The following is a 56,814-nucleotide window of genomic DNA, read 5'->3' as shown; positions in this document are numbered from 1 at the left end:
CACGCCGTCATCGATCGTGCTCGAACCAGTCGGCCGCAACACCGCACCCGCGATCGCGATCGCCGCGCTGCTCGCCCTGCACGAATCTCCCGACGCACTGCTGCTGGTGCTGCCGTCCGACCACGTCATCCAGAACGAACCGGCATTCATCGCCGCAGCCACTGAGGCAGCAGCCATCGCAGCAGACCAGCACCTCGTCACGTTCGGCATCACGCCGACGGAAGCGCACACCGGCTTCGGCTATATCCGTCGCGGCCAAGCCATCGCGGACGGCAAGCAGGTCTATAAGGTCGACGCATTCGTCGAAAAACCCGACGCCCCGACGGCCGAGCGCTTCCTCAGCGACGGCAATTACTACTGGAACAGCGGCATGTTCATGCTGAAGGCGTCCACGTACATGGAGGAGCTGCATCGCCATGCACCGGAAATCGCCCGCCAGGCAGAACTCGCATTCGAATCCGCCAAGCGCGACAACGACTTCCTCCGTCTCGACGCCGAAGCGTTCGCGGCCTGCCCGAATGTCTCGATCGACTACGCGGTGATGGAGAAAACCGAGCGCGCCGCCGTCGTCGCGGCGGCCGACCTCGGCTGGAACGACATCGGCTCGTGGAGCGCACTCGCGGAAATCGCGGAAGCCGACGACCAAGGCAATGCACTCATCGGTGACGTCTTCACCGATTCGGTAAAGAACTCGTACATCCGCGCGGAACACCGGATGGTCGCCGCCCTCGGCCTCGACAACATCGTTATCGTGGAAACTGCCGACGCCGTCCTCGTCGCGCATCGCGACAAGGCGCAGGACGTCAAGAAAATCGTCGAATGGCTGAACGAGTCGAGCCGCCACGAATCGGTCACCCACCGCCGCGTCGTCCGCCCGTGGGGCTCGTACGAAGGCATCGACCAGGGCGACCGCTTCCAGGTCAAGCGCATCATCGTGAACCCTGGCGCACAGCTCAGCCTGCAGATGCACCACCATCGCGCCGAACACTGGATCGTCGTGAAGGGCACGGCGATGGTCACGAACGGCGACAAGGAGATCATGCTGACCGAGAACCAGTCGACCTACATCCCGCTCGGCGCGACCCACCGTTTGACGAACCCCGGCAAGATCCCGCTCGAACTGATCGAGGTCCAGTCGGGCGCGTATCTCGGCGAGGACGACATCGTCCGCTTCGAGGACACCTACGGACGCGCAGCGAAGTAAACACCGCAACTTCGGGGTCGCGCGCCGCAACCGGCGTCGATCCGATGCGCCAGACGGGCAGCACGCACAGGCGTCCTGCCCGTTTTTCATTACGTCAACCAATGTCAGCCCGGTTGCCCGCCCCTCCCAGGTCAGGTTATAAAAGCGCCTCCCATTCCGGTGCATGCGCCGCCCCTTTACCCTTGACTTCGGAGAACGCATGATCGATCTCGCCACCGCCCAGCAATTCCTGATGACCCGCGGCCTCGACTTCGGCCTCAACCTCCTCGCGGCCATCGTGCTGTGGTTCGTCGGCCGCTGGGCGATCCGCATCGGAACCCGCCTGCTCGGCAAGGTCGTTCGCCGCAGCGGCAAGGTCGACCCAACGCTCACCGACTACCTGACTTCCGTCGTCGGCGTGCTGCTGACGATCCTGCTGATCCTCGCGATCCTGCAGATCTTCGGCGTACAGACCACCTCGTTCGCCGCGTTGCTCGCCGGCCTCGGCCTCGCGATCGGCACGGCCTGGGGCGGCCTGCTCGCGCATTTCGCCGCCGGCGTGTTCATGCAGGTGCTGCGCCCGTTCAAGATCGGCGACGTGATCAGCGCGGGCGGCGTCACGGGCACCGTGAAGGAACTCGGCCTGTTCGGCACGACGATCATCACCGCCGACAACATCGTGACGATCGTCGGCAACAATAAGATCTTCTCGGACAACATCGCGAACTACAGCGCGACGCCGCATCGTCGCGTCGACCTGACCGCGAAGATCGCGCACAGCGTCGACGCGGCCGATGCGATCAACCGCCTGAAGACGCAGATCCAGCTGGTGCCGAACGTGCTGAAAGTGCCGGCACCGGACGTCGGCGTGCTGCAGTTCACGCCGGAGGGCCCGCTGCTGTTCGTGCGCCCGTCGACCCAGCCGGAGAACTACTGGCAGGTGTACTGCGACACCAACCGCGTGATCCTCGACACGTTCCGCGAGGCCGGCTATCCGACGCCGGAAACCCCGGTCTCGCAACGCAACGCGTGACGGAAGCGGCGCCCGAGCCGCACGAACAAAAAAAGCGTGGCAGCCGCCACGCTTTTTTATTGCATCGAATACTAAGCCCCCGCTCAGCGCCCGCCCGCCTTCGGCGCCCCCCCCGAGCGCCGCCCGCGCACCAGCTTCCACACCGCACCCAGCGCGACCGGCACGATCGCCGCGCCGATCCCGACCAGCACGATCACGTTCAGGTACTGGCGGATGAACGGAATGTTGCCGAAGAAATAGCCGAGCAGCACGAGCAGCAGCACCCACACCAGCGCGCCGATCACGTTGAACAACTGAAAGCGCGCGACGCTCATCGACGAAGCCCCCGCGACGAACGGCGCGAACGTCCGCACGACCGGAATGAAGCGTGCGAGCACGATCGTCTTGCCGCCGTGCTTGTCGTAGAACGAGTGGGTCTTCTGCAGCGCGGCGCGATCGAGGAAGCGCTCGAGCACCGGGATATGCGTATTGAACACCTTCGGGCCGATCCAGCGGCCGATCAGGTAGTTCACGGTGTTGCCGGAAATCGCCGCGACGAGCAGCAGCACGATCAGCAGGCCAACGTTCATTTCGCCCGTCGCCGCGAACGCGCCGCCGATGAACAGCAGCGAATCGCCGGGCAGGAACGGGAACACGACGAGCCCCGTCTCGCAGAACACGATCAGGAACAGGACGAGATAGACCCACGCGCCGTACTGCCGGATGAAATCGCCGAGGAAAGCGTCGATATGCAGGACAAGATTGACGAAATGAAGCAGCGTATCCAAATGCGATTCCTCGAAGGCGATGGGGCCGGAACGGCCGGAACAGGCCAGACATGGCCGAGGCGCCCGCCAGCCAAAGCGGCGCGTGCAACCCAGCGATGATACCGAAACTACCTTAAGGCTCCGTGAAAAAACGTAACGGCCGGCCGCCCCGGCACGCGTTCGCCGCCTCGCTATAATTCGGCCATGTCCGATATCACCGAAACGGCCGCGGGCGCCGCGCCCGCCCCCGCCGCGCGCCCGCTGCGCGCGATCCAGCCCCTGCCCGACCAACTGATCAGCCAGATCGCCGCCGGCGAGGTCGTCGAACGCCCGGCGTCGGTCGTCAAGGAGTTGCTCGAGAACGCGATGGACGCCGGCGCGACGACGCTGCGCATCGTGCTGGAAGAAGGCGGCGTCAAGCGCATCTCGATCACCGACGACGGCTGCGGGATTCCGCCCGACGAACTGGCGCTCGCGCTGATGCGCCATGCGACCAGCAAGATCCGCTCGCTCGAGGAGCTCGAGGCGGTCGCGACGCTGGGTTTTCGCGGTGAAGCGCTCGCGTCGATCGCGTCGGTCGCCGAGATGTCGATCACGAGCCGGACGGCCGATGCCGCGCATGCGATGAAGATCGATGCGCAGACGGGCGTGCTGTCGCCCGCCGCCGGCTCGGTCGGCACGACGATCGAGGTGCGCGAGCTGTACTTCAACACGCCCGCGCGGCGCAAGTTCCTGAAGAGCGAGCAGACCGAATTCGGCCACTGCCTGGAAATGATCCGCCGCGCGGCGCTCGCGCGGCCGGACGTCGCGATCTCGGTGCTGCACAACGGCAAGGCCGTCGAGCACTGGAATGCGACCGAGCCCGCGCAGCGCGTCGCGAAGATCCTCGGCGAGAGCTTCGCGACCGCGCACCTGCCGCTCGACGAGCAGGCCGGCCCGCTCGCCGTCTACGGCTGCGCCGGCCTGCCGACCGCGAGTCGCGGGCGCGCCGACCAGCAGTATTTCTTCGTCAACGGCCGCTTCGTGCGCGACAAGCTGCTGACGCACGCGGTGCGCGCGGCCTACGAGGACGTGCTGCACGGCGACCGCTATCCGTCGTACGTGCTGTTCCTCGACCTGCCGCCCGAAGCCGTCGACGTGAACGTGCATCCGTCGAAGATCGAAGTGCGGTTCCGCGATTCGCGCTCGATCCACCAGTACGTGTTCCACGCGGTCCAGCGGGCGCTCGCGCGCCACGCGGGCGCGTCGCCGGAAACCACCGCGGGCGGCCATGCCGCGCATATCGAGCCCGCCCCGCGCGGGCCGGCGTCGTTCCTCGACACGCCGCTAGGCCAGAGTCCGGGCGGCGCCGGCGGCATTGGCGGTAGCGGCGGCAGCGGCTTCTCGTCGCCGTCGTCTTCATCATCGGCGGGCAACACGTGGATGCGCCAGGCGCGGATGACGCAGGGCACGCTGCCCGTCGCGCAGCCGCTCGCGCTCTACGACGCGCTGTTCGGCCGCAAGGACAGCGGCGCCGGCACGCCGGACGGCACGACGCTCATCGCGCGCGATTCGGCCGATTCGACCGACGCACCGGCCGCGCCGCTGCCGGGCTTCGCCACGTCGCCGCTCGCCGCCGGCGCGCACGACGACCAGCCGCTCGGGTTCGCGCTCGGCCAGATCCACGGCATCTACGTGCTCGCGCAGAATGCGTACGGTCTCGTGATCGTCGACATGCACGCGGCGCACGAGCGAATCCTGTACGAACAGTTCAAGAACGCGCTCGCGGATCGCACGGTCGCCGTGCAGTCGCTGCTGCTGCCGATCTCGATGACGGCCACGCCGGTCGAGATCGGCACGGTCGAGGAAGAGCGCGACACGCTCGAATCGCTCGGCTTCGACCTCGCGGTGCTGTCGCCGACGACGCTCGCGATCCGCGCGGTGCCGGCGCTGCTGAAGGATGCCGACCTGCAGTCGCTCGCGCGCGCGGTGCTGGCCGACCTGCACGCGTTCGGCGGCTCGCGGGTGCTCACCGAGCGCCAGCACGAACTGCTCGGCACGCTCGCGTGCCATCACGCGGTGCGCGCGAACCGGCGCCTGACGCTCGACGAGATGAACGCGCTGCTGCGCCAGATGGAGGCGACCGAGCGCGCGGACCAGTGCAATCACGGCCGGCCGACCTGGTATCAGCTCACGCTGAACGATCTCGACCGCCTCTTCATGCGCGGGCAATGAGCGCTTCTTCGCAGTCCCGCCCGACGACGATCGCCTGCCTGCTCGGCCCCACCGCTTCGGGCAAGACGGCCGCGGCTCTGGCGCTCGCCGCGCGCCGCCCGATCGAGATCGTCAGCGTCGATTCGGCGCTCGTCTACCGCGACATGGATATCGGCACCGCGAAACCGTCGCGCGACGAGCGCGCGAGCGTGCCGCATCACCTGATCGACATCATCGACCCGGCCGACGCGTATTCGGCCGCGGAATTCCGCGCGGACGCGCTGCGGCTGATCGGCGAGATCGTCGCGCGCGGCCGCACGCCGCTGCTCGCGGGCGGCACGATGCTGTACTACAAGGCGCTGACGCACGGGCTCAACGACCTGCCGGGCGCCGACCCGGAGATTCGCGCGGCACTCGACGCCGACGCCGCGCGCGACGGCTGGCCCGCGCTGCACGCGCGGCTCGCGCAGGTCGATCCCGACACGGCCGCGCGGCTCGCGCCGAACGATTCGCAGCGGATCCAGCGGGCACTGGAAATCTTCATGTTGAGCGGGCAGCCGATGTCGGTGCTGCTCGCCGCGCCACGCCGCACCGACGATGCGGCCGCCGCGTACCGCTTCGTGCCGGTCGCGCTCGAGCCGTCGGATCGCGCGGTGCTGCACGCGCGGATCGCGCAGCGCTTCGATGCGATGCTCGACGCGGGCTTCATCGACGAAGTCGAACGGCTGCGGCGCCGCGAGGATCTCCATCCCGACCTGCCGTCGATGCGTTGCGTCGGCTACCGGCAGGCATGGGAATTCCTCGACGGCGATACCGACTACCGGACGATGCGCGACAAGGGCATCTTCGCGACCCGCCAGCTGTGCAAGCGCCAGATCACGTGGCTGCGCGCGATGCCGGAGCGGATCGTAGTCGACTGCGTCGCGCCGGATTCGACGGCCCGCGCGCTCGACGCGCTCGAACGCGTCCTCGACGGCCGCACACCGGGCTGATGCGTCAGCCGGCCCGACGCGCCGCCAGGCGCGCGCGGGCGCCGTCGACGATCCATGCGATGCCGCGCTCGAACGCTTCGTCGCCGCTGCGCTCGCGCAGCGTGGCCCAGCCTTGCGCGAACAACGGATACTCGGCCGCATCCGGCAGCAGCGCATCGGCGTCGCCGTCCGGCCGCGCCTGCTCTTCCAGCACCCAGCCGACCACGAAGCGCCCGATCGCGACCATCACGTCGACCGCCTCGTCCGGCTTGAACCCCGCTTCACCGAGCAGCGCGATCTTGCGTTCGATCGAACTGAAATGCAGCGCGCGCGGCCGGGTGCCGGCATGCAGGCGCGCGCCGTCGCGGTAAGCGAGCAGCGCGCGGCGGAAACTGCGCGCATTCTCCGCGAGCCATGCATCCCATACTTCGCCCGGCTCCGGCAGCGACGCACCGTGGCGCTCCAGCATGATCGCCTCGGCCATCGCGTCGAGCAGCTCGGCCTTGTTCCTGAAATGCCAGTAAAGCGTCGGCGACTGCACGCCGAGCCGCTCGGCGAGCCGCCGGGTGGACAGTCCATCGATCCCCACTTCATCCAGCAGGTCGAGCGCCGCGCGCAATACCGTGTCGCGCGTCAGTCGCGCCCCTGTGTCCTTCATCTCTATCACCGATAGGGAAACTGTGGAATAATCCTAACTCTATCATCGATAGAGTTATTCCCTTGAATCCGTCCCTGATTGCCATTCTGGCCACGGTCCTGCTCGACGCGATCGGCGTCGGGATCGTGATGCCGATCCTGCCCGGGCTGCTGCGCTCGCTCGCCGCCACCGGCAGCACCGACACCCATTACGGCGTCCTGCTCGCGCTGTACGCGTTCGCGCAGTTCCTGTGTGCGCCGCTGCTTGGCGCGCTGAGCGACCGTTTCGGCCGCCGCCCGGTACTGCTGGCGTCGCTCGCGGGCGCCGCGCTGGACTATCTGCTGATGGCGCTCGCGCCGACGCTCGCATGGCTTTACGTCGGGCGGTTGATCGCGGGCGTCACCGGCGCGAACGTCGCGGTCGCGACCGCGTACGTGACCGACGTGACGGCCGAACCCGACCGCGCGCGGCGCTTCGGCCAGCTCGGCGCGATGATGGGCATCGGCTTCATCGCCGGCCCGCTGATCGGCGGCCTGCTCGGCGCGCTGCACCTGCGTGCGCCGTTCGTCGCGGCCGCGTTGCTCAACGCGCTGAATCTCGTGCTCGTGTGGCGCGTATTGCCGGAATCGCGGCCGCGCTCGGCCGGGGGCAGCCGCACGGCTGGCGCGCTCAACCCGTTCGCGAACCTGCGCCGGCTGAGCGGCGCGCCCGCGCTCGCGCCGCTGGTCGGCATCTACGTGATCGTGGCACTCGTGTCGCAGGCGCCCGCGACGCTGTGGATCCTGTACGGCCAGGAACATTTCGGCTGGTCGACGCCGGTCGCGGGGCTGTCGCTCGCCGGTTACGGCGCGTGCCACGCGCTCGCGCAGGCGTTCGCGATCGGGCCGCTGATCGCGCGGCTCGGCGAGCGGCGCGCGCTCGCGCTGGGCCTTGCAGGCGATGCACTCGGGCTGGCGGTCATCGCGTTCGCGACCGCCGCGTGGGTGCCGTTCGCGCTGCTGCCGCTGTTCGCGGCCGGCGGCATGACGCTGCCGGCATTGCAGGCGATGCTCGCACGGCAGGTCGACGATACGCGTCAGGGCGAACTGCAGGGCACGCTGGCGAGCGTGGCGAGCCTGATCGGCGTCGCGGGGCCACTGGTCGTCACCGCGACCTACGCGGCGACGCGCGCGACGTGGCCGGGGCTCGTCTGGGCTGCCGCCGCGCTGCTGTACCTGCTCGTGCCGCCGTTGCTGGCCGGCGCGCGCCCGGCGAACGCGCCGCGCGCATCCGCGTGAGCGTCGGCGCGCGCCGTCGCGTTCAGCCCGCGAGCGTGACGAGATTCGCGTCGCGCACGAGCTGCCAGCGGCCGCCGGCCTTGCGGAAGATCGTCAGCGTGTGGCCCGAGCGGCGGATCGTCTCGCCGCCCGGCGGCGTCGCGTCGATCTCGATGAAATTGCGCAGGTACGCCCAGTCGCCGATCACACGCAGTTCGTCGATCCGGTAGCGGCCGTCGATCTTTGGCGCGTGCTCCGCGCCGGCGTTCGCGTCGCGCGACGCGGCCGCGAACGCCGCCTTGTCGAACGGCGGCTTGCCGGCCACCATGAAGATCGCGTCGTCGGCGATCAGGTCCAGCACCGTCGCCAGATCGCCGCGCCGGCTCGACACGAACCAGTTGTCCACGAGTTCGCGGATCGCGCGTTCGTCTTCGGTCATCGTCGCCCCTCCTTCATCGGCCTGCGTCCATACAGACGCGGCGCCCGAAAAAAAAGCCGCCCGGTGCGATACCGGGCGGCTTTCCGTGCTGCATTCTGCTGCTGCGATGCGCGTCAGACCACGACCGTCTGCGCCTCGCCTTCGCGGGTCGCACGCACGGTGCCGATCTTCCACACCTGTTCGCCGGCGGCGGTCAGGTCGGCGATCGCCGCGTCGGCATCGGCCGCCGACACGATCACGGCCATGCCGATCCCGCAGTTGAACACGCGGTGCATTTCCGCGTCGGCGACGCCGCCGTGCTCCTGCAGCCACTTGAACAGCGGCGGCAGCGGCCACGCGTGCTGGTCGAGCTCGGCGGTGAGGCCCTCGCGCAGCACGCGCGGGATGTTCTCGACGAGGCCGCCACCGGTGATGTGCGCCATGCCCTTCACCGACAGCTTCTGCATCAGCGCGAGCAGCGGCTTCACGTAGATGCGCGTGGGCGCCATCAGCGCGTCGGCGAGCGAGCGGCCGTGGAAATCGGCCGACAGGTCGGGGTTCGCGCGCTCGATGATCTTGCGCACGAGCGAGAAGCCGTTCGAGTGGATGCCGCTCGATGCGAGGCCGAGCACCACGTCGCCTTCGGCGATCGTGCTGCCGTCGATGATCTTGCTTTTCTCGACCGCGCCGACCGCGAAGCCGGCCAGGTCGTATTCGCCGTCCGGGTACATGCCCGGCATTTCGGCCGTTTCACCGCCGATCAGCGCGCAGCCCGACAGTTCGCAGCCCTGCGCGATGCCCTTGACGACGGTGGCGGCCGTGTCGACGTCGAGCTTGCCGCACGCAAAGTAGTCAAGGAAGAACAGCGGCTCGGCGCCCTGCACGAGGATGTCGTTCACGCTCATCGCGACGAGATCCTGGCCGACCGTATCGTGTTTGTTCAGATGAAACGCCAGCTTGAGCTTGGTGCCCACGCCGTCGGTGCCCGACACGAGCACCGGCTCCTTGTATTTCTTCGGCACTTCGAACAGCGCGCCGAACCCGCCGATGCCGCCGAGCACGCCGTCGCGCAGGGTTTTCTTCGCAAAAGGCTTGATCTTGTCGATGAGCGCGTCGCCGGCGTCGATGTCGACACCTGCGTCGCGATAGGACAGACCCTGAGCGTCGGGAGCGGATTTCGGAGGATTCATGGGGGAATGCGAGAAGGTCGGTAAAATGCGATTTTACCCGAAGCCGGCCCGTTGGCCGGAATTCCCAGCACCGAATCGTCAGGGATTGCATCTTGGTCGACACGTCCCCGTTTTCTTCGCCACGCGAGCCGCGCCGGAACCCGCGCGCCGCCGTGCGTGCGGCCGCGTGGTCGAGCACCGGAGCCCTCCCCCGCGCGCGCCCGGCGTACGGCCCGCGTTTTTCCAATCGATCTGCATTGTGACTGTTGTGTCCCGTCAACTGACGCTCGATCTCGGCACGCCGCCGCCCGCCACGTTCGACAACTTCATCATGAACGAGGAGAACGACGAGCTCGTCTCGCGCCTGCAGAAGCTCGATCTCGCGCTCGCGGCCGGCCCCGTGCCGGACCGGTCGTTCTATATCTGGGGCGAGCCCGGCAGCGGCCGCACCCACCTGCTGCAGGCGCTCGTGAGCGACGCGTCGTACGGCTATGCGCGCTACCTGACGCCGCAGAGCCCGCTCGGCGCGTTCACGTTCGACCCGCGCATCGGCATCTATGCGATCGACGACTGCGACCGGATGAGCGACACGCAGCAGGTCGCGCTGTTCAACCTGTTCAACGAAGTGCGCGCGCACCCGTCGAGCGCGTTCGTCGCCGCGGGCCCGGCCGCGCCGCTCGCGCTCGACGTGCGCGAGGACCTGCGCACGCGGCTCGGCTGGGGGCTCGTGTTCCACCTGTCGCCGCCGTCCGACGCCGGCAAGATCGCGGTGCTCAAGCTCGCGGCGAAGGAGCGCGGGATCGCGCTGACCGACGACATCGCCGCGTACCTGCTGACCCATTTCCGCCGCGACATGCCGAGCCTGATGGCCTTGCTCGACGCGCTCGACCGCTTCTCGCTCGAGCAGAAACGCGCGGTCACGCTGCCGCTGCTGCGCCGGATGCTCGCGCGTCCCGGCGACGACATCACACCACCGGGCACGGGCCCGAACCGCTTCGAGTAAAATGCGCTTCCATGACTAATCTGGCACTCTTTGACCTCGATCACACGCTGATCCCGACCGATAGCGACCACGAATGGGGTCGCTTCATGGTGAAGCTCGGCATCGTCGACGCGGAAAGCTTCTCGCGTCAGAACGACCAGTTCTTCGCCGACTACAAGGCCGGCCAGCTCGACATCCACGCGTACCTGTGCGCGATGCTCACGCCGCTCGCGAAGTATTCGCGCGCGCAGCTCGCGCAATGGCACGAGCAGTACATGCACGAGGTGATCCGGCCCGCGATGACGCCCGCCGCGCTCGAACTCGTGCGCCGGCACCTCGATGCGGGCGACCTGTGCTGCGTCGTGACGGCGACCAACGAATTCATCACGCGCCCGATCGCGACCGCGTTCGGTGTCGACACGCTGATCGCCTGCGAGGTCGAAACGACCGACGGCCACCCCGATTCCCCGTACACGGGCCGCCCGACCGGCACGCCGAGCTATCGCGAAGGCAAGATCGTGCGGACCGAAGCGTGGCTCGCGTCGCTCGGCAAGCACTGGGACGACTTCGAACACAGCTACTTCTACAGCGACTCGCACAACGACATCCCGTTGCTCGAGAAAGTCACCGACCCGATCGCGACCAACCCTGACGACACGCTGCGCGCGCATGCAAGCAACCGCGGCTGGCGTATCCTCGATCTCTTCTGAACGTCGTGATCAAAAAATTCATCCGCAAGCTGCTCGGCCAGGACGAAACCGAGCAAACGCCTCCCGCCGCGGCCCCGGCCGACGCAGCGGCCCCTGCTGCCCCGCGCACCCCGAAGGGCGCCCGCGGCGGCGGCGCGAAGAAACCGCGCAGCAACCATGAGCCGACCGTCGTGCCGGCCAGCGTGCACGGCATCAACCCGGCGCTGATCTCGAAGAACGCGGTGCGCGTGACCGACACGCTGCAGCAGGCGGGCTTTCGCGCGTTCATCGTCGGCGGCGCCGTGCGCGACCTGCTGCTCGGCATCGCGCCGAAGGACTTCGACGTCGCGACCGACGCGACGCCGACCGAAGTGCAGCGCCTGTTCCGCCGCGCGCGCCTGATCGGCCGCCGCTTCCAGATCGTGCACGTGCAGTTCGGCCAGGAACTGATCGAGGTGTCGACGTTCCGCGCGCTGGTCGACGCGCCGCCCGAGGCGGCCACGGCCGAACCGCCGAAGTGCCTGAAGCGCGACGAACTCGATCGCCGCACGCACGCGGTCGACGCGAGCGGCCGCGTGCTGCGCGACAACGTGTGGGGCGAGCAGCACGAGGACGCCGCGCGCCGCGACTTCACGATCAACGCGATGTACTACGACCCGTCGACGCAGACGGTGCTCGACTACCACGACGGGATGGCCGACGTGCGCGCCCGCCTGTTGCGGATGATCGGCGATCCGGCCACGCGCTTCCGCGAGGATCCGGTGCGGATGCTGCGCGTCGTGCGCTTCGCGGCGAAGCTCGGCTTCGAGATCGAACCGCATACGCGCGAGCCGATCCACGCGCTCGCCGACCTGATCAACAACGTGCCGGCCGCGCGCCTGTTCGACGAAATGCTGAAGCTGCTGCTGTCGGGCCACGCGCTCGCGTGCCTGCAGCGGCTGCGCAAGGAAGGGCTGCACCACGGGCTGCTGCCGCTGCTCGACGTCGTGCTGGAACAGCCGCAGGGCGAGAAGTTCATCACGCTCGCGCTGAACAACACCGACGCGCGCGTGCGCGCCGGCAAGCCGGTGTCGCCGGGCTTCCTGTTCGCGACGCTGCTGTGGCACGACATGCGCCAGCGCTTCGAGCAATACACGGCGGCGGGCGAAATCCCGGTGCCGGCGCTCCATCGCGCGATGGACGACGTGCTCGACATGCAGACCGAGAAACTTGCGATCCACAAGCGCTACTCGGCCGACATGCGCGAGATCTGGGGCCTGCAGCTGCGCCTCGAGAAACGCTCGGGCCGCAGCGCGATGCGGCTGCTGGAACACCAAAGGTTTAGAGCGGGGTATGATTTCCTCCTGTTACGCTGCGAATCCGGCGAGCTCGATGCGGAAGTCGGACAGTGGTGGACGGATTTCATCGAAGGCGACGCGGCCGCTCGCGAGGCATTGCTCACGCAGGGCGGCTCGAAGGAAAAATCGCCCCGCAAGCGGCGCCGCCGCGGCGGGGCGCGCAACCGCAAGCCGGGTGAAGGTGCCGCCGAGCAGGCACCGGATACCGCGGGCGATACCGCGAGCGGTTCCGACGACTGACGCGCGCGCCGGCGAACGACGTAGGAAGTGATGCCATGACGGTTGCATATATCGGACTGGGGGCGAATCTCGGCGATGCGCGCCAGACCCTGAAGGACGCGGTGGTGTGCCTCGCGCAGCAGCGCACCATCTCGATCCTCGGCAAATCGAGCCTGTATCGCACGGCGCCCTTCGAAGCGGGCGGCGACGATTACTACAACTGCGTCGTCAAGCTCGACACGACGCTGTCGGCTCGCGAGCTGCTCGCGCTCTGCCAGAAGATCGAACATCACTTCGGCCGCGAGCGCCCGTATCGCAATGCGCCGCGCACGCTCGACCTCGACATCCTGCTGTTCGGCGCCGATTCGATCGACGAGCCCGACCTGATCGTCCCGCACCCGCGCCTCACCGACCGCGCGTTCGCGCTCGTGCCGCTCGTCGAGATCGAGCCGGCGCTCGACATCCCCGCGCGCGGCCGGGCCGACGCCTTTCTCGCCGCCGTCGCGGATCAGCGCGTCGAAAAGGTGCAGACCTGCCAGTGCCTGATGCAAAAGGCGCTCGCTGCCGGCGAAGACGCCGACAAGACCCGCTGCCGATGAACGCCACTCCGCTGACCGTCACCGCGCCCGACCTGCGCGCCCCGCATCGCTATCTCGTGATCGAAGGCCCGATCGGTGTCGGCAAGACGACGCTCGCGCGCCTGCTCGGCGAGCGCTGGTCGATGCAGACGCTGCTCGAGCGCCCGCAGGACAACCCGTTCCTCGAACGCTTCTACCGCGACACCGCGCGCTACGCGCTGCCGGTCCAGCTGTCGTTCGCGCTGCAGCGCGCGCAGCAGGCGCGCGAGCTGATCGGCGCGCTCGACACGGGCCGCCCCGTCATCGCCGATTTCATGCCGCAGAAGAACGACATCTTCGCGCGGCTGAACCTGCCGGAAGACGAGTGGCAACTGTATCGCTCGGTCGCCACGCACGTCGACGTGCCGCAGGCGCCGTCGCCCGATCTCGTCGTCTATCTGCAGGCGAGCCCCGAAGTGCTGTTCTCGCGCATCCAGAAGCGCGGGCTGCCGATGGAATTGCAGATCAGCGACGCGTACCTGCGCTCGCTCGTCGACGCGTACAACGAATTCTTCTACCACTACGACCGCACGCCGGTGCTGACGGTCGCAGCCGAACACCTGAACCCGCTGGATTCCCCCGAAGATCTCGCCCTGCTGGTCGAGCGCATCGAGACGATGCGCGGCCGCAAGGAATTCTTCGTCAAGGGCGAGACGACGCGCTGACGCGTCCCGCCTGTCGCTCTTCACCCATCGACCCGGATTTCCCATGACCTATCTCCAGGAATCGAGCCGGCCTGCCGTGACGGTACCCAAGCTGCAGGCAATGCGCGACGCCGGCGAGAAGATCGCGATGCTCACCTGCTACGACGCGAGCTTCTCCGCGCTGCTCGATCGCGCCGGCACCGACGTGCTGCTGATCGGCGATTCGCTCGGCAACGTGCTGCAGGGCCACACGACCACGCTGCCGGTATCGCTCGACGACATCGCGTACCACACCGCGTGCGTCGCGCGGGCCCAGCCGCGCGCGCTCGTCGTCGCCGATCTGCCGTTCGGCACGTACGGCACGCCGGCCGAGGCGTTCGCGAATGCGGTCAAGCTGATGCGCGCCGGCGCGCAGATGGTCAAGCTCGAAGGCGGCGAATGGCTCGCCGATACGATCCGCTTCCTCGTCGAGCGCTCGGTGCCCGTCTGCGCGCACCTCGGCCTCACGCCGCAATCGGTGCATGCGTTCGGCGGCTTCAAGGTCCAGGGCAAGACCGAAGCCGGCGCCGCGCAGCTGCTGCGCGATGCGCGCGCGATCGAGGATGCCGGCGCGCAACTCGTCGTGCTCGAAGCCGTGCCGACGCTCGTCGCGTCCGAAGTCACGCACATGCTGAAGATTCCGACGATCGGCATCGGCGCGGGCGTCGACTGCTCGGGGCAGGTGCTCGTGCTGCACGACATGCTCGGCGTGTTCCCCGGCAAGCGGCCGCGTTTCGTGAAGGATTTCATGCAGGGGCAGCCGAACATCCAGGCGGCCGTCGAAGCCTACGTGCGCGCGGTGAAGGATCGGTCGTTCCCCGGCCCCGAACACTCGTTCTGACGTAGAAGCCCGGATGTAAAAAAGCGCGGCGCCCTTTGCGGGGCGCCGCGCTTTTTTGCGTGCAGCATGCCGGCGCCAGCGCCCGCCCCGTCGCGTCGTTACTTGAGCACCGCGTCGAGCGCACCGCGCAGTGCATTGGTCAGCAGCAGCCCCTGCGCGCGCGCCAGATCATCGCAGGTCACGACGCGCTCGACCGCCCCGAATGCGGGATCGTCGAGCAGCACGCCGCGCATCACACCCGGCAGCACGCCGGACGCCAGCGGCGGCGTCACCCACTGGCCATCGAGCTTCACGAACAGGTTCGAGCGCCCGCCTTCCGTCACCTCGCCGCGCTCGTTGACAAACAGCATGTCGAACCCGCCGAGCGCCTCCGCCGCCTGCCACGCGCGGTCGTATTCGGCGCGGCGCGTGGTCTTGTGCAGCAGCAGCGCATCGCTCGCGCGGGTCGGCGCGAAGCCGTGGGCCGACGCGAGCATCACGCCGACCGGCCCCGCCGGCAGCGGCTTGAGCGGCGTGGCGACGATCTCGATCGTGCCGTCCTTCGCCAGCGCGAGCTTCATCCGGTACGCGCCGTCGCCGTCGAGCGCCGCGCAGCGCGCATCGATCTCGCGACGCAACGCGTCGGCGTCGAAGCGGAAACCGAATACATCGGCGCTGCGCTGCAGCCGCGCAAGATGACGATCGAGGTGGCGGATGCCGTCCGCCCGCGTGGCGGCCGTCGTTTCGAACAGCTGGAAGCCGGGATCGGCATCCGTCAGGAATCGCGCTTTCAATTCGCACTCCGCATATTCGTCGGCCGCGACGCTGTCGAGCACGATGCCCGCGCCGACGCCCATCGTGCCACGCCGCCGGCCGGCAATCGCCGTTGCCGCGTCGCGCGTGGCGCTCGTCGCGACGGCATCGGCTGCGACCGCCTCGAGCGTCAGCGTCCGGATCGCGACCGACAGGCAGAAATCGCCGCAACCGGGCGCGCCGTCGGGTGCTGCAGCGCTTGTCGGCGCGGCCTCGTCCTGCGGCGCATCGAGCCAGCCGATCGCGCCCGTATAGAGCCCGCGCGGCGTCGACTCGATCGTGTCGATCAGCTGCATCGTCTTGTACTTCGGCGCACCGGTGATCGATCCACACGGAAACAGCGCGCGCAGCATCTGCGCGAACGTCGTGCCGTCGCGCCAGCCGGCTTCGACCGTCGACGTCATCTGCCACACCGACGCATAAGGCTCGACGGAGAACAGCGCCGGCACCTTGACGGTGCCCGTGCGCGCGATCCGCGACACGTCGTTGCGCAGCAGGTCGACGATCATCACGTTTTCCGCGCGGTTCTTCGGATCGCTCGCGAGGAACGCAGCGGCCGCCGTGTCTTCACGTGGATCGGCCGAACGCGGCGCGGTACCCTTCATCGGCCGCGCACGCAGCACGTCGCCGTGCTTCTCGACGAACAGTTCGGGCGAGCACGATACGACCCATGCGCCGCCCGGCAGCGCGATCAGCGCGCCGTAGCGCACCGGCTGACGCGCGCGCAGCCGCCGGTACAGCGCGAACGGCGTGCCGAACACGTCGAAATTCAGCCGGTACGTGTAATTGACCTGATACGAATCGCCTGCGCGCAACGCGTCGTGCACCGCGGCGATCGCCGCGTCGAACGCATCGCGCGACACACTCTTCGCGACATGCGCGACACCGGCGATCGACGGCGTGCCGCCGCCGTCCTGCTGCGCGAGCCACCCATCGACTTCGTCGCGCGACAGCCGCTCGCAGCGCGCAAACAGCAAAAAGCGCAGCGGGGCATCGCCCGGCTGCGCCCGTTGCAGGTTGCGTCCGAATGCGTAATCGCCGACGACGACCGCATGCAGCCCGTCGCGCAGATCCTGCGCGAGCGCCGCATCGACCTCGTCGAGCTGCGCCGGGTCCGTGCACACGCGTTCGCGCACGAAGTCCGAATACAAACGACTCGACCGCGCGGACGCGGTCGAGTCGCAATCGTCCAAGAGCGCGAACGACGCGCTCTCGTTGCCTTCAGTCATGCTTTACTCGAAGAAGCTCTTCACACGGTCGAACCAGCTCTTGCTCTGCGGGCTGTGACGCGCGCCGCCCTCGGCCAGCGACTTCTCGAACTGCTTGAGCAGATCGCGCTGCTGGTCGGTCAGCTTCACGGGCGTCTCGACCTGCACGTGCACGTACAGATCGCCCGCAATGCTCGAGCGCAGCCCCTTGATGCCTTTGCCGCGCAGGCGGAACGTCTTGCCCGACTGCGTGCCTTCCGGCACCGGGAATGACGCACGGCCGGCCAGCGTCGGCACCTCGATCTCGCCGCCGAGCGCGGCGGTCGTGAACGGGATCGGCATCTGGCAATGGAGATCGTCGCCGTCGCGCTCGAACACCGAGTGCGGCTTGATGTGGATCTCGACGTACAGGTCGCCCGGCGGCCCGCCGTTGATGCCCGGCTCGCCGTTGCCGGCCGAGCGGATCCGCATCCCGTCGTCGATCCCGGCCGGGATCTTCACTTCGAGCGTCTTGGTTTCCTTCACCTTGCCCGACCCGTGGCAATGCGCGCACGGCTCGGGGATGTAGGTGCCCGTGCCGTGACACTTCGGGCAGGTCTGCTGGATGCTGAAGAAGCCCTGCGACATGCGCACCGTGCCCTGGCCGTGACAGGTCGGGCAGGTTTCCGGCTTCGTGCCGGGCTTCGCCCCCGACCCGTGACAGACTTCGCACGACACCCAGCTCGGCACGCGGATCTGCGTGTCGTAGCCGTGCGCGGCCTGCTCGAGCGTGATTTCCATGCTGTAGCGCAGGTCGGCGCCGCGATACACCTGCGGGCCGCCGCGGCCGCCGCGCGCGGCGCCACCCGCGGCCTGGCCGAAGATGTCGCCGAAGATGTCGCCGAAGGCATCCGCGAAGCCGCCGAAGCCCTGTGCGCCCGCACCGCCCATGTTCGGATCGACGCCCGCGTGGCCGTACTGGTCGTACGCAGCCCGCTTCTGGCCGTCCGACAGCATTTCATAGGCTTCCTTAGCCTCCTTGAAATGCTCTTCCGCATCCTTGCTGTCCGGATTGCGGTCAGGGTGATACTTCATCGCAAGCTTGCGATATGCCTTCTTGATTTCGTCGTCGCTCGCATTCTTCGCGACGCCCAGAACCTCGTAGTAATCCCGTTTCGCCATATCGATTCACTGTGCCGCCACGCATCGCGCACGCGGCGGCTCCTTTCGCCCGCAGTAAAGTCTCTCGACTCGTCTGGCGCTGCACCGTCCGCGGACGGCTCGCGCAGCACCCGCCAAAAAACAAATGTGCCCGGAGGGCCGCAAGGCCCGCCAGGCGTGGAGTCGATCCGGCCATCCGGAAGGAAAGACAGACCGCTTGTCAGCCGCGCCGCGCGCGTTTCGCGCGCGGCGTACGGTGCCATTGCAACCCGGCTTAGTCCTTCTTCACTTCCTTGAACTCGGCGTCGACGACGTCGTCGGCAGCTTGTTGCGCACCGCCCGCATGGGCCGCGCCTTCCGCTGCACCGGCCGCGCCGGCGGCACCCGCCTGCTGGGCCTGCATGTCGGCGTACATCTTCTCGCCGAGCTTCTGCGAGACCTTGCCGAGCTCCTCGACCTTCGCGTCGATCGCCGCCTTGTCGGCCGACGTGTCCTTCAACACGTCCTCGAGCGACTTCAGCGCGGCTTCGATCGCTTCCTTCTCGCCCGCGTCCAGCTTGTCGCCGTACTCGGTCAGCGCCTTCTTCGTGCTGTGCACCAGCGCGTCGCCCTGGTTGCGCGAATCGGCCAGCTCGCGCAGCTTGTGATCTTCCGCTGCGTTCGCTTCCGCGTCCTTGATCATCTGGTCGATTTCAGCCTCGGACAGGCCCGAGTTCGCCTTGATCGTGATCTTGTTTTCCTTGCCGGTCGCCTTGTCCTTCGCGCCGACGTGCAGGATGCCGTTCGCGTCGATGTCGAAGGTCACTTCGATCTGCGGCACGCCGCGCGGTGCCGGCGGGATGCCTTCGAGGTTGAACTCGCCGAGCAGCTTGTTGCCCGCTGCCATTTCGCGTTCGCCCTGGAACACCTTGATCGTCACGGCGCCCTGGTTGTCGTCCGCCGTCGAGTACACCTGGGCGTGCTTCGTCGGGATCGTCGTGTTCTTGTTGATCATCTTCGTCATCACGCCGCCGAGCGTCTCGATACCGAGCGACAGCGGGGTCACGTCGAGCAGCAGCACGTCCTTGCGGTCGCCCGACAGCACTTGGCCCTGGATCGCCGCGCCGACCGCGACGGCTTCGTCCGGGTTCACGTCACGGCGCGGATCCTTGCCGAAGAACTCCTTCACCTTCTCCATGACCTTCGGCATGCGGGTCTGGCCGCCGACCAGGATCACGTCGTCGATGTCCGACACCTTGACGCCTGCGTCCTTGATCGCGATGCGGCACGGTTCGATCGTGCGCTCGACGAGGTCTTCCACCAGCGCTTCCAGCTTCGCGCGGGTGATCTTCAGGTTCAAGTGCTTCGGGCCCGACGCGTCCGCCGTGATGTACGGCAGGTTGATTTCGGTCTGCTGGCCCGACGACAGCTCGATCTTCGCCTTTTCGGCGGCTTCCTTCAGGCGCTGCAGCGCGAGCACGTCCTTCGACAGGTCGACGCCCTGCTCCTTCTTGAACTCGCCGATGATGTAATCGATGATGCGCTGGTCGAAGTCTTCGCCGCCGAGGAACGTGTCGCCGTTGGTCGACAGCACTTCGAACTGCATTTCGCCGTCGACGTCCGCGATCTCGATGATCGACACGTCGAACGTACCGCCGCCGAGGTCATACACGGCGATCTTGCGGTCGCCCTTCTCGGCCTTGTCGAGGCCGAACGCGAGCGCCGCCGCGGTCGGCTCGTTGATGATCCGCTTGACTTCGAGGCCCGCGATGCGGCCGGCGTCCTTGGTCGCCTGGCGCTGGCTGTCGTTGAAGTACGCCGGCACCGTGATCACGGCTTCCGTGACCGGCTCGCCGAGGTAGTCTTCGGCGGTCTTCTTCATCTTGCGCAGCACTTCGGCCGAGACCTGCGGCGGCGCGAGCTTTTCGCCGTGCGCTTCGACCCATGCGTCGCCGTTGTCGGCCTTGATGATCGAGTACGGCATCAGGCCGATGTCCTTCTGGACTTCCTTCTCTTCGAAGCGGCGGCCGATCAGGCGCTTCACCGCGAACAGCGTGTTCTTCGGGTTGGTCACCGACTGGCGCTTGGCCGGCGCGCCGACGAGCACTTCGTTGTCGTCCATGTACGCGATGATCGACGGCGTGGTGCGCGCACCTTCCGAGTTCTCGATGACCTTGACCTGGTTGCCTTCCATGATGGCGACGCACGAGTTCGTGGTGCCGAGGTCAATACCGATGATCTTTCCCATTTTTTCCTAATCTCCAGAAATGCTTGTTTGCTGCGCGAAACGCCGCGTTTTTGGGCGGTTTCGCACGCCAGAATTCAACTCTGTTCCCGAAATGCGTCCGTCCGATCCGTTTTCAAGACCGGACGAGCGATGCGGATATTAAATTTTTTCAATCGCCGCCGGCTAGCGGATCGTGCGGGCCGCCGGTGCGCTCGCCGGCCGGTGCGGCATCGGCCGCCGCGGCGATCTTCCCGCGTGCCGCCGCGACGGCCGCCTGGAACTGCGCGAGGCCGTGCCAGCCGGTCGCGCGCCCCAGCCGCTTGCCGCGGTGGAAGAAGAACCACGTCGGCACGCCGTGCAGCCCGAAGCGGCGCCCCAGCTCATGGTGTTCGTACACGTTGCAATGGAACCACTTCAGGCCCAGCGCGCGGATCGCGTCGGGCTGGGCGAGCATCGCCTTTTTCGCGATCTCGCAGTTGAAGCAGTCGACGCCCCAGAAGAACACCACGGCCAGCGCATCGCCCGCGCCGTCGATGGCCGCGTCGAACGTGCCGGCGTCGAGCGCCTGCATGTCGAACGCGTCGAACGCGGCCGGATCGACGCCGGCGGGCACCATGTCGGCTGCCTTACTTCGGCTGGGCGACGGTGACGAGCGCCGGGCGCAGCACGCGGTCGGCGATCGTATAGCCCTTTTGCAGCACCGAGACGACGGTGTTCGGCTCCTGCTCGGCCGGCACCATCGAAATGGCCTGGTGCTGGTGCGGATCGAACTTCTCGCCGATCGGGTTGATCGCGACGACGCGGCCCTTCTCGAGCGCGCTCGTCAGCTGGCGCAGCGTCAGCTCGACGCCTTCGCGCACCTTCGCGATGTCGCCGGAGGTATCGTTGACGGCCGCTTCCAGGCTGTCCAGCACGGGCAGCAGGTGTTCCGCGAAGCTCTCGATCGCGAACTTGTGCGCCTTCGACACGTCGTCCTGCGCGCGGCGGCGCACGTTCTCGGTCTCGGCCTTCGCCCGCAGGAAGCTTTCCTGGAGCTCGGCGACCTTGGCTTGAGCCTCCGCGAGCGCCGCGTCGGCAGCTTCGGCAGCGGGTGCGGCGCCTTGCGCCGCCTGCTTCTCGCTGCCGATGTCTTCGGCCGATGGGGTAGTCGGGTTCTCTTGCGTGTTTTCCATGTCGCTGAAAGTCGATTAGAGGTTGAAGCCAAATCGGCAACCGTCGGACGTATACCCGGCGGCACCGCACATTACTGGTGCAAATAAGGGCGAAAACTGCGATTTCAAGAGGGTCTTTCGCCGGCATTCGCCAATGCCGCGAAACAACCGTGCACTTTCCGGTGCAGGCGTCGCATAGTCCGCCGGATCGGGCGAAACGGCCTGTAACAACGCTTACCGGGCAAGTACTAGCTCCGCACAGGCCGGCTGCACTACACTCCATTCAAGCGTCGGAAAGCGTGTTTACCCTGAGCTGACCGCCGCCTGACATCCACCTGGCGCCGTTTTCACCCTTGTTCTCGAGGGGAGTACCGTGAAACTGACCTTTGCGATATCGGTGGTCGCGCTGGTACTCATTGCCGGCACCACCACCATCTGTCTGTCGGGAGCCGTCACCGACCGCACGACCGAATACGGAAGCGCGCGGGCGACGTTCGACCAGATGTTCAGCTCCCACCAGAAAATCTGTCGATGATGCGCCGGTCGCGCTTCGTCGGCCGGCCGTGCAGTTCGGCCGCCGGCTCGCGATACGTGCGGCGACGCTCCAGTTCGGCGAGCCGCGCGGCCCGCCCCGCTTCCGTTTCAGCGTAGAGCGTCTGCGCGACGCTCGCGGGCCCGCGCACGTCGCACACGCCCAGCACGGCAATGTGCCAGACCATGCCGTCGATCGCAATCTCCACCTCGTCGCCCACCCGCACGTCCTTCGACGGCTTGACTGCCGCGCCGCCGATCTTCACGTGCCCCTTGTCGACCGCATCGGTCGCAAGCGAGCGCGTCTTGAAGAACCGGGCCGCCCACAGCCATTTGTCGATGCGCAGCTTCGCGCCCGGCTCCGTGGAAATCTTGTAGTTCATGTCAGTCTCCGCCGGGCCGCCCTGCAAAGGCCGGCCGCGCCTTCGGGCGGCAGCGGGTGCAGTGGACGCGGCAGTCGTTTCATCTCAGTTGACCGGTTCGGGCTGCGCAGCCTTGACGGGCCAGCCCTGCAGATTCTCCGCGACGATCTCGCCGAGCGCGCCGATCCACGCGGACGCGCCGTTCAGGCACGGAATCCGGTGGAAGGTCTTGCCGCCGCCGGCGAGGAACTCGTCGCGCACCTCCATGCCGATTTCCTCGATCGTCTCCAGGCAATCGGCCGTGAAGCCGGGACAGAACACGTCGGCTCGCCGCACGCCGGCCTCGCCGAATTCGCGCAGCGTCGGCGCGGTGTACGGCTGCAGCCATTCGGCCTTGCCGAAGCGTGACTGGAACGTGACGCGGCATTCGGTGGTCGACAGCCCGAGCGCGGCCATCAGCAACGCGCCCGTCTGCTGGCACTGGTCGTGATACGGGTCGCCGAGGTCGAGCGTGCGCTTCGGCACGCCGTGGAAGCTCAGCACCAGCTTGTCGCCGGCCGCGAAATCGGGCCGGCCGTGCTGCGCCCAGTACTGGCGCACCTGCTCGGCCAGCGCGTGGATATAGGCCGGATGGTCGGCATAGTGCCGCACCGTGCGCACTTCCGGCTGATTGCGCATGCGCGCGAGCGCGTCGAACGCGGCATCGAATGCGGTGGCCGTGGTCGACGCCGAGTATTGCGGATACATCGGCATCAACAGCACGCGCTCGACGCCCGCGCGCTTGAACTGGGCAAGCGCGTGCGAAATGTTCGGGCTGCCGTAGCGCATCGCGTAGTCGACCGTCACGTGATAGCCGTTCGACGTGAGCAGATGCCGCACGCTGTCGGTCTGGCGCTCGGTGTACACGCGCAGCGGCGAACCCTCGGGCATCCAGACGGCCGCGTACTTCTTCGCGGACGCGCGGCCGCGCAGCGGCAGGATCAGCGTGCGCAGCAGCACCTGCCAGACGGCCTGCGGGATTTCGACGACCCGCGGATCCGACAGGAATTCGGCCAGATAGCGCCGCACCGCGCGCGGCGTGGGCGCGTCGGGCGTGCCGAGATTGATCAGCAGCACACCGATGCGGTGGGCGGCCGCGACGCTCGAAGGCGGCTCAAGATCGAAACGCATGGGCAAGAACGTGCTCGGGGCACGGGACCGGACGGCCCTCAATTATAGCGGGCCGCCCCGTGCCGTTCGGCCGACTGTCGCCGCGAGCGGCGCCGCGGCACGATAGCGGGGCGGGATCGGGCCGGTGATTGCCTGCAATCGCCGGCGATCGCGGGTTATTGCTGGCTCAGCGTGAGCGACAGCAGGCGCGCGGTGATGTCGACGATCGGTATCACGCGGTTGTACGCCATGCGGGTCGGGCCGATCACGCCAAGCGTGCCGACGATCTTGCCGTTCACCTCGTATGGTGCGGTCACGACGCTCATTTCCTCGATCGGCACGAGCGTCGATTCGCCGCCGATGAAGATCTGCACGCCCTGGGCGTGGCTCGATACGTCGAGCAGTTGCAGGAGGCCCGTCTTTTGGTCGAATACGTCGAACAGCTTGCGCAGCCGCGCCATGTCGGACGAAAGGTCCGCCACTTCGAGCAGGTTGCGCTCGCCGGAAATCAGCACGGTGTCCTCGGTGTCGGGCACCTCGGTGCTGGCCGTCACGGCCGCGTGCATCAGCGTCGTCATGTCGCCGCGCAACTGGTCGATCTCGTCGCGCAGGCGGCGGCGCACCTCGTCGAACGACAGGCCGGCGAAATGCGCATTGATGTAGTTGGACGCCTCGGTCAGCTGCGACGGCGAATAGTCGCGCGGCGTCGCGAGCATGCGGTTCTGCACGTCGCCCTCGGGCGTGACGATGATCAGCAGGATGCGCTTGTCGGACAGGCGCATGAACTCGATCTGCTTGAACACGTGGCTGCGGCGCGGCGTCAGCACGACGCCCGCGAACTGCGACAGGTTCGACAGCACGCTCGCGGCGGCCGCGACCACCCGCTGCTGCGGCTCGCCGGCCTGCAGCGTGTTCTGCACCTGGCGCGCGACGGCCTCGGCGTCGATCGGCGCCTCGACCGTCAGCATCGTATCGACGAACAGCCGGTAGCCGCGCGGCGTCGGAATGCGTCCGGCCGACGTGTGCGGGCTCGACACGAGGCCGAGCTCCTCCAGGTCGGACATCACGTTGCGGATCGTCGCCGGGCTCAGCTCGAGCCCGGAGTAACGGGACAACGTGCGCGATCCGACTGGCTGACCGTCGGCGATATACCGTTCGATCAGGGTTTTCAGGAGGGTTCGTGCGCGAGGATCTAGCATGGTGGAAAATTTTAGCGCAACCGCGCGACCGCGGCGAGTACCGTCCGCCACCGTTGCGCGGGGCGGCCCGATCCGGCCCCGTCGACGTACAGCCGGTTCTTTTCGTCAACGAGCTATGGTGTAATGCCGGCATGAAAACCGGTAATCAGTTCAATACTGTCGCGCTCGTCGGCCGGAGCAACACGCCCGGCATCGCCGAGCCGCTCGCCACGCTGGCGGACAGCATCGCCACGCTCGGCTTCGAGGTCGTCTTCGAAGGCGATACCGCGCGGGAAATCGGCATCGCCGGCTACCCGGCGCTCACCCCGGCCGAAATCGGGGCGCGAGCGGACGTGGCGATCGTGCTCGGCGGCGACGGCACGATGCTCGGCATCGGCCGCCAGCTCGCGCCGTACCGGACACCGCTGATCGGGATCAACCACGGGCGGCTCGGCTTCATCACCGACATCGCGGCATCCGACATGCAGGCGCTCGTCCCCGTGATGCTGGCCGGCAAGTTCGAGCGCGAGGAGCGCTCGCTGCTCGAGGCGCGGATCGTGCGCGACGGCGAACCGATCTACCACGCGCTCGCCTTCAACGACGTCGTCGTGAACCGCAGCGGCTTCTCCGGGATGGTCGAGCTGCGCGCGTCGGTCGACGGCCGCTACATGTACAACCAGCGCTCGGACGGGCTGATCGTCGCGACGCCCACTGGCTCGACCGCGTATGCGCTGTCGTCGGCTGGCCCGATCCTCCATCCGCAGCTGGCGGGCATCGTGCTCGTGCCGATCGCGCCGCACGCGCTGTCGAACCGGCCGATCGTGCTGCCCGACGATTCGAAGATCGCGATCCAGATCGTCGGCGGCCGCGACGTCAACGTGAACTTCGACATGCAGTCGTTCACGTCGCTCGAACTGAACGATACGATCGAGGTGCGCCGCTCGAAGCACACGGTGCCGTTCCTGCACCCGATCGGCTACAGCTACTACACGACGCTGCGCAAGAAGCTGCACTGGAACGAACACGCATCGAACGAAGACGACAAGGCGTCCTGACGCCGCTGCTCCCGACACCATGCTCCGCCACCTCTCGATCCGCGACTTCGTCATCGTCGCCGCGCTCGATCTCGAATTCGACAGCGGCTTTTCCGTCTTTTCCGGCGAAACCGGCGCCGGCAAATCGATCCTGATCGACGCTCTCGCCCTCGCGCTCGGCGAACGCGCCGACGCGAGCGTCGTGCGCACCGGCTGCGGCCGCGCCGACATCACGGCCGAATTCACGCCGCACGACCGCGTCGCGCGCTGGCTCGACGAACACGCGTTCGACGCCGAGGACACCGTGATGCTGCGCCGCGTGATCGACGCGAACGGCCGCTCGCGCGCGTTCATCAACGGCACCAGCGCGACGCTCGCGCAACTGCGCGAGCTCGGCGAGATGCTCGTCGACATCCACGGCCAGCACGCACACCAGCTGCTGATGCGGCCCGACGCGCAGCGCGAGCTGTTCGACACGCATGCGGGGCTCGTCGCCGATGCCGCGAACGTCGCGCGCGCATGGCGCGTGTGGCGCGACGCGACGCAGGCGATCGACGCCGCGAAGGCGCACGAGCGCGAATTGCAGCTCGAACGCGAAAAGCTCGCGTGGCAGCTCGCCGAACTCGACAAGCTCGCGCCGCAAGCCGGCGAATGGGACGAAGTCAGCAACGAACACAAGCGCCTGTCGCATTCGGCGAACCTGATCGAAGGCGTACGCGGCGCGCTCAACGCGCTGTCCGAGTCCGACGACGCGATGCTCGCGCAGCTCGGCGCGATCGTGTCGAAGCTGCGCAGCCTGGCCGACTACGACACCGCGCTCGGCGATGCGCTCGCGTCGCTGGAGCCGGCCGAGATCCAGTTGCAGGAAGCCGTCTATTCGCTGTCGCACTACGCGCAGCGCGTCGATCTCGACCCGGAGCGGCTCGCGCAGGTCGAAGCGCGGCTCGACGCGCTGCACTCGACCGCCCGCAAGTTCCGGCTGCCGCCCGATACGCTGCACGAAGAGCATGCGGCGCGCCGCGCGCAGCTCGCCGCGCTCGACGCGGCCGCCGATCTCGGCGCGCTCGAGGCCGCGCAGGCGAAGGCGCGGGAAGCCTATCTCGCCGACGCCAAACGCCTGTCGAAAGCGCGCGCGCAGGCCGCGAAGGCGCTCGGCACGGCCGTCACGGCCGGCATGCAGGAATTGTCGATGGCGGGCGGAAGCTTCGAGGTCGCGCTCGTGCCGCTCGCCGACGGCGGCCCGCACGGGCTCGAACAGGTCGAATTCCGCGTGGCCGGGCACCCGGGCGTGCCGCTGCGGCCGCTCGCGAAGGTCGCGTCGGGCGGCGAGCTCGCGCGGATCAGCCTCGCGCTCGCGGTGATCGCCAGCGCGGCGAGCCCGACGCCGACGCTGATCTTCGACGAAGTCGACACGGGGATCGGCGGCGGCGTCGCCGAAGTGGTCGGCCGCCTGCTGCACCAGCTCGGGCGCGACCGCCAGGTGTTGTGCGTGACGCACCTGCCGCAGGTCGCCGCGCGCGGCGACCATCATTTCCAGGTGGCGAAGGGCGCCGACGAGCGCGGCGGCACGGTATCGACCGTTGTTGCACTCGACCGCGCGAACCGGATCGAGGAAGTCGCGCGGATGCTCGGCGGGCTCGAAATCACCGCCACCACACGCAAGCACGCGAAGGAAATGCTGGCGGCCTGATGCGAGGCGGGAGCCGTCCCGCGCAAGCCGAACGGGCTCGCTCCTTCGATTCAGGGCGGTACGCGGATCGATGCCGCGCCCGCCCTGCTTTCTTCAAACGGCCGTTTCAACCGCACCGAATACGCGTGTCCACAACGCCGTCACGGCCGCCCGCTCGTCGGCCACCACCGCCGGGTCGACGCGCGCCTTCTCCATCCCGTCGAGCCGCAGCTTGTGCTGCAGCTTCCGGTACTTGCGGTACGCCGCGCCGACGCGCTCGGCCTCGTCTTCGCCCATCAGCCCGAAGCGCGCGACCTCGCGCAGCAGCGCGATGTTGCCGGTGTTGCGGATCAGCTCGGCGTCGCTCGACGCATGCAGCAGCACCCAGTACTGGACGATGAACTCGATGTCGACCATCCCGCCGCGATCGTGCTTCAGGTCGAACAGCTCGGTCTGGTTCGGGTGGCCGGCAAATACCTTGCCGCGCATGTCGACGATCTCCTTCGCGAGCACGCCGCCGTCGCGCGGCGTCGTCAGCACCTGCTGGCGGATCGCCTCGAAATCCGCGCCGATCTGCGCGTCGCCCGCGCTGTAGCGGGCGCGCGTCAGCGCCTGGTGCTCCCACACCCACGCGGTATTCGCCGCATCGCCCTCGCGCAGCTGATAGCGGCGAAACGCGTCGAGATCGGTGACGAGCAGCCCGGCCTCGCCGTTCGGCCTCAGCCGCAGGTCGATGTCGAACAGTGCGCCCGCGCCGGTCGCCGTCGTGAGCCAGGTGATCAGGCGCCGCGTAAAGGTGGTGTAGACGTCCGCCGCGCGTTCGTCCGGATCGTCGTACAGGAAGATCAGGTCGAGATCCGACGCGTAGCCGAGCTCCTTGCCGCCCAGCTTGCCGTACGCGATCACCGCGAACTTCGGCACGTCGCGATGGCGCTTCGCGAGCTGCGACCAGACGACTTCGATCGTCACGTCGAGCACCGCGTCGGCCAGCTCGGACAGCCGGTCGCTCACATGCTCGACCGACAGCTGGCCGGCCAGATCGATCAGCAGGATCCGGAACACCTCGGCGTGCTGCGCGTGGCGCAGCAGGTCCATCTGCTGCTCGGGGCCGTCGGCCGCCGCGAGCCGCGCGCGCAGCGCATCCTTGAACGCGGGCCAGTCGAACGGGCTCGCGATCGCCTCGTCGTCGAGCAGTTCGTCGAGCAGCTGCGGGTGGCGGATCAGGTAGCCGCCGCCCCAGCGCGTCGCGCCGAGCACCGACAGCACGCGGTCGAGCGCGGCCGGGTATTCGGTCAGCAGCGCGAGATAGACGCCGCGCCGGCTCACCGTCTCCAGCAGGTCGAACAGGCGCACGATCGTGTCGTCGCGGCGCGCGGCGTCGATCTTCGGCGCGGCGTCGAGCGCCCGCTGCGCGACGCTGTCGAAGCGCTGCCGGCTCTTTTCCGGCAGCCCGGTGTAGCGCGACGATTGCCAGATCGCGCGCAGCCGCGCGAGCACGGCGGCCGGATCGGTGAAACCCAGGCCGTCGAGGCGCGCGACCAGCGCGTCGTCCTCGCCGTCGTCGGCCAGCGCGCCGCTCCAGATCCACGCGGCGGCCGTGTCGTCGCCGGCCGCGCACGGCGCGCCGCTCGCCTTGTCGGCAAAAATCTGGTCGAACTGCGTTTCGACGAACGTGCGGTGGCCGTCCAGCACCGTCATCAGCGCCGCATAGTCGGCAAACCCGAGCGACGCGGCAAGCGCCGCACGTTCGTCGGGCTCGACCGGCATCGCATGCGTCTGCGCGTCGTTGCGGTATTGCAACCGGTGCTCGAGCGTGCGCAGGAAGTTGTAGGCGTCGGTCAGCCGCGCGCATACGTCGTCACCGATCAGCCCGCGCGCCTGCGCATGTCGCAGCACCGCGAGCGTCGGCCGCACGCGGAATTCCGCATCCTGGCCGCCGCGGATCAACTGGAACACCTGCGCGCTGAACTCGATCTCGCGGATCCCGCCGCGCCCGAGCTTGATGTCGTCGGCCTTGTCGGGCCGCATCGACGCGCGGCGCGCGGCTTCTTGCCGGATCTGCTGGTGCAGCGAACGGATCGCGCCGATCACGCCGAAATCGAGATAGCGGCGGTACACGAACGGCTTGACGATCGATTCGAGCTGCGCCGCGAGCCGCTGCGCGGCGTCGCTGTCGCCTTCCGACACGAGCCGCCCCTTGATCCACGCATAGCGCTCCCATTCGCGCCCCTGCACGTAGAAATATTCCTCGAGCATCCCGATGCTGCAGACGAGCGGCCCCGAATCGCCGTTCGGCCGCAACCGCATGTCGACGCGAAACACGTAACCGTCGGCCGTGACCTCGGACAGCACGCCGATCAGGCGCCGGCCGAGCCGCGTGAAGTATTCCTGCGTGGACAGCGGCGAACGCGCGCCGCCGGTGGTCTCGCCGTCGTCCTCGTAGACGAAGATCAGGTCGATGTCCGACGACACGTTGAGCTCCCGGCCGCCGAGCTTGCCCATCCCGACCACGCCGAGCACGACGCGCTGGCCGTCGGCGCCGCGCGGCTCGCCGTACAGCGCCTCGAGTTCGGCCGACAGCAGCGCGAGCGAGCGCTGCACGGCCACTTCGGCGAGGTCGGTCATCGCGCCCGTCACCTCGGCGACGTCGGCCAGCCCGCGCAGGTCGCGCTCCGCGACCGCGCCGAACGCCTCGGCGCGCAACTGCCGCAGCGCGCGCTTCAGCTGCTCCTCGCCCGGCGCCGCCGTGCCGGCGGGTGTCGCGAGCAGCTCGGTGAGGCGCGCGTCGAGCTGCGCGCGGCCAAGCGGCGCGGCCGCCCACGCGACGATCTGCTCGGTCAGCGCGGGCCGCGCGGCAGCGGCGCGGGCAAGGTATCGGGAATAGGACGTGCTGATCAGTGCGGAAGCGTCGGTCATCGAGAAGCGGGCCTGGCGAAAAGGCCGGCAGGCTGCGGCCGGCGCGTGCGCGCCCCGCTGCCGACCGGCCCCATGGACTCGGCGCGGCACCCGCCGGACGCGCGTGCGCCCGTCGCGACACCGCGCGCCGGAAAGCCCGTGCCGTGCTGCCCCAACGGCCGCCGGCACGAACCCGTGTGATACATTTCAACGTCAGTCTGCAAAACTACCATATCGCCGCCCGTCCGCCGCATGTCCGACCGTCAGGAATCCGCCGTAGCTGCGCCCGAAGCGGGACCTCCGAAGCACGATCATCCGGTCCTGCGTCGCGTGTTCAGGGTGACGCTGGCAGTCGGGATCGGCACCTACTTCGTCGCGTCCGGCGCCTTCCTCGGGCTGCGCTACGTGCTGCTGCCCCGCATCGACGAATTCCGCCCGCGCATCGAGCGCGCGGTGTCCGACAAGCTCCACGCGCAGCTTTCGATCGGCAAGCTTTCCCCGAACTGGTCCGGCATGCAGCCGGGCGTCGAACTCACGAACCTGACGATCCGCGGCCGTGACGGCAAGGTCGCGCTGTCGGTGCCGCATGCGACCGCCGCGCTGTCGTGGATGTCGCTGCTGCGGCTGTCGCCCGCCCTGTCGAGCCTGATCGTCGACCAGCCCGACCTGGTCGTCGCGCGGGCGGCCGACGGCTCGCTGAGCGTCGCGGGCGTCGGCGTGGCCACCACCCACGGCGGCAACGACACGTTCGGCACCTGGCTGCTGAAGCAGGAGGCGATCGTGCTGCGCGGCGGCACGCTGCGCTGGCGCGACGCGCAGCACGACGCACCGGAGCTCGTGCTGTCGGGCATCCGGCTCGCGGTGCTCAACGACGGCCGCGTGCACAAGGCGGCGCTGCAGGCGCCCGCCAACGGCACGCTGCTGCTCGGCCCGCTCGATTTCCGCGCACGCTTCAGACACAAGCCGCTCGCGCCGATCGGCAAGCCGGCGAACTGGACCGGCGACGCGTACCTGTCGACCGGCCCCGTCGACCTGCAGACGCTCACGCGCTATCTCGACGTGCCGCTCACGATCCACGCGGGGCGGATCGACAACGCGATCTGGGCGACCTTCGGCGACGGCCACTTGCGCTCGGCGGGCGGCGACCTGCAAGGCGCCGACGTCGCGCTGCGCGTGCGCCCGACGCAACCGCGGCTCGACGTGCCGACGGTCGGCTTCGGCTGGGACATGGTGCTCGACGCGGGCCACGACTACACGCTGCACCTGACGCGCTTCAATGCGGAACTCGGCCAGCCGCCGCTGCCGGACGGCACGCCGCTCGCGCGCTCGCTCGCGCTGTCGACGCTGACGGCGCGCTACCGCGTGCCGACCGCGAACCAGGGGCAACTGCTCAGCGTGGTCGGCGACCGCGTCGATCTCGGCATCCTCAGCGAATTCATCCGCGGGCTGCCGCTGCCGGCGCGCCTGCGCAACGAGCTGATCAAGATCGACCCGCGCGGGATGGTGTCGAACTATCACATCGAGGTCGAGCGCGCGAAACCCGCGCACCCCGATCTCGCCGACGAGGAGCGGCGCATGGGCGCCGCACCGATCGTCCGCTACCGCTTCCTCGGCGATCTGCAAGGCATCAGCTTCGCCGCGCAGGAGCCGCCGCCCGGGCTCTCGCCGCGCGGCCACCCGCGCGCCGGCTGGCCGGGCGTCGAGAACCTGTGGGGCCGCGTCGATGCGAACGAGACCGGCGGCGCCGCGCATATCGACACGGTCAACGCGGCCGTCACCGTGCCCGGCGAATTCGACGAGCCGCGCCTGACGTTCGACCGGCTGCGCGGCAATGCCAAATGGACGATCACGCCCGCGCCCGGCGACAAGCACGCGCGCGTCGACGTGTCGCTGCCCGACCTGCTCGTGTCGAACCCGGATGCCGAAATCGCGGTGTCGGGCTCGTACACGAACCCCGGCCACGGCCGCGGCTCGCTCGACCTGCGCGCCGATTTCGCGCGCGCGTCGGTCGCGCGCATTCCGCGCTACCTGCCGACCGGGATGTCCGAGCACCTGCGCGACTATCTCGGCCACGCGCTGCAGGACGGCAAGGTGACCAAGGGCGCATCGATCGTCGCGCGCGGCCCGCTCGAGAAATTCCCGTTCGAACACGAGCCGGACGCCGGCGTGTTCCACATCGTCGCGCCGTTCACCGGCGGCCGCTTCGAGCCGACGCCGTACCCGCCGCGCAAGCTCGCGAACGGCACGCCGAGCGTCTGGCCGGCGCTCGACGGAATCGACGGCGTGTTCGAGCTCGCGCAGAACAAGCTGCGTTTCGACATCGACCGCGCGCACTACAAGCGCGTCGCGCTGACGAAGGTCGCGGGCCGCATCGACGACCTCGGCAATCCGTCGCACTCGCCGCTGATCATCGACGGCCATGCGCAGGGCCCGCTCGCCGACCTGATCGACTACGCGGACAACAGCTCGCTCGGCACGATGAGCAACCACATCGGCCAGCGGATCGACGCGCAGGGCCCCGCGTCGCTCGCGCTCAAGATCACGATTCCGCAGCACGTCGCCCATCCGCACACGCACATCGAAGGCGCGCTCGGGTTCGGCGGCAACACGCTGTCGACGAGCGGCGTGCCGCCGCTGTCGGCGCTGCGCGGCAGCGTCCGTTTCACCGAGGCGGGCGCGTCGCTGCACGCGCTGTCGGGGCGCTTCCTCGGCGGCCCGGTGCGCGCGAACGGCACCTTCCAGTCACACGGCCCGTACGCGGTGGACGTCGACGGCCGGCTCGCGCTCGACGCCGCGCGCGGCCTGAACCTGCACGGCGCGGCCGCCGCGCTGCTCGAACACGTGGTCGGCGACGCGCCGTACAAGGTCGCGGTGCGCGGCGCGCCGGGCCGCCTGCCCGACGTCAGCGCGCAATCCGACCTGACCGGCGTCGCGCTGAACTTCCCGGCGCCGTTCGCGAAACCGGCCGGCACGCCGATGCCGTTCCGCTTCACGCTGCAGCCGGCGCCGCAGGCGGACGGCAAACGCCTCGAACATGCCGACCTGACGCTCGGCCCCGTGTCCGCGACCTACCTGCTCGACGCGACGCGCGGCCAGCCGCTGCGCGCGGTGCGCGGCGCGATGGGCATCCACCGGATGCCCGACATGCCGCAGGACGGCGTGAGCGCGGCCGTCGACGTCACCGAGCTGGACGCCGACGCGTGGCTCGCCCTCGCCCACACGCTGCAGCCCGACACGCCGCGGGCGCCGGAACCGCAAGCCGCGCCGCGCGTCGATTTCGCGAGCTTCGCGCCGAAGCGCTTCGCGTTCCACTTCGGCACGCTGAAGCTGCTCAAGCGCAACTGGGAGAACGTGATCGTCGGCGCGTCGCACGTCGACGACCTGTGGCAGGCCAACATCGCGTCGAACCAGGTGTCGGGCTACCTGTCGTGGGCGCCGGGCGGCGGCCACAACGGCGCGGGCGTGCTGAACGCGCGGCTCGCGAAGCTGGTCGTGCCGCAGAGCTCGCAGCACGACCTCGTCGGCCGCGCGATGAACCTGCCGACGCCGACCGACCGGCCAATGCCGTCGATCGACCTGATCGTCGACCAGGTCGTCGCGCGCGATCACGACATCGGCCGGCTCGTCGTCAACGCACGCAACATCGACGAAGACGGTACGCCGGTGTGGCAGCTCGACAAGCTGGAACTGTCGAACCCGGCCGCGAAGCTCACGGCGACCGGCAACTGGCGCACCTCGCGCCGCGCACTGGCCCGCGGCGTCGACGAAAACGACGCGCCGCGCCGGACCGTGTTCGACTTCAAGCTCGACATCGACAACGCGGGCGCGCTGCTCGACCGCGTCGGCCTGCCGCGCACGCTCGCGGACGGTCACGGCTCGGTCACGGGCAAGGTCGGCTGGCGCGGCGGCCCGACCGCGCTCGACTTCCCGTCGCTCGGCGGGCAGGTCGCGCTCGACCTCGAACACGGGCAGATCCTGAAGGTCGATCCGGGCGCGGCGAAACTCCTCGGCGTGCTGAGCCTGCAGAGCCTCGCGCGCTTCCTGACGCTGAACTTCCGCGACGTGGTCGGCAAGGGGCTGCCGTTCGACAAGATCACCGGCACCGGCCGAATCTCGAACGGGATCGCGCGCACCGACGATTTCTCGATGATGACGGGGCCCGCGAACGTCACCGTGCGCGGCGCGGTCGATCTCGGCACCGAGACACAGGACCTGCATGCGCACGTCGCGCCGAAAATCAGCGCGGGCGCGGCCGCGATCGGCGCGGCCATCATCAACCCGCTGCTCGGCGTCGGCGTACTGGCCGCGAACTACGCGCTGTCCGAGACGCTGTCGCGCGCGTTCGCGCTCGACTACGCGATCACCGGCTCGTGGGCGCACCCGCACATCGAGCGGGTGCGGAGCGATCAGGGTAAGATGAATCACGGTCCGGCCGATGCGGCGAGCCATTGAGCGCGCATCGCACCACGCAGGGCGCCGGGCCGCACCCCATTTATGACGCAACCGATTCCGCGATGACCGACCACGCCCGTTCCGCCACGCCCTTCCAGGTCGCCGCGCTGCAGATGGTGAGCACGCCGGACGTCACACGCAATCTCGCCGAAGCGCGCCGCCTGATCGCGGAAGCCGCCGGCGAAGGCGCGCAGCTCGTGCTGCTGCCCGAGTATTTCTGCTTCATGGGCCACCGTGACACCGACAAGCTCGCGCTCGCCGAACCGTACCGGGACGGCCCGATCCAGCAGTTCCTCGCCGACGCCGCGCGCCGCCACGGCATCTGGGTGATCGGCGGCACGCTGCCGCTGAAGGCGCCCGAACCCGATCGCGTGCTGAACACGACGCTCGTGTTCGATCCGTCCGGCAACGAAGCCGCGCGCTACGACAAGATCCACCTGTTCAACTTCGAGAAAGGCGACGAATCGTTCGACGAGGCGCGCACGATCCGCGCGGGCGACACGGTCGTCGCGTTCGATGCGCCGTTCGGGCAGGTCGGCCTGTCGGTCTGTTACGATCTCCGCTTTCCGGAGCTGTATCGCCGCATGGGCGACTGCGCGCTGATGGTCGTGCCGTCGGCGTTTACGTATACGACGGGCCGCGCACACTGGGAAACGCTGCTGCGCGCGCGGGCCGTCGAGAACCAGTGCTACGTGCTCGCGGCCGCGCAGGGCGGCAAGCACGAGAACGGCCGGCGCACGTGGGGCCACAGCATGCTGATCGACCCGTGGGGCGAGATCGTCGCGGTGCGCGACGAGGGCGCCAGCGTCGTGCTCGGCGCGATCGATCCGCAACGCATCGCCGACGTACGCCAGAGCCTGCCTGCGTGGCGGCACCGCGTGCTGACCTGAATCCGCCGCACCGCTTGAAACGCCGCGCGGCCCACCCATCTGCCCGGCAGCACCCGACAACTTTTTGAGAAACCCCGATATCCGCATGAACATCATCGAACCCGGCATCCGCAATCTCGCGCTGGCGAAGGACATCCTGCTCACGCCGTACGGCCTCGACGAAAGCCTGCTCACGCGCACGATCGCCGACATCTTCACGCATCGCGTCGACTACGCGGACCTGTACTTCCAGGCAACCCGCAGCGAAGCGTGGAGCCTCGAGGAAGGCATCGTCAAATCGGGCAGCTTCAGCATCGACCAGGGCGTCGGCGTGCGCGCGGTCGCGGGCGACCGCACCGCGTTCGCGTACTCGGACGACCTGTCGCCCGAAGCGATCGCGCAAGCCGCCGCCGCCACCAAGGCGATCGCGGCGGCCGGCGGCGGCCGCCAGAAGATCAAGGCAGCCACGTCGCTGACGGGCATCTCGGGCCGCGACCTGTACCTGCCGTCCGACCCGCTCGCGTCGCTCGACGCGACGGCCAAGGTCAAGCTGCTCGAACGCATCGAGCAGATGGCGCGCGGGCGCGATCCGCGCATCACGCAGGTGATGGCGGGCCTCGCCGGCGAATACGACGTCGTGCTGGTCGCACGCAGCGACGGCGCACTCGCGGCCGACATCCGCCCGCTCGTACGCGTGTCGGTGACGGTGATCGCCGAGCAGAACGGCCGTCGCGAGATCGGCTCGGGCGGCGGCGGCGGCCGCTTCGACTACGGCTACTTCACCGACGACGTGCTGTCGCGCTACGTCGACGACGCCGTGCACGCGGCGCTCGTCAACCTCGATGCACGTCCCGCGCCGGCCGGCGCGATGACGGTCGTGCTCGGGCCGGGCTGGCCGGGCGTGCTGCTGCACGAGGCGATCGGCCACGGCCTCGAAGGCGACTTCAACCGCAAGGGCTCGTCCGCGTTCGCGGGCCGGATCGGCGAGCAGGTCGCCGCGAAGGGCGTGACGGTGGTCGACGACGGCACGCTGCCGAACCGCCGCGGCTCGCTGAACATCGACGACGAGGGCAACCCGACGCAGTGCACGACGCTGATCGAGGACGGCATCCTGAAGGGCTACATCCAGGACACGCTGAACGCGCGCCTGATGAAGATGCCGGTCACGGGCAACGCGCGGCGCGAGTCGTACGCGGCGCTGCCGATGCCGCGCATGACGAACACCTACATGCTGAACGGCGACAAGGATCCGCAAGAAATCATCGCGTCGGTGAAGAACGGCCTGTACGCGGTGAACTTCGGCGGCGGCCAGGTCGACATCACGAACGGCAAGTTCGTGTTCTCGGCGTCTGAGGCGTACATGATCGAGAACGGCAAGATCACCTACCCGGTGAAGGGCGCGACGCTGATCGGCAGCGGCCCGGAATCGCTGAAGTACGTGAGCATGATCGGCAACGACATGTCGCTCGACACGGGCGTCGGCGTATGCGGCAAGGAAGGCCAGAGCGTGCCGGTCGGCGTCGGCCAGCCGACCCTGCGGATCGACAAGATGACGGTCGGCGGTACGGCATAACCGCATCGCGGCGCAGACAATCCGCGCAGTTTGACGAAAACGCGCGGATTGTCCGCATTTTCGACGGTTCCCGGTTGCCAGCCGGACGGGGACGGGGTATAAATTCCGAATCAACTTTTTTGACGAGCCGAATTTCCGTCATGTCCGCCAAGTTTTACTTTTACTTTTTTTGGTATCTCAGACCGCTGGCGGATCGAGAGGGTTGATGGCGCGTAAAGCGCAACCGAAATTCCCGAAAAAACCGCCGGCGAACCCGGCGGTTTTTTTTCGCCCTTCGCCAGCCGGTCGCCGCCGCAGCCGTTCAGCAGCCCCGACCGACACCACTGAATCGCCCGAATCGATGAATCTGCCGCACGCCCACTGACCGAACGGCGCCCGGAAAATGAGGAGAAACAGCATGCCCCCGCACAACACCGACGACGTCCGCATCCGCGAACTCAAGGAACTGACGCCGCCCGCCCACCTGATCCGCGAATTCGCGTGCTCCGAAGCCGCGTCCGAGCTGATCTACCACTCGCGCCAGTCGATGCACCGCATCCTGCACGGGATGGACGACCGGCTGATCGTCGTGATCGGGCCGTGCTCGATCCATGACACGAAGGCGGCGATCGAATACGCGGGCCGGCTCGTGAAGGAACGCGAGCGCTTCAAGGGCGAACTCGAAATCGTGATGCGCGTGTACTTCGAGAAGCCGCGCACGACGGTCGGCTGGAAGGGGCTCATCAACGATCCGCACCTCGACAATAGCTTCAAGATCAACGAAGGGCTGCGCACCGCGCGCGAGCTGCTGCTGCAGATCAACGAAATGGGGCTGCCGGCAGCAACCGAATACCTCGACATGATCAGCCCGCAGTACATCGCCGACCTGATCTCGTGGGGCGCGATCGGCGCGCGCACGACCGAGTCGCAGGTGCACCGCGAACTCGCGTCGGGGCTGTCGTGCCCGGTCGGCTTCAAGAACGGCACCGACGGCAACGTGAAGATCGCGGTCGACGCGATCAAGGCCGCGTCGCAGCCGCACCATTTCCTGTCGGTGACGAAGGGCGGCCATTCGGCGATCGTGTCGACGGCCGGCAACGAGGACTGCCACGTGATCCTGCGCGGCGGCAAGGCGCCGAACTACGACGCGGACAGCGTGAATGCCGCGTGCGCGGACATCGGCAAGGCCGGCCTCGCCGCGCGTCTGATGATCGACGCGAGCCATGCGAACAGCTCGAAGAAGCACGAGAACCAGATTCCCGTGTGCGCCGACATCGGCCGCCAGGTCGCGGCCGGCGACGAACGCATCGTCGGCGTGATGATCGAGTCGCACCTGGTCGAGGGCCGTCAGGACCTGAAGGAAGGCTGCGCGCTGACCTACGGCCAGAGCATCACCGACGCGTGCATCGCGTGGGACGACAGCGTGAAGGTGCTCGAAGGCCTCGCGGAATCGGTGAAGGCGCGCCGCGTCGCGCGCGGCAGCGGCAACTGAAGGACGCGTACGGCCTCGCCTGGCGGCAGATTGGCCACCCGGCCAGCCTGCGGTCGGCGTGTCGCCTTGCCTGACTAGCTAACACTACCTAGCTAATCAGAGGCCGACCATGCCGACCGTCAACATGCACGATGCCAAGTCGCGGCTTTCGAGCCTCGTCGAAGCGCTTGAATTGGGGCGGGAGTCCGAAGTCGTGATCGCCCGCAATGGGCATCCGGTCGCCCGGATCGTTCCTTACGCCGCGCCGAAGCGGATCGGCGCAGCCCGTCAGCTGCTGGCCGGATTGAATATCCCGACAAGCGTCGACGCATTCAATGCCGGCGATGAATCGATCGCCGCCGACTTCGATGCCAGCTCGGATCACGGGCTCGCGCCGTGAAGCTGCTGCTCGACACGCACATCGCGCTCTGGGCGGCTGAAGGCGCGCCGCAACTGTCGGCAACCGCGGCCGCGTTGATCGAACATCCCGAAAACACGCTGTACGTCAGCGCCGCGTCAATTTGGGAAATCGCGATCAAATACCGCACAGGCAATCTGCCCGTCCATCCGAGAGATGCACGTTCGGCCTTTCGGCTTGCGGGTTTTGCGGAGTTGCCGATCAGCAGCGATCACGTCGAAGGCGTCGCCGTACTGCCCGACTTTCCCGATCATGCCGATCCATTCGACCGCATGATGGTCGCGCAGGCACTCCATGAAGGGACACCGCTGATCAGCGCCGATGCCAAGGTGTGGCGCTATCACCCCACCTTGATGCTGCGCGCCTGACGCGCCATCCGCAACGAAAAAGCCCGGCTCGCGCCGGGCTTTTTTTATTGGCCGGAGACCATCGGTACGCGCATCACTCGAGCGCGCCCGAACCGAAGATCTCGGTGTTCACGCGCTCCGGCGCGACGCCCAGCGCGACGAGCGCGTCGCGCTGGGCCTTCATGAACGCGACCGGCCCGCAGATGTAGTAATCGGCGTCCGCCACCAGCGCGTACTGCTGCACGCGCTCCGGCGTGAGGCGCCCTTCGAGGTCGTGGTCGATGCCGACGCGATCGTTCGGGCCGACCAGTTCGTACAGCACCGTGCGTTTCACGTTCGCGTGTTCGCCGACGGTGTCGTTCAGCCAGTCGCGGAACGCGTGCACCGCGCCCGAACGGCAGGCGTGGATGAACCGCACGTCGCGCGGGCTGCCCGCCGCGATCAGCGCCGACGCCATCGACATCATCGGCGTGATGCCGACGCCGCCCGAGATCAGCACGACCGGCGTATCCACGTCGCGCTTCAGCGAAAAGTCGCCCATCGGCGCGGTGACTTCGACGATCGCGCCCTCTTCGACGCCATCGTGCATCAGCGTCGACACCTTGCCGGCCGGAATCGCTTCCGGCTTGCCGGCCTCGCGCTTCACCGAGATGCGCAGCCACTTGCCGTGCGGCGCATCGGACAGGCTGTACTGGCGCGGCTGGTCGACGCCGAGCTCGCCGACGAAACGCTTCACCGTGACGTACTGGCCCGGCTCGAACGTCGGTGCTTCGCCGCCGTCGGCGGGCGTCAGGTAGAACGACGTGATCTCGTCGCTTTCACGCACCTTGCGCGCGACCTTGAACGGACGGAAGCCGCTCCACGCGGCGTTCGCGTACAGATCGGCCTCGGCGCCGATCATGATCTGCGCGAGCTGGCCGTATGCGACGCGCCAGGCTTCGAGCGTGTCGGCATCGACCGCGTCGCCGAGCACCTCGACGATCGATGCGAGCAGGTTCTCGCCGACGATCGGGTAATGCTCGGGGCGGATGTTCAGGCTCGCGTGCTTGTGCGAGATGCGCGACACCGCGCCGCCCAGCGCGCCGAGGTTGTCGATGTTCGCCGCATACGCGTAGACGGCCTTCGCGAGCGTCTCGGGCTGGCTGCCGGTCTTCTGGTGCGTCTGGTTGAACAGGTTCTTCAGTTCCGGATGACGCGCGAACATGCGCTGGTAGAAGTGCTTCGTGATCGTCGCGCCGTGCTCGGCGAGGACGGGGGCGGTGGCCTTCACACGGGCCATCTGGTCAGCGGTGATGTGGGTCATGTTCGTTCTCCGTTAAACATGCATAAACAATACATGTTTAAAAACGGACGTCCCCCGGGCAAATTGTCGCAGTGCGCAAAAACGCGACGGCGGGCTAGCGGACGCGCCCGCGTTCCCACAGCACGTCGGCGCCGCCGCCGGCGCGGTTCAGCACGCGCGCCAGCACGAACAGCAGGTCGGACAGCCGGTTCACGTACCGCCGCGGTGCGTCATTGAGCGTGTCGCTACGCCCGAGCGCGACGATCGAGCGCTCCGCACGGCGGCACACGGTGCGGCAGACGTGCGCGAGCGACGCCGCGCGCGAGCCGGCCGGCAGGATGAATTCCTTCAGCGGCGGCAGCGTCGCGTTGTAGTCGGCAAGCCACCGGTCGAGCCGGGCGAGATGCGTGTCGTCGAGCACCGCGTGGCCGGGAATGCACAGCTCGCCGCCGAGATCGAACAGGTCGTGCTGGATCGTGACGAGCGCCGCGCGGACGTCGTCCGGCAGCGTCTCGGCCAGCAGCACGCCGAGATTCGAGTTCAGTTCGTCGACGTCGCCGATCGCGGCGATCCGCGCGTCGTCCTTGCCGATGCGCCGCCCGTCGCCGAGGCCGGTGGTGCCGTCGTCGCCCGTGCGCGTCGCGATCTTGCTCAAGCGGTTGCCCATGCGAATGTCCTCTCGTGCGCGGCCGCCACGCGGCCCGGTTGGCTGGAACGCGATTATCGCAGCCCGCGGCGGCAGGCGCAGCGGACGTTACAGCGTAGAATGGGCCGACAGTTCGACAAGCAGTCAGGAGACATTCGTGAATCACCCTGCCCCGCCGGCCGCCACGCGCCGCCCGCTGCCCCCCGCCATGCTCGATGCACTGCGCGCCGCCTTCGGCGAGCGCGTGTCGACCGCCGACGCGGTCCGCGCCCATCACGGCCGCGACGAATCCCCGTTCGATCCGCAACTGCCCGACGCCGTCGTGTTCGCGCACAGCACCGACGACGTGCGCGAGGTCGTGTCGCTGTGCTCGCTCTACAGCGTGCCGCTGATTCCGTACGGCGCCGGCTCGTCGCTCGAAGGCCACCTGCTCGCGGTGCGCGGCGGCGTGTCGCTCGACCTGTCCGAAATGAACCGCGTGCTGTCGATCAACGCCGAAGACCTGACCGTGACGGTCGAGCCGGGCATCACGCGCAAGGCGCTCAACGAAGCGCTGCGCGACACCGGCCTGTTCTTCCCGATCGATCCGGGCGCCGACGCCAGCATCGGCGGGATGACCGCGACCCGCGCATCGGGCACCAACGCCGTACGCTACGGCACGATGCGCGAGAACGTGCTCGGCCTGACCGCGGTGCTCGCGGACGGCCGCGTGGTGAAAACCGGCTCGCGCGCGCGCAAGTCGTCGGCCGGCTACGACCTCACGCGCCTGTTCGTCGGGTCCGAAGGCACGCTCGGCGTGATCACCGAGATCACGCTGCGCCTGCACCCGCTGCCCGAGGCCGTGTCGGCCGCGATCTGTACGTTCCCGACGATGGGCGACGCGGTGCGCACGGTGATCGAGACGATCCAGATCGGCGTGCCGATCGCGCGCGTCGAATTCGTCGATGCGCTCGCGGTGCGCTCGATCAACCGTCACTCGAACCTGACGCTGACCGAGGCGCCGACGCTGTTCTTCGAGTTCCACGGCACCGATGCCGGCGTGAAGGAACAGGCCGAACTCGTGCAGGCGCTCGCCGGCCAGAACGCCGGCCAGGGCTTCGAATGGGCGACCCGTCCCGAGGATCGCACGCGGCTCTGGTCCGCACGCCACAACGCGTACTTCGCGATGCTGCAGTTGAAGCCCGGCTGCCGCGCGGTGACGACCGACGTGTGCGTGCCGATCTCGCAGCTCGCCGCGTGCGTCGAGGAAACCGAGGTCGACCTGCGCGCGTCGTCGCTGCCCTGCCCGATCGTCGGCCACGTCGGCGACGGCAATTTCCACGTCGCGATCCTGATCGATCCCGACAAGCCCGAGGAACTCGCCGAAGCCGAACACATCAACGACCGGATCGTCGAGCGCGCGCTGCGCCTGGGCGGCACCTGCACGGGCGAGCACGGCGTCGGGCTGCACAAGATGCGCTTCCTGCCGAAGGAGCACGGCGACAACGCGATCGACACGATGCGCGCGATCAAGCTCGCGCTCGATCCACGCAACCTGATGAATCCAGGCAAGATTTTCACGTGCTGACCGGCGGCGCGAGCTCGCGCCTCACGCAGGAGACTTCATGAACGCTCCCGTCGAACTGTCGAGCGCCGCACGCGCGCAGCGCCAGCGCGAAGTCGTGCAGGCGCTGATGGCCGTGCTGCCGACGCACTGCCTGCTGTACCGCGACGAGGACACGGCGCCGTACGAATGCGACGGCCTGTCCGCGTACCGCCGGCTGCCGCTCGCGGTCGCGCTGCCCGAGACGGAATCGCAAGTGCAGCGGATCGTGCAGATCTGCCGCCGCATGGAAGTGCCGATCGTGCCGCGCGGCGCCGGCACGAGCCTGTCGGGCGGCGCGCTGCCGATCGCGCTCGGCGTCGTGCTGTCGCTCGCGCGCTTCACGCGCATCGTCGAAGTCGACCCGTACGCGCGCACGGCGACCGTGCAGCCCGGCGTGCGCAACCTCGCGATCTCGGAAGCGGCCGCGCCGTACGGCCTGTATTACGCGCCCGACCCGTCGTCGCAGATCGCGTGCACGATCGGCGGCAACGTCGCGGAAAACTCCGGCGGCGTCCACTGCCTGAAATACGGGCTGACCGTGCACAACGTGATGCGCGTGCGCGCGGTGACGATCGACGGCGAGGTCGTCGAATTCGGCTCGCTCGCGCTCGACATGCCGGGCCTCGACCTGCTCGCGGTGATGATCGGCAGCGAAGGGATGTTCGCGATCGTCACCGAGGTCACGGTGCGGCTGATCCCGAAGCCGCAGACCGCGCAGCTCGTGATGGCGAGCTTCGACGACGTCGTCAAGGGCGGCGAGGCGGTGGCAGCGATCATCGCGTCGGGCATCATCCCGGCCGGGCTCGAGATGATGGACAAGCCGGCCACGCAGGCCGTCGAGGCGTTCACGCACGCGGGCTACGACCTCGACGCGAAGGCGATCCTGCTGTGCGAATCGGACGGCACGCCGGAAGAAGTCGCCGAGGAAATCGTGCGGATGACGGCCGTGCTGCGCGAACACGGCGCGACGCGCATCCAGGTGTCGCGCAACGAACATGAACGGCTGCGCTTCTGGTCCGGCCGCAAGAACGCGTTCCCGGCCGCCGGGCGCATTTCCGCCGATTACTACTGCATGGACGGCACCGTGCCGCGCCGCGCGATCGGCCCGCTGCTCGCGCGCATCGAGCAGCTCGAAACGCGCTACGGGCTGCGCTGCATCAACGTGTTCCATGCGGGCGACGGCAACATGCATCCGCTGATCCTGTACAACGCGAACGATCCGGACGAGCTGCACCGCGCCGAGCAGTTCGGCGCGGAAATCCTCGAATGCTGCGTGGAATTCGGCGGCAGCGTGACGGGCGAGCACGGTGTCGGCATCGAAAAACTCAATTCGATGTGCGTGCAGTTCTCGCCGCAGGAGCGCGACGCGTTCTTCGCGGTCAAGCGCGCGTTCGATCCGGCCGGGCTGCTGAACCCGGACAAGGGCATCCCGACCCGTGCGCGCTGCGCGGAATACGGTCGCCAGCACGTGCGCGGCGGGCTGTTGCCGCACCCCGACCTGCCGCGCTTCTGAGCGGCGTGCGGGCCGTGGCCCGCACCGGTGGCCGCGGTCCGCGGGTCTGCCGCGCCCGCGCGGCGCGTTCGCGCGCCGGCGCGAGCCTGCCGCACGCGATACGGGGCTTAGGGATAGTCGCGATGTGGAATCGCGCCACCCCGGTACAATCGACCGGACAACGAGACGAGAAAGCAACGGAACATGGAAGAGGACGACATCGTCGCCGGATGGGCCGAGCGCATCCGCGCCGCCAGTGCCGACGGCCGGCCGCTGCGGATTCGCGGCGGCGGCACCAAGGACTGGTACGGCCAGGCGCTCGAGGGCGAAATACTCGACACGCGCGCGTTTCAGGGCGTCGTGTCGTACGACCCGGCCGAACTCGTCGTCACGGTCCGCGCGGGCACGCCGCTCGCGCAGCTTGAAAACGTCCTCGCCGCGTGCGGCCAGATGCTGCCGTTCGAACCGCCGCATTTCGGGCGCGCGGCCACCGTCGGCGGCTGCGTCGCGGCCGGTCTCGCGGGCCCGCGCCGCGCCACCTGCGGCGCTCCGCGCGATTTCGTGCTCGGCACCACGCTGATGAACGGCCGCGGCGAGATGCTGCGCTTCGGCGGGCAGGTGGTGAAGAACGTCGCCGGCTACGACGTGTCGCGGCTGATGGCCGGCGCGCTCGGTACGCTCGGGCTGATGCTCGACCTGTCGATCAAGGTGCTGCCGATGCCCGTCGCCGAAGTCACGCTGAAGTTCGAGATGACCGCGACCGACGCGGTGCGCAAGCTCAACGAATGGGGCGGCCATCCGCTGCCGGTCAGCGCGAGCGCGTGGCGCAACGGCACGCTCGTGCTGCGCCTGTCGGGCGCGGAAGCCGCCGTCAAATCCGCGAAAACGCTGCTCGGCGGCGAAGTCGTCGACGCGGTCGAGGCCGAGCGTTTCTGGTCCGGCCTGCGCGAGCACACCGACCCGTTCTTCAACGGCATCCCGCCCGGCTACGCGCTGTGGCGCCTGTCGCTGCCGTCGATCACCGAACCGATGCACCTGCCGGGCACCCAGTTGATGGAATGGGGCGGCGCGCAGCGCTGGTGGATCACCGACGCCGACGCGCAAACCGTGCGCATGAGCGCGAAGCAGGCCGGCGGCCATGCGACGCTGTTCCGCGCGGGCGACACCTACGACCGCAGCGCGGGCGTGTTCACGCCGCTGCCGGCGCCGATGATGAAGATCCACCGCGGGCTGAAAAGCGCGTTCGATCCCGCGCGCATCTTCAATCGCGGCCGGCTTTACCCTGAGCTCTGAGGGCTGGATGCAAACGAATCTCGCCGATTTCATCCGCAATACGCCCGACGGCGACGAGGCCGACGCGATCCTGCGCAAGTGCGTGCACTGCGGGTTCTGCACCGCGACCTGCCCGACCTATCAACTGCTCGGCGACGAACTCGACGGCCCGCGCGGCCGCATCTACCTGATCAAGCAGATGGTCGAAGGCGCACCCGTCACGCGCAGCACGCAACAGCATCTCGACCGCTGCCTCACCTGCCGCAGTTGCGAGACGACCTGCCCGTCCGGCGTCCAGTACGGCCGGCTCGTCGAGATCGGCCGCAAGCACGTCGAAGCTCAGGTGGAGCGCCCCGCGCAGCAGCGGCTGATGCGCCGCATGCTCGCGAGCGTCGTGCCGAACGCCGCGCTGTTCTCGCCGATGATGCGGCTCGGCCAGCACGTGCGGCCGCTGCTGCCGAAGCGGCTGCGCGACAAGGTGCCGCCGCGCACGCGGCTGCTCGAATGGCCGCACCGCACGCATCCGCGCAAGATGCTGATGCTCGGCGGCTGCGTGCAGCCGTCGATGCTGCCGAACATCAACATCGCGACCGCGCGCGTGCTGGACGCGCTCGGCATCGAGACGGTCGTCGCGCCCGACGCGGGCTGCTGCGGCGCGATCCGCCTGCATCTGAACTATCACGACGAAGCGCTCGACGACGCACGTCGCAACATCGACGCGTGGTGGCCCCACGTCGAACAGGGCGCCGAGGCGATCGTGATGAACGCGTCGGGCTGCGGCGCGACGGTGCTCGAGTACGCGCACCTGCTGCGCGACGATCCGGCCTACGCGGAGAAGGCGCAGCGCATCGTGTCGCTGACGCGCGACATCTCCGACGTGCTGCTCGCGTTCGAGGCCGAACTCGCGACGATCGCGCGGCGCCGCGCGATCCATACGGTCGCCTACCACCCGCCGTGCACGCTGCAGCACGGTCAACAATCGCGCGGCAAGGTCGAGCGCCTGCTGGAGACGCTCGGCATCGACGTGCGGCTGCCGGCCGACAGCCATCTGTGCTGCGGCTCGGCCGGCACCTACTCGCTGACGCAGCCGTCGCTGTCGTACCGGTTGCGCAAGCAGAAGCTGCTGAAGCTCCAGGCGCTCGAGCCGCAGATGATCGTGTCCGGCAACGTCGGCTGCATCGCGCACCTGCAAAGCGGCACGCAGGTGCCGGTCGCCCACTGGGTCCAGCTCGTCGAGCATCTGCTGTACGGCTAGGGGCTGTTCGCGCTCGTAACGGGCGCGCGCGGCGTCCGTATAATGAGCGGATCGATGCGCTGCGGATCGCGACGCATCGGCTTCATGCCCGCTTCCGTGCCGCTCCCGTGCCTGCTTCCGTGCCCGTCATGTCCGATCTCGCCGCCCGTCTCGACTCCGTTCACCGCCGCATCGCCGACGCCGCCCGCGCGGCCGGCCGCGATCCCGCCACCGTCGCGCTGCTCGCCGTGTCGAAGACGTTCCCGGCCCACGACGTGCGCGCCGCGCATGCGGCCGGCCAACGCGCCTTCGGCGAAAACTACGTGCAGGAATCGATCGACAAGATCGACGCGCTCGCCGACCTGCGCGCGAGCCTCGAATGGCATTTCATCGGCCCGCTGCAATCGAACAAGACGCGCCCCGTGGCCGAGCGCTTCGACTGGGTCCATTCGGTCGACCGGCTGAAGATCGCGCAGCGCCTGTCGGAACAGCGCCCCGCGCACCTGCCGCCGCTCAACGTGTGCGTGCAGGTGAACATCAGCGGCGAGGCGTCGAAGAGCGGCGTCGCGCCGGCCGACGTGGCCGAAGTCGCGCGGGCGGTCGCCGCGCTGCCGTCGCTGCGGCTGCGCGGCCTGATGGCGATTCCCGAACCGGCCGACGACCCCGACGCGCAACGCGCGCCGCATCGCGCGCTGCGCGCGTTGTTCGACACGTTGCGCGCCGGCGGCTTGCCGCTCGACACGCTGTCGATGGGCATGTCCGCCGATCTCGATGCCGCCGTGCTCGAAGGCGCGACGATCGTGCGCGTCGGCACCGCGATCTTCGGCGCACGCGATTACTCGCACTGAACGCCGCGCCCTTTTCCGCCTTTCCGTTCACTCACTCGCTCATTCCCGACATCATGAAAATCGCATTCATCGGCGGCGGCAACATGGCCGCGGCCCTGATCGGCGGCCTGATCAAGCGCGGCGTCGCCGCGGACGGCCTGTATGCCATCGACGTCAACGAAGAAGTCCGCGCGCGCGCGGCACAGCAATTCGGCGTGCACACCGGCGCGGCGATCGACGCGACGCTCGCCGATTACAACGCGATCGTGCTCGCGGTGAAGCCGCAGGTGCTGCACGACGTCGCGCAGGCGCTGGCGCCGCACCTGAAGTCGCAGCTCGTGATCAGCATCGCGGCCGGCATCCGCGGCACGGATCTCGCCCGCTGGCTCGGCGGCTACGCGCGCGTCGTGCGCACGATGCCGAACACGCCCGCGCTGGTCGGCATGGGCGTGACGGGCCTGGCCGCGCTGCCGGGCGTCGACGCCGCCGGCCGCGAACTCGCGTCGAACGTGCTCGGCGCGGTCGGCGAGATCGTGTGGTTCGACGACGAAGCGCAGCTCGATGCGGTCACCGCGATTTCGGGCAGCGGCCCCGCGTACGTGTTCTATTTCATCGAAGCGCTGCAGGAAGCCGCGCGCCGCCTCGGCATGAACGACGAGCAGGGCCGCGCGCTCGCGGTCGCGACGTTCACCGGCGCCGCGCAACTGGCCGCGCAGTCGGGCGAGCCGGCCAGCGTGCTGCGCGAACGCGTGACGTCGAAGGGCGGCACGACGGCCGCCGCGCTCGCGGCGTTCGACGCGCAGGGCGTGAAGGACGCGATCGTGCGCGGCGCGCTCGCGGCCGAAGCACGCGCGAAGGAAATGGGCGACGAGCTCGGCCGCGCGTAAGCGTGACGGCGGCACCGGTCATGCCGGCGCCGGATGTAAAAAAAGCGACCGTCAGGTCGCTTTTTCGTTGGCGCCGCGAGAAAAAGCGCGCGGTGTGTCGTTCAGTTGCCCGCCAGCAGGTAATGCGCGGCGATGCCCGCGAACAGCACGCCGCCCAGCCAGTTGTTGTGGCGGAACGCCGCGAAGCACGGCATCCGTTCGCGGTCCTTGATCAGCGTGTAGTGATACAACGCGCAGCCGAGCGCCGCCGCCCAGCCCACCCAGTACGCGGGACCGAAGCCGAGCGTCACGCCGATCCACACGTAGATGCCGAGCGTCATCGCATAGCACGCCATCACGGCCGCGACGTCGAAACGACCGAACGTCAGCGCGGACGTGCGGATGCCGATCTTGATGTCGTCGTCGCGATCGACCATCGCATATTCGGTGTCGTACGCGACCGACCAGAAGATGTTCGCGACCAGCATCACCCACGCCAGCATCGGCACCGTATCCTGCACGGCCGCGAACGCCATCGGGATGCCGAAGCCGAACGCGATGCCGAGATACGCCTGCGGAATCGCGAAGAAGCGCTTCATGAACGGATAGGAGCCGGCGACGAACAGCGCGACGACCGACAATTGTTTCGTCAGCGTATTGAGCGGCAGGATCAGCAAAAACGCGATGAACGACAGCCCGACCGCGATCGCGACGGCTTCCCATGCGTGGATCTTGCCCGACGTCAGCGGCCGGTCGGCCGTGCGCTTCACGTGACGGTCGAAATCGCGGTCGGCGTAGTCGTTCATCGCGCAGCCGGCCGAGCGCATCAGCAGCGTGCCGAGCGTGAAGATCACGAGCAGCGGCCAGCGCGGGTGGCCGTCCGACGCGATCCACAGCGCGTTGAGCGTCGGCCACAGCAGCAGCAGGCTGCCGATCGGCTTGTCCATCCGGACGAGCCGCAGATACAGGGGAAAGCGGGCAAGCATGGCGAAGCACCGGGAAGAGAATCCCGGCATTTTAGAGCCGAGCGGTGCTTCGCGTCATGTCGGCGCGCCGCGCGGCCGGTGACCGCAGCGGGCCGGCGGGCCACCGCGACCCGCTACGCGCGGCCACGCAGCGGCGCGCATCAATCCGGGGACAGATGCAAAGCCGCTCCGAAGCAGGCCGGCCTGCCGTCCCCGGCCGCGTGCGGCTTACGCGAGCAGCGACCGCAGCATCCATGCGGTCTTTTCATGCGTCTGCAGGCGCTGGGTCAGCAGGTCCGCGGTCGGCTCGTCGCTCGCCGCATCGGCGATGGGGAAGATTTCACGCGCGGTGCGCACGACCGCCTCGTGCCCTTCGACGAGCTGACGGATCATTTCCTCGGCGGCCGGCACGCCCTTCGCTTCCGGCACCGACGACAGTTTCGCGAACTCGCCGAACGTGCCGGGCGCGACGACGCCCAGCGTGCGAATGCGTTCCGCGACGGAATCGACCGCGAGCCACAGTTCGTTGTACTGCTCCTCGAACATCAGGTGCAGTGTGTTGAACATCGGTCCGGTCACGTTCCAGTGGAAATTGTGGGTCTTCAGGTACAGCGAAAACGTATCGGCGAGCAGGCGCGACAGGCCGTCCGCGATGTTCTTGCGGTCCTTGTCGCTGATACCGATGTTGATCTGCGTGGCGTTGCCTTTCTTGGCCATCTTCGGGACTCCTCATTCGAAATGTTGAACCGGCGAAAATGCGTCGAGCAATCCGCATGCCGCGTCGCGCGGCATCCGTTCGCGACTCGCCAGTCTAGCGTCGCGAAATCGTCGCTGCCCTCGCTGCCATCGTTGTCGTCAGCCGCCTGCGGCCGACACGACCGGCGCGAGCGCGTGCAGCGCCTGCGAGACCAGCTCCACCGCCCCGCCGACGACGATCGCGAAGCCGACGGCGTAGCGCGCCAGTTCGACCGGCGAGCGCAGAATGGGCGACGCGGCGGCACGCATGTTGAGCATCATTTGCGTCATGGTCACTCCTTCGACAAGACATCGTTCAGAGAAGAAACGGCCGGTCGTTCGACCGGCCGTTTCAGGTTACTGCATCACTGCTTTACTGCATCACCGCATCACGGCCAGGTTCATGCGAGGTCGAAGCGGTCGAGGTTCATCACCTTGTTCCAGGCGGCGACGAAGTCGCGCACGAACTTCTCCTGCGCATCCGCGCTGCCGTACACCTCGGCCAGCGCGCGCAGTTGCGAGTGCGAGCCGAAGATCAGGTCGACGCGCGTGCCCGTCCACTTGACCGCGCCCGTCGCGCGATCGCGCCCTTCGAACACGTCGTTCGCGGCCGACACCGGCTTCCATTCCGTGCGCATGTCGAGCAGGTTCGCGAAGAAGTCGTTCGACAGCGTGCCCGGACGATCGGTGAACACGCCGTGCTTCGAGTCGCCGACGTTCGCGCCGAGCACGCGCAAGCCGCCGACCAGCACGGTCATCTCCGGCGCCGTCAACGTCAGCAGTTGCGCCTTGTCGACCAGCAGCGCCTCTGCCGGCGTCTTGTACGGGTGCTTCAGGTAGTTGCGGAACCCGTCGGCGAGCGGCTCGAGCACGGCCATCGCGTCGACGTCGGTTTCTTCCTGCGACGCATCCATCCGGCCCGGCGCGAACGGCACCGTGATCGCGATGCCCGCGTTCTTCGCCGCCTGCTCGACGCCGGCCGCACCGGCCAGCACGATCAGGTCGGCCAGCGACACCTTCTTGCCGCCCGTCTGCGCATCGTTGAACGCCTTCTGCACGCCTTCGAGCGTTTCGAGCACCGCCGCCAGCGCCGCCGGCTGGTTCACTTCCCAGTCCTTCTGCGGCGCGAGGCGGATGCGCGCGCCGTTCGCGCCACCGCGCTTGTCCGACCCGCGGAACGTCGCCGCGGACGCCCAGGCGGTCGACACGAGCTGCGACACCGACAGGCCCGTGGCCAGCACCTTCGCCTTCAGCGCGGCGACGTCGGCGTCGTCGATCAGCGGATGATCGACGGCCGGAATCGGGTCCTGCCACAGCAGGTGTTCCGCCGGCACTTCCGGGCCGAGGTAGCGCGAGCGCGGACCCATGTCGCGGTGCGTCAGCTTGAACCACGCACGTGCGAATGCGTCGGCGAATTCGGCCGGGTTCTCGTAGAAGCGGCGCGAGATCTTTTCGTAGGCCGGGTCGAAACGCAGCGACAGGTCGGTCGTCAGCATCGTCGGGCGATGCTTCTTCGACGCGTCGTACGCATCGGGAATCACCTCGTCCGCATCCTTCGCGACCCACTGGTGCGCGCCGGCCGGGCTCTTCGTGAGCTCCCACTCGTAGCTGAACAGGTGCTTGAAGAAGTCGTTGCTCCACTTCGTCGGCGTCGAGGTCCACGTGACTTCGAGGCCGCTCGTGATCGTGTCCTTGCCCTTGCCGGTGCCGAAGGTGCTCTTCCAGCCGAGCCCCTGCTCCTCGAGGCCCGCGGCTTCCGGCTCGGGGCCGACGTTCGAGGCCGGGCCGGCGCCGTGCGTCTTGCCGAACGTGTGACCGCCCGCGATCAGCGCGACCGTTTCCTCGTCGTTCATCGCCATCCGCGCGAACGTCTCGCGGATGTCGTGCGCGGCGGCGACCGGGTCGGGGTTGCCGTCCGGACCTTCCGGGTTCACGTAGATCAGGCCCATCTGCACCGCGGCGAGCGGGCTTTCGAGCTCGCGCTTGCCCGTGTAGCGGCTGTTCGGGCCGCCGCTCAGTTCCAGCCAGATCTTTTCCGAGCCCCAGTAGACGTCGTCCGGTTCCCACGTGTCGACGCGGCCGCCGGCATAGCCGAACGTCTTGAAGCCCATCGATTCGAGCGCGACGTTGCCGGTCAGGATCAGCAGGTCGGCCCACGAGATGTTGCGGCCGTACTTCTGCTTGATCGGCCACAGCAGGCGACGCGCCTTGTCGAGGCTCACGTTGTCCGGCCAGCTGTTGAGCGGCGCGAAGCGCTGCTGCCCGCCGCCCGCGCCGCCACGGCCGTCGGCCGTGCGGTACGTGCCCGCGCTATGCCACGCCATGCGCACGAACAGACCGCCGTAGTGGCCGAAGTCGGCCGGCCACCAGTCCTGCGACGTCGTCATCAGCGCGTGCAGGTCCTGCTTCACCGCGGCGAGATCCAGCTTCTTGAACGCCTCGGCGTAGTCGAAATCCGGGTCCATCGGATCGGACAGCGCCGAATGCCGATGCAGGACGTTGAGGTTCAGCTGATTCGGCCACCAGTCCTTGTTCGTCGTGCCGCTGCCTGCGGTGTGGTTGAACGGGCACTTGGTTTCGTTCGACATGCTTTTTCTCCTTTACTTGCTCGTAGGCCCCCACGTGCCGGGCGCGGTTCGTGGAGCATTGCGGGGGGTAAGAAACGGAACAGGCGGCTTCTCCTGTCGTACTACGGGATGTCGTGCGCGGCCTTCGGCACGCGTTCCCGCTGCAACGCGCCGCAGGCGGGGCGCTCGGGGACGCGGCGGCCGGCAGTCGTCATGCCGGCGCGGCGGGTGGTTTTTCGGGTATCGGACATGCAATGCTCCCTCATGGCTTGACGGCGGGTGAATCGGGGGAACAGGACCGGTGCGCGGCGGCACTCATCCGCCATACACACGGTCCGCCAGGTACGCGAACGCAATCGGACGCAGGCCGCGAACCGCCGCCCTGGCGCGATGTACGACCATGTCGCGCGACGGGATGTTCCGTTGCGCGTGCTGCAATACCGACCGCATCATGACATCCTCCTTTGACGTTTGCATTCAACGTGCATCCCGCACGTCGGCTACGACGCCGATCCATGTAGAGGATTCTATCTACATCTATCAATTATTTGAATTTGATAAATTTCATCTATGCGATAGGGAAAAATAAACGGGGTCGCAAGGCCCCGTTCATCATGCCGCCACACCCGCATGCGCGGGTGCGTCAATTCATCGTGGCCGGCATGTCGAGCTTCGCGACGCCGGGCAGCTCGCAGGCAGAGATGGCGTCGCTGATCGCGTCGATCGCGGGCATCCGCGTGAAGCTCTTGCGCCATACGAGCACCACACGCCGATCGGGCACCGGTTCGTTGAACGGCACGTACGACAGCAGTTCGGCATCGGGACCGTTCGCGCGCGGGCCGATCTCGGCGACCGACATCCGCGGCAGCACCGTGATGCCGACGCCGCTCGCGACCATGTGGCGAATGGTTTCGAGCGACGAGCCCTCGAAGGTCTTCTGGATGCCGTCGGCCGTCTGCGAGAAGCGCATCAGTTCCGGACACACGCCGAGCACGTGATCGCGGAAGCAGTGGCCGTTGCCGAGCAGCAGCATGGTTTCCTGCTTCAGGTCCTCGGCGTCGATCTCGTCGCGCTTCTCCCACGGGTGGCCCGCCGGCAGCGCGACGACGAACGGCTCGTCGTACAGCGGCCGCACCATCAGACCGGTTTCGGGGAACGGCAGCGCCATGATCGCGGCGTCGATCTCGCCCTGCTTCAGCAGTTCGAGCAGCTTCAGCGTGTAGTTCTCCTGCAGCATCAGCGGCATCTGCGGGACACGCTGGATCATCTGCTTGACGAGCGTCGGCAGCAGGTACGGCCCGATCGTGTAGATCACGCCGAGGCGGAACGGGCCGACGAGCGGGTCCTTGCCCTGCTTCGCGATCTCCTTGATCGCGAAGGTCTGCTCCAGCACGCGCTGCGCCTGGGTGACGATCTGGTCGCCGATCGGCGTCACGCTCACTTCGCTCGCGCCGCGCTCGAAAATCTGCACGTTGAGCTCGTCTTCGAGCTTCTTGATCGCCACCGAGAGCGTCGGCTGGCTCACGAAGCACGCTTCGGCCGCGCGGCCGAAATGCCGCTCGCGCGCAACCGCGACGATGTATTTCAATTCAGTCAGCGTCATTGTGGGTCAATCAGAGATATACAGGCGATAGGTTTAATTTATACACCTGTTGGCACCGGTTCGCCAAGTTTCTCTGCATCGCAAGGCGTCGATTGGCGTCGATCGGCGGCTTTCGATCCGGCCCCGGGCCGCTCGATCAGGCCTTCAGGTACTGTTCGCGCGCGCCGAGCCAGCGCGCGAGATGCTGCGTGACGACCTCCGGGTACGCGGCAATCAGCCGCGCCGCGGCCTCGCGGGCCGGGTCGATCAGCCAGCCGTCGGTCTCGAGGTTCGCGAAACGCAGCATCGCCGCGCCCGACTGGCGCGCGCCGAGGAATTCGCCCGGGCCGCGGATTTCGAGGTCGCGCCGCGCGATCTCGAAGCCGTCGGTCGTCTCGCGCATCGTCTTCAGCCGCTCGCGGCCGGTGAGCGACAGCGGCCCGCTGTACAGCAGTACGCACACCGACGCCGCGGTGCCGCGCCCGACCCGGCCGCGCAGCTGGTGCAACTGCGCGAGGCCGAAACGTTCCGCGTGCTCGATCACCATCAGCGACGCGTTCGGCACGTCGACGCCCACCTCGATCACCGTCGTCGCGACCAGCAGCTGCACTTCGTTGCGCGTGAACGCCTCCATCACGGCCGCCTTGTCGGCCGGCGACAGCCGGCCGTGCACGAGCCCGACCTTCAGCTCGGGCAGCGCCGCGGCCAGCGTCTCGTAGGTTTCGACGGCCGTCTGCAACTGCAGCGTCTCGCTCTCCTCGATCAGCGGGCACACCCAGTACACCTGGCGCCCGGTGAGCGCGGCCTCGCGCACGCGGGCGATCACCTCGTCGCGCCGCGCGTCGCCGACGACGCGCGTCAGCACCGGCGTGCGGCCGGGCGGCAACTCGTCGATCGTCGACACTTCGAGATCCGCGTAGTACGTCATCGCGAGCGTGCGCGGAATCGGCGTGGCCGACATCATCAGCTGGTGCGGCTGAAAGTCGCGCGCGCCGTTGGCCGCGTTCGCGGCCTTCGCACGCAGCGCGAGACGCTGCTCGACGCCGAAGCGGTGCTGCTCATCGACGATCACGAGGCCGAGCCGCGCGAATTCGACCGTGTCCTGGATGATCGCGTGCGTACCGATCACGAGCTGCGCGGTGCCGAGCGCGGCCGCCTCGATCGCCGCGCGCTTCTCCTTCGCCTTCAGGCTGCCCGCGAGCCACGCGACCGTGACGCCGAGCGGCTCGAGCCATGCGCGCAGCTTGCGCGCGTGCTGTTCCGCGAGGATTTCGGTGGGCGCCATCAGCGCGGCCTGGTAGCCGGCGTCGATCGCCTGCGTGGCGGCCAGCGCCGCGACGACCGTCTTGCCGCTGCCGACGTCGCCCTGCAGCAGCCGCTGCATCGGGTGCGCGAGCGTGAGGTCGTGCGCGATCTCGTCGACGACGCGCGCCTGCGCGCCCGTCAGCGTGAACGGCAGCGCCGCGTAAAGGCGCGTGGTCAGCGCGTCGGCATCGCGCGCGGTGCGGCGCGGCATCGCGGGCGCGGCTCGCGTGCGGCGCTCCTCGTGCGCACGCTTGAGCGACAGCTGCTGCGCGAGCAGTTCCTCGAACTTGATGCGCGTCCACGCCGGATGCGAGCCGTCCATCAGCGCGGCTTCGTCCGAATCGACACGCGGGTGGTGCAGGATGCGCACCGCCTGCTCGAGCGTCGGCACGTCGAGCGGCTTCAGGTAATCGCGCTGGATCTCTGGCGGCAAGAGCTCGGGCAGCGGCGTGCGCTCGACCGCGTTCTCGATCGCCTTGCGCAGATACGCCTGCGACACGCCGGCCGTGCTCGGGTAGACGGGCGTGAGCACCTGCGGCAGCGGCGCATCCGCTTCGACGACGCGCACGGCCGGATGCACCATCTCCATCCCGAAAAAGCCGCCGCGCACGTCGCCGCGCACGCGCAGCCGCTGGCCGACGGCCATCTGCTTGACCTGCGACCCGTAGAAATTCAGGAAGCGCAGCACGAGCTGCTCGCCGTCGTCGTCCCGGATCTTCACGACGAGCTGGCGGCGCGGCCGGTACGCGACCTCGTTGTCGAACACGACGCCTTCGGTCTGCGCGATGCTGCCCGGCAACAACTCGCCGATCGGCGTGAGCGTGGTCTCGTCCTCGTAGCGCATCGGCAGATGCAGCACGAGATCGATCGAACGCGTGAGCCCGAGCTTCGCGAGCTTGTCGGCGGTCTTCACCGGCTTGTCGGCGGCCGGCTTCTTCTTGCGCTTCGCACCGGCCGCGCCTGCCTCGTCGCTCGCGGCGGCGCCGTCGGCGTCGGGCGCGGCGGCCGCGGGCTGCGCGAGCCGGCCGTCGGCGCCGCGCTTCGGGCCGGCGCGACGC

49 protein-coding genes (1 of these 49 only partly in view) are annotated in these 56,814 nt (G+C 68.4%); 26 read left to right on the top strand and 23 right to left on the bottom strand.

All coding sequences use genetic code 11. From position 1 onward, the window contains the following. On the top strand, positions 1–1,204 hold the 3' portion of the coding sequence (locus MMB92_RS07795; RefSeq protein ID WP_212268257.1) for a mannose-1-phosphate guanylyltransferase/mannose-6-phosphate isomerase. The gene continues 224 nt to the left of window position 1, outside the view; 1,204 of the gene's 1,428 nt are visible here — the last part of the coding sequence; its start codon lies off the left edge, out of view; it ends in the stop codon at positions 1,202–1,204. 199 nt (positions 1,205–1,403) lie between these two features. Further along, positions 1,404–2,216, top strand: a complete 813-nt coding sequence (locus MMB92_RS07790) for a mechanosensitive ion channel family protein (RefSeq protein ID WP_006497479.1) — start codon at positions 1,404–1,406, stop codon at positions 2,214–2,216. An 83-nt stretch (positions 2,217–2,299) separates the two neighbouring features. Here MMB92_RS07790 and MMB92_RS07785 read toward each other — a convergent pair whose 3' ends face one another. Further along, positions 2,300–2,983, bottom strand: coding sequence for a DedA family protein (locus tag MMB92_RS07785; RefSeq protein ID WP_058902161.1), 684 nt, complete (start codon positions 2,981–2,983; stop codon positions 2,300–2,302). 183 nt (positions 2,984–3,166) lie between these two features. Here MMB92_RS07785 and mutL point away from each other — a divergent pair, with 183 nt between their 5' ends. Both mutL and miaA read left to right on the top strand, forming a co-directional pair. Next, the gene (mutL, locus tag MMB92_RS07780) at positions 3,167–5,176 is read left to right on the top strand and encodes a DNA mismatch repair endonuclease MutL (RefSeq protein ID WP_062884098.1); all 2,010 of its coding nucleotides are present in this window, start codon (positions 3,167–3,169) and stop codon (positions 5,174–5,176) included. Then, on the top strand, positions 5,173–6,147 hold the full coding sequence (miaA, locus tag MMB92_RS07775) for a tRNA (adenosine(37)-N6)-dimethylallyltransferase MiaA (RefSeq protein WP_212268253.1): 975 nt from the start codon (positions 5,173–5,175) through the stop codon (positions 6,145–6,147). The genes mutL and miaA overlap by 4 nt, the downstream gene beginning before the upstream one ends. A 4-nt stretch (positions 6,148–6,151) precedes the next feature. Here the strand turns inward: miaA and tetR are convergent, their stop codons facing one another. After that, positions 6,152–6,784 carry a tetracycline resistance transcriptional repressor TetR gene (tetR, locus tag MMB92_RS07770; RefSeq protein ID WP_034200989.1) on the bottom strand — a complete coding sequence of 211 codons (633 nt, stop codon included), beginning with the start codon at positions 6,782–6,784 and terminating at the stop codon, positions 6,152–6,154. A 56-nt stretch (positions 6,785–6,840) separates the two neighbouring features. Here tetR and tet point away from each other — a divergent pair, with 56 nt between their 5' ends. Further along, positions 6,841–8,040 carry a Tet(A)/Tet(B)/Tet(C) family tetracycline efflux MFS transporter gene (gene tet / locus MMB92_RS07765; RefSeq protein ID WP_212268618.1) on the top strand — a complete coding sequence of 400 codons (1,200 nt, stop codon included), beginning with the start codon at positions 6,841–6,843 and terminating at the stop codon, positions 8,038–8,040. Between the two features lie 22 nt (positions 8,041–8,062). Here the strand turns inward: tet and MMB92_RS07760 are convergent, their stop codons facing one another. Beyond that, positions 8,063–8,458 (bottom strand): SgcJ/EcaC family oxidoreductase, encoded by a 396-nt coding sequence (locus MMB92_RS07760; protein WP_034200991.1) that lies wholly within the window; start codon positions 8,456–8,458, stop codon positions 8,063–8,065. Between the two features lie 113 nt (positions 8,459–8,571). Next, positions 8,572–9,627, bottom strand: a complete 1,056-nt coding sequence (gene purM / locus MMB92_RS07755; protein WP_006497487.1) for a phosphoribosylformylglycinamidine cyclo-ligase — start codon at positions 9,625–9,627, stop codon at positions 8,572–8,574. 247 nt (positions 9,628–9,874) lie between these two features. Here purM and hda point away from each other — a divergent pair, with 247 nt between their 5' ends. From hda to panB, 6 genes are read left to right on the top strand one after another with little or no spacing between them, the layout of a single operon-like run. After that, positions 9,875–10,609, top strand: coding sequence for a DnaA regulatory inactivator Hda (gene hda, locus MMB92_RS07750; RefSeq protein WP_034200992.1), 735 nt, complete (start codon positions 9,875–9,877; stop codon positions 10,607–10,609). Positions 10,610–10,620: 11 nt separating this feature from the next. Next, positions 10,621–11,298 carry an HAD family hydrolase gene (locus MMB92_RS07745; protein ID WP_006484935.1) on the top strand — a complete coding sequence of 226 codons (678 nt, stop codon included), beginning with the start codon at positions 10,621–10,623 and terminating at the stop codon, positions 11,296–11,298. A gap of 5 nt (positions 11,299–11,303) precedes the next feature. After that, positions 11,304–12,854, top strand: coding sequence for a polynucleotide adenylyltransferase PcnB (pcnB, locus tag MMB92_RS07740; protein ID WP_277562625.1), 1,551 nt, complete (start codon positions 11,304–11,306; stop codon positions 12,852–12,854). 35 nt (positions 12,855–12,889) lie between these two features. Beyond that, a complete protein-coding gene (folK, locus tag MMB92_RS07735) occupies positions 12,890–13,432 on the top strand; it encodes a 2-amino-4-hydroxy-6-hydroxymethyldihydropteridine diphosphokinase (protein WP_006476832.1) in 543 nt (180 codons plus the stop codon). Next, complete coding sequence (locus tag MMB92_RS07730; RefSeq protein ID WP_006484932.1) at positions 13,429–14,115, top strand: deoxynucleoside kinase; 687 nt, start codon at positions 13,429–13,431, stop codon at positions 14,113–14,115. The genes folK and MMB92_RS07730 overlap by 4 nt, the downstream gene beginning before the upstream one ends. Positions 14,116–14,158: 43 nt before the next feature. Then, positions 14,159–14,974: a 3-methyl-2-oxobutanoate hydroxymethyltransferase gene (gene panB, locus MMB92_RS07725; RefSeq protein WP_006485002.1), complete on the top strand. Its 816-nt coding sequence runs from the start codon at positions 14,159–14,161 to the stop codon at positions 14,972–14,974. A gap of 98 nt (positions 14,975–15,072) precedes the next feature. On the opposite strand, the gene MMB92_RS07720 is transcribed toward panB, so the two are convergent. From MMB92_RS07720 to grpE, 5 genes are all read right to left on the bottom strand, one after another. Next, on the bottom strand, positions 15,073–16,995 hold the full coding sequence (locus MMB92_RS07720) for a bifunctional anthranilate synthase component I family protein/class IV aminotransferase (RefSeq protein WP_212268251.1): 1,923 nt from the start codon (positions 16,993–16,995) through the stop codon (positions 15,073–15,075). Positions 16,996–16,998: 3 nt separating this feature from the next. After that, entirely contained in the window at positions 16,999–18,135 is a 1,137-nt protein-coding gene (gene dnaJ, locus MMB92_RS07715) for a molecular chaperone DnaJ (protein WP_006476837.1), read from the bottom strand. Positions 18,136–18,388: 253 nt separating this feature from the next. Further along, entirely contained in the window at positions 18,389–20,341 is a 1,953-nt protein-coding gene (gene dnaK, locus MMB92_RS07710) for a molecular chaperone DnaK (RefSeq protein ID WP_006484920.1), read from the bottom strand. Between the two features lie 148 nt (positions 20,342–20,489). Further along, positions 20,490–20,936, bottom strand: a complete 447-nt coding sequence (locus MMB92_RS07705; RefSeq protein WP_077219344.1) for a thioredoxin family protein — start codon at positions 20,934–20,936, stop codon at positions 20,490–20,492. 10 nt (positions 20,937–20,946) lie between these two features. Next, positions 20,947–21,492: a nucleotide exchange factor GrpE gene (gene grpE / locus MMB92_RS07700; protein ID WP_006476840.1), complete on the bottom strand. Its 546-nt coding sequence runs from the start codon at positions 21,490–21,492 to the stop codon at positions 20,947–20,949. Between the two features lie 352 nt (positions 21,493–21,844). Between grpE and MMB92_RS07695 the strand changes: the two genes are divergently transcribed. Beyond that, entirely contained in the window at positions 21,845–22,006 is a 162-nt protein-coding gene (locus MMB92_RS07695) for a hypothetical protein (RefSeq protein ID WP_006476841.1), read from the top strand. Here MMB92_RS07695 and MMB92_RS07690 read toward each other — a convergent pair. From MMB92_RS07690 to hrcA, 3 genes are all read right to left on the bottom strand, one after another. Beyond that, the gene (locus MMB92_RS07690) at positions 21,978–22,385 is read right to left on the bottom strand and encodes an RNA-binding S4 domain-containing protein (protein ID WP_011544639.1); all 408 of its coding nucleotides are present in this window, start codon (positions 22,383–22,385) and stop codon (positions 21,978–21,980) included. The genes MMB92_RS07695 and MMB92_RS07690 overlap by 29 nt on opposite strands. A gap of 84 nt (positions 22,386–22,469) precedes the next feature. Then, a complete protein-coding gene (gene hemH / locus MMB92_RS07685) occupies positions 22,470–23,534 on the bottom strand; it encodes a ferrochelatase (RefSeq protein WP_006484983.1) in 1,065 nt (354 codons plus the stop codon). Between the two features lie 155 nt (positions 23,535–23,689). Then, entirely contained in the window at positions 23,690–24,712 is a 1,023-nt protein-coding gene (hrcA, locus tag MMB92_RS07680) for a heat-inducible transcriptional repressor HrcA (RefSeq protein WP_006484956.1), read from the bottom strand. A 131-nt stretch (positions 24,713–24,843) separates the two neighbouring features. On the opposite strand from hrcA, the gene MMB92_RS07675 reads away from it, so the two are divergent. Both MMB92_RS07675 and recN read left to right on the top strand, forming a co-directional pair. Further along, positions 24,844–25,746 carry an NAD kinase gene (locus MMB92_RS07675; protein WP_006492558.1) on the top strand — a complete coding sequence of 301 codons (903 nt, stop codon included), beginning with the start codon at positions 24,844–24,846 and terminating at the stop codon, positions 25,744–25,746. Positions 25,747–25,765: 19 nt separating this feature from the next. Beyond that, positions 25,766–27,415: a DNA repair protein RecN gene (gene recN, locus MMB92_RS07670; protein ID WP_006484926.1), complete on the top strand. Its 1,650-nt coding sequence runs from the start codon at positions 25,766–25,768 to the stop codon at positions 27,413–27,415. 93 nt (positions 27,416–27,508) lie between these two features. Here recN and glnE read toward each other — a convergent pair whose 3' ends face one another. After that, complete coding sequence (gene glnE, locus MMB92_RS07665; protein ID WP_212268247.1) at positions 27,509–30,310, bottom strand: bifunctional [glutamate--ammonia ligase]-adenylyl-L-tyrosine phosphorylase/[glutamate--ammonia-ligase] adenylyltransferase; 2,802 nt, start codon at positions 30,308–30,310, stop codon at positions 27,509–27,511. 231 nt (positions 30,311–30,541) lie between these two features. Between glnE and MMB92_RS07660 the strand changes: the two genes are divergently transcribed. The 3 genes from MMB92_RS07660 to tldD all read left to right on the top strand — a co-directional run bounded on the left by MMB92_RS07660 (position 30,542) and on the right by tldD (position 37,183). Next, a complete protein-coding gene (locus MMB92_RS07660; RefSeq protein WP_059721646.1) occupies positions 30,542–34,741 on the top strand; it encodes a YhdP family protein in 4,200 nt (1,399 codons plus the stop codon). 62 nt (positions 34,742–34,803) lie between these two features. After that, positions 34,804–35,631 (top strand): carbon-nitrogen hydrolase family protein, encoded by an 828-nt coding sequence (locus MMB92_RS07655; RefSeq protein ID WP_034200997.1) that lies wholly within the window; start codon positions 34,804–34,806, stop codon positions 35,629–35,631. Positions 35,632–35,716: 85 nt separating this feature from the next. Continuing rightward, complete coding sequence (gene tldD, locus MMB92_RS07650) at positions 35,717–37,183, top strand: metalloprotease TldD (protein ID WP_006489294.1); 1,467 nt, start codon at positions 35,717–35,719, stop codon at positions 37,181–37,183. A gap of 177 nt (positions 37,184–37,360) precedes the next feature. On the opposite strand, the gene MMB92_RS07645 is transcribed toward tldD, so the two are convergent. Continuing rightward, positions 37,361–37,582 (bottom strand): hypothetical protein, encoded by a 222-nt coding sequence (locus MMB92_RS07645; protein WP_006497499.1) that lies wholly within the window; start codon positions 37,580–37,582, stop codon positions 37,361–37,363. Between MMB92_RS07645 and aroG the strand changes: the two genes are divergently transcribed. The 3 genes from aroG to MMB92_RS07630 all read left to right on the top strand — a co-directional run bounded on the left by aroG (position 37,581) and on the right by MMB92_RS07630 (position 39,419). Further along, entirely contained in the window at positions 37,581–38,654 is a 1,074-nt protein-coding gene (aroG, locus tag MMB92_RS07640) for a 3-deoxy-7-phosphoheptulonate synthase AroG (RefSeq protein WP_006489288.1), read from the top strand. The genes MMB92_RS07645 and aroG overlap by 2 nt on opposite strands. Positions 38,655–38,763: 109 nt before the next feature. Continuing rightward, entirely contained in the window at positions 38,764–39,033 is a 270-nt protein-coding gene (locus MMB92_RS07635; RefSeq protein WP_006489304.1) for a type II toxin-antitoxin system Phd/YefM family antitoxin, read from the top strand. Beyond that, on the top strand, positions 39,030–39,419 hold the full coding sequence (locus tag MMB92_RS07630) for a type II toxin-antitoxin system VapC family toxin (protein ID WP_062884106.1): 390 nt from the start codon (positions 39,030–39,032) through the stop codon (positions 39,417–39,419). The genes MMB92_RS07635 and MMB92_RS07630 overlap by 4 nt, the downstream gene beginning before the upstream one ends. Positions 39,420–39,492: 73 nt before the next feature. Here MMB92_RS07630 and hmpA read toward each other — a convergent pair whose 3' ends face one another. Next, on the bottom strand, positions 39,493–40,701 hold the full coding sequence (gene hmpA, locus MMB92_RS07625) for an NO-inducible flavohemoprotein (protein WP_125332825.1): 1,209 nt from the start codon (positions 40,699–40,701) through the stop codon (positions 39,493–39,495). A 94-nt stretch (positions 40,702–40,795) separates the two neighbouring features. After that, positions 40,796–41,347 (bottom strand): cob(I)yrinic acid a,c-diamide adenosyltransferase, encoded by a 552-nt coding sequence (locus tag MMB92_RS07620; RefSeq protein WP_006489302.1) that lies wholly within the window; start codon positions 41,345–41,347, stop codon positions 40,796–40,798. A 136-nt stretch (positions 41,348–41,483) separates the two neighbouring features. Between MMB92_RS07620 and MMB92_RS07615 the strand changes: the two genes are divergently transcribed. The 6 genes from MMB92_RS07615 (at position 41,484) to proC (ending at position 48,623) form a co-directional block, all read left to right on the top strand. Further along, positions 41,484–42,893 (top strand): FAD-linked oxidase C-terminal domain-containing protein, encoded by a 1,410-nt coding sequence (locus MMB92_RS07615; protein WP_034201002.1) that lies wholly within the window; start codon positions 41,484–41,486, stop codon positions 42,891–42,893. A gap of 37 nt (positions 42,894–42,930) precedes the next feature. After that, positions 42,931–44,424: an FAD-linked oxidase C-terminal domain-containing protein gene (locus MMB92_RS07610; RefSeq protein ID WP_006497501.1), complete on the top strand. Its 1,494-nt coding sequence runs from the start codon at positions 42,931–42,933 to the stop codon at positions 44,422–44,424. 183 nt (positions 44,425–44,607) lie between these two features. Then, positions 44,608–45,696, top strand: coding sequence for a glycolate oxidase subunit GlcE (glcE, locus tag MMB92_RS07605; protein ID WP_277562624.1), 1,089 nt, complete (start codon positions 44,608–44,610; stop codon positions 45,694–45,696). A 7-nt stretch (positions 45,697–45,703) separates the two neighbouring features. Then, complete coding sequence (glcF, locus tag MMB92_RS07600; protein ID WP_059721649.1) at positions 45,704–46,930, top strand: glycolate oxidase subunit GlcF; 1,227 nt, start codon at positions 45,704–45,706, stop codon at positions 46,928–46,930. 128 nt (positions 46,931–47,058) lie between these two features. Next, entirely contained in the window at positions 47,059–47,757 is a 699-nt protein-coding gene (locus tag MMB92_RS07595; protein ID WP_059721650.1) for a YggS family pyridoxal phosphate-dependent enzyme, read from the top strand. Positions 47,758–47,810: 53 nt separating this feature from the next. Next, a complete protein-coding gene (proC, locus tag MMB92_RS07590) occupies positions 47,811–48,623 on the top strand; it encodes a pyrroline-5-carboxylate reductase (protein WP_212268239.1) in 813 nt (270 codons plus the stop codon). A gap of 101 nt (positions 48,624–48,724) precedes the next feature. Here proC and ubiA read toward each other — a convergent pair whose 3' ends face one another. From ubiA to recG, 7 genes are all read right to left on the bottom strand, one after another. Continuing rightward, on the bottom strand, positions 48,725–49,588 hold the full coding sequence (gene ubiA, locus MMB92_RS07585) for a 4-hydroxybenzoate octaprenyltransferase (RefSeq protein WP_034201004.1): 864 nt from the start codon (positions 49,586–49,588) through the stop codon (positions 48,725–48,727). A gap of 207 nt (positions 49,589–49,795) precedes the next feature. Continuing rightward, positions 49,796–50,284, bottom strand: a complete 489-nt coding sequence (dpsA, locus tag MMB92_RS07580) for a non-specific DNA-binding protein DpsA (protein WP_006483665.1) — start codon at positions 50,282–50,284, stop codon at positions 49,796–49,798. A gap of 138 nt (positions 50,285–50,422) precedes the next feature. Further along, positions 50,423–50,593, bottom strand: coding sequence for a hypothetical protein (locus tag MMB92_RS07575; RefSeq protein WP_006483662.1), 171 nt, complete (start codon positions 50,591–50,593; stop codon positions 50,423–50,425). Between the two features lie 110 nt (positions 50,594–50,703). Further along, on the bottom strand, positions 50,704–52,890 hold the full coding sequence (gene katG / locus MMB92_RS07570) for a catalase/peroxidase HPI (RefSeq protein WP_060263311.1): 2,187 nt from the start codon (positions 52,888–52,890) through the stop codon (positions 50,704–50,706). Between the two features lie 101 nt (positions 52,891–52,991). After that, a complete protein-coding gene (locus MMB92_RS07565) occupies positions 52,992–53,120 on the bottom strand; it encodes a hypothetical protein (protein WP_006483667.1) in 129 nt (42 codons plus the stop codon). Positions 53,121–53,512: 392 nt separating this feature from the next. Beyond that, entirely contained in the window at positions 53,513–54,472 is a 960-nt protein-coding gene (locus MMB92_RS07560) for a LysR substrate-binding domain-containing protein (RefSeq protein WP_006483664.1), read from the bottom strand. A 136-nt stretch (positions 54,473–54,608) separates the two neighbouring features. Continuing rightward, on the bottom strand, positions 54,609–56,814 hold a 2,206-nt coding region (gene recG / locus MMB92_RS07555), incomplete at its 5' end, for an ATP-dependent DNA helicase RecG (protein ID WP_277562623.1).

It is taken from the genome of Burkholderia sp. IO2 (assembly GCF_029522185.1).
Taxonomy (GTDB): Bacteria; Pseudomonadota; Gammaproteobacteria; order Burkholderiales; family Burkholderiaceae; genus Burkholderia; species Burkholderia cenocepacia.
This window is presented reverse-complemented; position numbering and strand designations above follow the sequence as displayed.

What these genes read in the sequence shown, in the direction of transcription:
- MMB92_RS07575 (WP_006483662.1), bottom strand. Translation starts at nt 50,593, where the DNA reads ATGACGCAAATGATGCTCAACATGCGTGCCGCCGCGTCGCCCATTCTG.
- MMB92_RS07565 (WP_006483667.1), bottom strand. Translation starts at nt 53,120, where the DNA reads ATGTCCGATACCCGAAAAACCACCCGCCGCGCCGGCATGACGACTGCC.
- proC (WP_212268239.1), top strand. Translation starts at nt 47,811, where the DNA reads ATGAAAATCGCATTCATCGGCGGCGGCAACATGGCCGCGGCCCTGATC.
- MMB92_RS07705 (WP_077219344.1), bottom strand. Translation starts at nt 20,936, where the DNA reads ATGGTGCCCGCCGGCGTCGATCCGGCCGCGTTCGACGCGTTCGACATG.
- MMB92_RS07645 (WP_006497499.1), bottom strand. Translation starts at nt 37,582, where the DNA reads ATGCTGTTTCTCCTCATTTTCCGGGCGCCGTTCGGTCAGTGGGCGTGC.
- MMB92_RS07675 (WP_006492558.1), top strand. Translation starts at nt 24,844, where the DNA reads ATGAAAACCGGTAATCAGTTCAATACTGTCGCGCTCGTCGGCCGGAGC.
- tldD (WP_006489294.1), top strand. Translation starts at nt 35,717, where the DNA reads ATGAACATCATCGAACCCGGCATCCGCAATCTCGCGCTGGCGAAGGAC.
- ubiA (WP_034201004.1), bottom strand. Translation starts at nt 49,588, where the DNA reads ATGCTTGCCCGCTTTCCCCTGTATCTGCGGCTCGTCCGGATGGACAAG.
- dnaJ (WP_006476837.1), bottom strand. Translation starts at nt 18,135, where the DNA reads ATGGCGAAACGGGATTACTACGAGGTTCTGGGCGTCGCGAAGAATGCG.
- dnaK (WP_006484920.1), bottom strand. Translation starts at nt 20,341, where the DNA reads ATGGGAAAGATCATCGGTATTGACCTCGGCACCACGAACTCGTGCGTC.
- glcE (WP_277562624.1), top strand. Translation starts at nt 44,608, where the DNA reads ATGGAAGAGGACGACATCGTCGCCGGATGGGCCGAGCGCATCCGCGCC.
- MMB92_RS07560 (WP_006483664.1), bottom strand. Translation starts at nt 54,472, where the DNA reads ATGACGCTGACTGAATTGAAATACATCGTCGCGGTTGCGCGCGAGCGG.
- hmpA (WP_125332825.1), bottom strand. Translation starts at nt 40,701, where the DNA reads ATGACCCACATCACCGCTGACCAGATGGCCCGTGTGAAGGCCACCGCC.
- hrcA (WP_006484956.1), bottom strand. Translation starts at nt 24,712, where the DNA reads ATGCTAGATCCTCGCGCACGAACCCTCCTGAAAACCCTGATCGAACGG.
- hemH (WP_006484983.1), bottom strand. Translation starts at nt 23,534, where the DNA reads ATGCGTTTCGATCTTGAGCCGCCTTCGAGCGTCGCGGCCGCCCACCGC.
- MMB92_RS07620 (WP_006489302.1), bottom strand. Translation starts at nt 41,347, where the DNA reads ATGGGCAACCGCTTGAGCAAGATCGCGACGCGCACGGGCGACGACGGC.
- glnE (WP_212268247.1), bottom strand. Translation starts at nt 30,310, where the DNA reads ATGACCGACGCTTCCGCACTGATCAGCACGTCCTATTCCCGATACCTT.
- aroG (WP_006489288.1), top strand. Translation starts at nt 37,581, where the DNA reads ATGCCCCCGCACAACACCGACGACGTCCGCATCCGCGAACTCAAGGAA.
- dpsA (WP_006483665.1), bottom strand. Translation starts at nt 50,284, where the DNA reads ATGGCCAAGAAAGGCAACGCCACGCAGATCAACATCGGTATCAGCGAC.
- katG (WP_060263311.1), bottom strand. Translation starts at nt 52,890, where the DNA reads ATGTCGAACGAAACCAAGTGCCCGTTCAACCACACCGCAGGCAGCGGC.
- glcF (WP_059721649.1), top strand. Translation starts at nt 45,704, where the DNA reads ATGCAAACGAATCTCGCCGATTTCATCCGCAATACGCCCGACGGCGAC.
- MMB92_RS07760 (WP_034200991.1), bottom strand. Translation starts at nt 8,458, where the DNA reads ATGACCGAAGACGAACGCGCGATCCGCGAACTCGTGGACAACTGGTTC.
- MMB92_RS07610 (WP_006497501.1), top strand. Translation starts at nt 42,931, where the DNA reads ATGAACGCTCCCGTCGAACTGTCGAGCGCCGCACGCGCGCAGCGCCAG.
- MMB92_RS07690 (WP_011544639.1), bottom strand. Translation starts at nt 22,385, where the DNA reads ATGAACTACAAGATTTCCACGGAGCCGGGCGCGAAGCTGCGCATCGAC.
- miaA (WP_212268253.1), top strand. Translation starts at nt 5,173, where the DNA reads ATGAGCGCTTCTTCGCAGTCCCGCCCGACGACGATCGCCTGCCTGCTC.
- MMB92_RS07790 (WP_006497479.1), top strand. Translation starts at nt 1,404, where the DNA reads ATGATCGATCTCGCCACCGCCCAGCAATTCCTGATGACCCGCGGCCTC.
- MMB92_RS07730 (WP_006484932.1), top strand. Translation starts at nt 13,429, where the DNA reads ATGAACGCCACTCCGCTGACCGTCACCGCGCCCGACCTGCGCGCCCCG.
- MMB92_RS07660 (WP_059721646.1), top strand. Translation starts at nt 30,542, where the DNA reads ATGTCCGACCGTCAGGAATCCGCCGTAGCTGCGCCCGAAGCGGGACCT.
- MMB92_RS07745 (WP_006484935.1), top strand. Translation starts at nt 10,621, where the DNA reads ATGACTAATCTGGCACTCTTTGACCTCGATCACACGCTGATCCCGACC.
- purM (WP_006497487.1), bottom strand. Translation starts at nt 9,627, where the DNA reads ATGAATCCTCCGAAATCCGCTCCCGACGCTCAGGGTCTGTCCTATCGC.
- grpE (WP_006476840.1), bottom strand. Translation starts at nt 21,492, where the DNA reads ATGGAAAACACGCAAGAGAACCCGACTACCCCATCGGCCGAAGACATC.
- panB (WP_006485002.1), top strand. Translation starts at nt 14,159, where the DNA reads ATGACCTATCTCCAGGAATCGAGCCGGCCTGCCGTGACGGTACCCAAG.
- recN (WP_006484926.1), top strand. Translation starts at nt 25,766, where the DNA reads ATGCTCCGCCACCTCTCGATCCGCGACTTCGTCATCGTCGCCGCGCTC.
- MMB92_RS07720 (WP_212268251.1), bottom strand. Translation starts at nt 16,995, where the DNA reads ATGACTGAAGGCAACGAGAGCGCGTCGTTCGCGCTCTTGGACGATTGC.
- mutL (WP_062884098.1), top strand. Translation starts at nt 3,167, where the DNA reads ATGTCCGATATCACCGAAACGGCCGCGGGCGCCGCGCCCGCCCCCGCC.
- folK (WP_006476832.1), top strand. Translation starts at nt 12,890, where the DNA reads ATGACGGTTGCATATATCGGACTGGGGGCGAATCTCGGCGATGCGCGC.
- MMB92_RS07595 (WP_059721650.1), top strand. Translation starts at nt 47,059, where the DNA reads ATGTCCGATCTCGCCGCCCGTCTCGACTCCGTTCACCGCCGCATCGCC.
- MMB92_RS07655 (WP_034200997.1), top strand. Translation starts at nt 34,804, where the DNA reads ATGACCGACCACGCCCGTTCCGCCACGCCCTTCCAGGTCGCCGCGCTG.
- tetR (WP_034200989.1), bottom strand. Translation starts at nt 6,784, where the DNA reads ATGAAGGACACAGGGGCGCGACTGACGCGCGACACGGTATTGCGCGCG.
- MMB92_RS07635 (WP_006489304.1), top strand. Translation starts at nt 38,764, where the DNA reads ATGCCGACCGTCAACATGCACGATGCCAAGTCGCGGCTTTCGAGCCTC.